The sequence below is a fragment of the Paraburkholderia sp. CHISQ3 genome (assembly GCF_030464945.1).
GTDB classification, from domain to species: Bacteria; Pseudomonadota; Gammaproteobacteria; order Burkholderiales; family Burkholderiaceae; genus Paraburkholderia; species Paraburkholderia megapolitana.
Genome location: NZ_JALPRG010000006.1, coordinates 230,687 through 288,357, shown reverse-complemented (window position 1 = coordinate 288,357; position 57,671 = coordinate 230,687). Strand labels below are relative to the sequence as shown.

The following is a 57,671-nucleotide window of genomic DNA, read 5'->3' as shown; positions in this document are numbered from 1 at the left end:
AAAGTTCGCCCACGTGACACCAAGCGCCGGAGTGTTCGGATTGCCCGTCCTCGCGAAGGCCGCAACACTTGCGATCATTGCATCCGATAGAGCCTCACGGCCAGGTTGGTTCGCATTGCTGTACGCGAAAGAGAACACGTTCGGGCCGAAGTTGCTGAAGATAAATGGCAGATCCATCGCATGCGTCGCTCCGTAGACCGTGTTGAACGGCGCGGGCTCCTCATCCCAGTCGAAGCGGTAGTACCAGACCTTACCCGGCTGTTGCAAGGCGAGCGATGTGAGCTGCGGTGCCACGGGCGCGAGGAACACTGTGTTCGTCGTGAACACCGTCAGTGCATTCCAGCCGAATGGGAATGCCGTCACCGGTAGATAGGCGGCGTTGATCAAGTCGCTCTGAGAAAGCGCAGTGGGTGCATTCGGGTTGAAATTGAACTGCAGACCAAAACGGTCGTAGTCGCTCGGCTTGAAGCCCGAAATGCCCGTACCGGTGATCGAACCGAACAGACCGGCAAACAGTGTGCCTTCATCTCGCGTATTGCCTGCTAGCACAGGCACCTTCTGATATTGCCCGAACGCGAGCGCGCCGATCGAATTCACCGGCAATACATTGCCGTCCTCGATCGGCGCGGGCGTCGTGCCGAGCTGAGGGTTCGCGAGCATCACCGTCAGCAACTGGGCAGCCGGGAGACCACGCAGGTACGTTGCCACCTGCACATCCGTCTGGGTCGCGAGCGTGGCTTGTGCCGATGCAGCATCGGTGGCTTTGCCGTCTGCGATCACGATCGCGTTAAGCAGCGCCTTCGAATACGTTTGTGCCGTCGGCCGCGAAGCATTCACGATTCCACCGCTCAGCGGTATGGCCTTTTGAAAAAGCCCGGCCGACAGCGGCGAAACAAGCAGCGCCCACACGTTGACCGCGCCCGCGGATTGCCCCATTACGGTTACGTTGGTGGGATCGCCACCGAACGCCGCGATGTTGTTCTTGACGAACTTCAACGCCTGTTGCTGGTCGAGTAACGCGAAGTCGCCGGAATCGGCGAGCGTATTGCCCGTTTTCAGTTGCGGCAGATCAAGCCAGCCGAAGATGCCCAGGCGGTAGTTGATCGTGACCACCACCGCATTGGCCTTCCTGGCGAGCGCCTGCCCGTTGTACACGGGGTCGGCAGAGTAGCCGGAGATGTTGCTGCCGCCGTGGATGAAGAAGATGACCGGCAACTTTCCCTGCGCATTCGCCGGAGTCCAGATGTTTAACGTCAGGCAGTCTTCGTCGCCCACCGGTTTTCCGAAACCCTCACGCACTGCGAGGCCATACGGTGCATCGTTAGGAGCGGGGCTGAAATATCGCCCTCCCTGCGCGCATGAGTGTCCGAACTGTTGCGTCGCGCGCACGCTGCTCCATGGCGCGGGATCGACCGGGGGCATCCACCGTAATGCGCCAACCGGCGGCTGCGCATAAGGAACGCCGAGCCATTCGTAAGTCCCGGTGGTCGTGCTGCGGTTCACCCCCTCCACGGCGCCAAAGCTCGTGTCTCGTCGGGTAGGTGGAACACTATTGATGCCGCCGCTACAGGCGATCGGCGACAGCACCGAGGCGATGGCTAACAGCACCGCGGCGGCGCGGCGGATTGACGTCATTTGTTGTCTCCAGATTTTTTTGAGTTTTCGTATGCATAGTTATGCTTATGCATTACGTCATCGCTGCTCATTCCGACCGATCGCTTCCGCATGATTCATGCGACGTTTTTATCGCCACGATTTCTGCTTCTGCTTCTGTCGGGGAATCAGTTCGAGCAAACTATCACGGTGGTTATCGCAGTGTCATTGGCGGATTTAGCCAACCTCTTTTCGAAGTCGGCCATCGTGGTTTGCCTGATCGGGGAAGCTTATTCGGTGGTTTTGCGAGTGTTCAAAGATCGAGTGTTAACGCTTGCGCCGATCCATTCTCGTCGGCTAGCGGTCTACTCATGCAAATCAGCGCGTGGCCCGATGCGATATCGGCTTCGGTTGGGCCGTCGTAAGCCACGCTGCCCTGTAACACGCGAGTGGAACAGGTACCGCATATCCCCGAACGACAACTCGATGGCGCATCGATACCGCATGCTTCCGCGAATTCCAGCAGCGTGCCGTTTTTCGGCAACCATTGCATCGTGCGTTGTGTGCGTGAGAACGTCACGGGTACGGCGTCCGCTGGTTGTCTCGCCGTATTACTGGATTCGTCGTTCGGTTGCGTCGCCGTAGTGCTGGCCACGGCATCAGGCGTGCGTTTTACGCTCGCTGGACCAAACGCTTCGAACCGGATGCGCTCGTCTGCCACGTTAAGCGCACGCAAACCTTCGTACAGGTCGCGCATGAACGCATCGGGACCGCACAGATAGAAATCGTAATCGTCGAAAGGCAGCAGACGTTTGAGCGCAGCGATGCTCACGCGTCCCGATGAGCTCATCGAATCAATCACCGCGTTGCTCTCGCTATCGAATAGATGCATCGAGACATCCGCATGACGATCCGCGAGTTCTTTCAGATACGCGCTGAACGGCCGCTCGCTGTCGTTGCGCGCGCCGTGAAAGAAGTAGAGTGGTTTCGTTTGCGTGTTCGTCGTACGGGCTGCGATAGCCTGCTGCAACATCGCCAGCATTGGCGTAATGCCGATGCCCGCGGAGATGAATACCGCTGCGCGCGTGGTTGACCGATCGTAGGTGAATGCGCCGCGTGGTGCCATCGTTTCGATGTGCATGCCGGCAGCAAGATGGTCGTGTAACCAGCTCGATGCAGCGCCCTGACGCTTCACGCTGATGCGGTAGCGCCGCGCATCGCTCGCGTCTGAAAGCGTGTAGGTGCGAACGATCGGTGTGCTCGCGCCCTCTACCGGTACGCGAATCGGCAGGAACTGGCCCGGTTCGAACGGCGCCAGTGGCGTATCGTCGATCGACTCCATATAGAACGAGCGGATCGACGGTGTCTCGTCGTGTACCGCGGCGATCCGCAGTTTCCTCCAGACCGACGAATCGAATTCCCGCGCGGGTTTCAACGCGGGAAATTGAGGCGCGTAATCCACTGCGGACCAGCGAAACGGCAGCACGGCCCTGCTCCGGCGCACCTCGGTAATACGAAAACGCACCAACCGTTCGGCCAGCGGAAACTCCACCAGTTCCGGCCCTTCCCAGATGATTTCGGCGCGTGCCGCAACGTATAGCAGATCGCCGCTCTCGAAATCGACGAACAACAAACCCGCACGCGGATCGTGCGTCAGATTGCCAAGCGTATTGAAGAAGCGATTGCCGCTGAAATCGGGCGTGGTCAACGTGTTCGCATCGTCGATGCGAACGAAGCCCGGCATACCGCCTCGATGTGAAACATCGACCCCGCGCGCAAGGTTCGCTTCGTTCGCGAGGTTTGCGCTGGCGATGAAAAACGTGTCGGCACGCGCGAGCAGCGCACGGTCCGTTGCGTTCAGCTCGGTTGCATGTTCGACTTCAGGCGGTGCTCCGGCAGATCCGCGCGAAATGAATTCGGGTGCACGCCCTTGAATGTATTTGGCGCAATTGCCGAAGCTCTGCAAGACTTCGAGCGTGACGACGTCGCCATTCACCGACGACACCCTGCCGTTGACCCGGTTGCGTCGGCGCGTGTGCGGTTGCAGTCCAAGGCCACCGATCAACGCGCCTTCGCGCCAGCTGTCCGCAAGCGGATCGCCCGATAGCGCACCGCCTTCGATCCGCAGCGTGCGCGCATCTGGCGACGACACAAAGCCAGGTGCACCGACGCGCAACGTTGCCCATGGCTGTCCGCCGGCGTCGACGCCACCGAATACCATGAACGGCTGTTCCGCAAAAAACTGCCGATGCTGCTCCGGCATATACCGGCGAATCCCCCGCCTGCCGCTTCTGTCTGCTTCATCCGTCACGCCGGCGCGCTGCTGTACGGCGATTTCAGCGGCGTGAAAAGGCCCGGCGTCGGTGCTGCTACCGCTCGGCTTGATGGAAGATGTTTCAGACATGGCGATTCCTCATCGTGGCAAATCGCGCGACACGATTCCGCGCGTGCGCCGTTATCCGGCTAGCAGATCCACCTTGGTAGACGGCATTGCGACAAAACGCGGCAACGCCTCGACGCGGCGCAACCACGCGCGAATGTTCGGATACGGCTCAAGCGTCACACCACCCTCCGGCGCATGCGCAATGTACGTGTGTGCCGCGATGTCGGCGATCGTCACGTGCTCGCCGACGGCAAAAAGCTTGTCGGCGAGTTCGCGCTCAAGCACGTCGAACAGTTTGATCGCAATCTTTTGCGCAGTTTCGAGGTGATGCGGTGCACCGAATACGGTAACGAGCCGCGCGGTACACGGACCGTAGGCGATCGGTCCGGCGGCAAGCGAAAACCAGCGTTGTACCGCCGCAGCGCCCAATTCGTCTTGCGGCAGCCATGACGGAGCGCCGTAACGCCTCGCGAGATACACGAGAATCGCATTCGAATCGAACAGCACCGTGTCGCCGTCTTCTATCGTCGGCACCTGACCGAACGGATTGAGCTGAAGATATTCCGGGCGACGATTGTCACCGGCGGCCATGTTCAGTTCGACTACTTCGAACGGCAGATCGAGCAGCGTCAGAAACAGCTTCACGCGATGACCGTGTCCGGAAAGCAGCGTGGTATGCAAGCGAATCGGTTGGGTAGGTTTAGCAGCGGGCACAGGGGAAATCCTTTGAAATAGCGGGGGGTTCGAACTGGAACGGATAGGCAATGCTATCGGTCACCGCATCGCGCGAGAAGACTGCTAAGCTTCAAAACATAGTCAATCGAAAGTGGACAATCGATCATGGCAGACATACGGGACATCAATCTGAACCGGCTGGTGATTTTCGCGGCGGTGGTTGAAGCAGGTTCTCTTACTGCGGCAGCGGCGCGCCTCGGCCTCGCAAAGGCGATGGTCAGCACACACATTCAGCGGCTCGAGAGAGAGGTTGGCGCGAGTCTGCTGGTACGAACCACTCGACAGATCAAGGTCACCGAAGGCGGCCGCGTGTTTTACGACGCGTGTTGCAGAATCTTGCAGACGGCCGAAGATGCTTTGTCGGCAGTGTCGGACGCAAGCGCTCCGGTGCGCGGTACGTTGCGCGTGAGCGCGCCGCACGACTATGGCGCGCTCGCGGTCGCGCCAGCACTGGTCGATCTGCGCCATGCTTATCCAGAACTCGACGTCGAACTGATTTGCAACGACAGCTACGTGGATTTGATCGCGGACAGCATCGATATCGCAATCCGGCTCGGTCGGCTCGCCGATTCGAGCTACCGCGCGGTGAAAATCGGCGCCTTCGTCAAATGGGTGGTGGCGAGCCCGGCTTTTGTGGAGAAGTGGGGGAAACCCCGCTCGCCGGCCGCACTGGCGAAATGGCCTTTTGTTGCACTGTCGGTATTGCCGCATCCAATGACCCTCGAATTGCAACGCGCCAATGGCGACATGAAAAACGTCCGCTGTAGCAGCGGACTCCAAGTCAACACTGCCGACGCCGCTCGCGCAGCCACGCTTTCAGGTGGCGGCTTCGCGCTGCTGACGGACTTCTCGATCGCGGCGGACGTGAAAGCCGGCCGCCTCGTGCGTCTGTTGCCCGACTGGACGACGGCGCCCGCGGGCATTCAAGCGGTGTTTCCACCAACAAGTTATCCGCCGGCGAAAGTACGCGCCCTGATCGATGTTTTCAGAACGCGGCTCGCTGTGTCTGCCTGATACGCTGCTTGAGCCAGCCTGAAGTCTCCATGCTGATTCAGCCAGCACTGCGAGAGCGCGCGACAAACCAGCGCCCCGATGCAACCGACCAGAGGATGATCACGCCGTACGCCACCATCGCAACGGCACCGATCGCGAAGAACAGCGTCAGCGACCCGGTAACCCGCAACGCCAATGCACCGACGCCGGCATACAGCACGAGCCGCAGCGCGCCCGCGCCGAGCGGCCAGCCGAGTCGGCCCGCGCCCTGCGACGCCAGATACAGCGAGAAGCCAAGCCCGAAGAAGCCGTAGAAAGGACCGATGACGCGCAAACACGTAGAGCCGGTCTGCAGCGACTGCTCGTTGGCGCCGAACAGGAGCAGCCACGCATGCGGCCACAGCGCTGCCGCGAGACCAACCAGTTCGGCAAGCACGAAGGCCATCGCGCCACCGGTCAACGCGATGCGCCGTGCGCGTTCGCGCTGTCCCGCGCCGATGTTCGCACCGACGAGCGCCACCATCGGTGCGCCGATGCCAAACGCCATCGGCATCAGCAGGTATTCGAGGCGCGTAGCGATTCCGTAACCGGCGAGCGCCGCAGTGCCCGCATGTGCAGCGACGGCGGCGCCGGTCAGCGCGATGAGTGCGTTCGTCAGAAGTGGATTCAGACATGCAAGACCGCCGACCATGAGAATGCTACGCATCGACGCCCAATGCAGCGTGCCGCGTGACAGGCGAGCCGGATTGCGCCCGCTCACGCAATACCAGCCGAGTATCGCGGTACCCGCTGTGTAGTACGCAACGAGTGCCCAAGCGCCGCCCGCGACACCGAGGTGAGGCAACGGGCCGATGCCGAAGATCAGACACGGCGACAGCGGAATCAGCAACACCGCACCACCGCAGATCATTGCGCCGGGTACCACCATGTTGCCCGTGCCGCGAATCACGCTTGCAAGCGCGTTCATCGCCCACATCAACGGCAAGCCGGCGAACAGCACGTGCCCGTATGTGCTGGCGGCGTCGAGTGCCGCACCGTGTGCACCGAGCATCTGGAACAGCGGCCGGGCAACCGTAAGCAGGACAATGGATAGCGCAATGCCGATGAGCGAGTTGAGGGCTACCGCGTGCCTCGCGAGCGGGTCGACCAGCGCCACATTGCCGGCGCCAAGCGCACGCGCGACCGACGACGAGATACCGCCGCCCATCGCGCCTTGCGACAGATTCTGCATCAGTATCAACATCGGCACGACCACCGCGACGCCTGCAAGTACCTGCGTGCCGAGTCTCGCGAGAAACCATGTCTCGACGAGGCCCGTCGACGACTGGGCCAGCATCATCAGCATGTTCGGCCAGCTCATGCGCGCCAGCAGTGGCGCAATGGGTGCTTCCAGCATGGAGCGCAGGCGCGACGGGACCGCAGCATGGTGAGTCAATGATCATCGTGCGACTGAACGGCCGCTTCGATCTTGATGGCATTGCTGATCAGCGCCGCTATCTCGTCTTCCGATCGCGCGCCCTCGGTGGTCAAAGAACCCACCTTGAAAGTCGGAACAGACGACACGCCAGCGGCCCGCGCTCTCGCGATGTCGGCCTCCGTCTTCGTGATCTCCGCCTGGTCCGCGAGGAGCGCGTGCACCTCCTTGCGCTGGAACTCATAGCGCGAAGCGATCTCGCCGAGCGTTTCCAGATCGGAAATATTGTGCCGGTCATCGAAGTACGCGCGTGTCAGTGCCACAGCCAGCGCGTGCTGCGTACCGCGCGCTCTGGCGGCACGCAGCAGGGTATGGGCATAAACCGTCCTGTAGACGTAGGGCTGGAGACTCAGGTTCAGGTGCAAACCGGAAGCGCGCGCCTCCGCTTCCGGTCGCTCGAAAGCAGGCGCCATGTTCACGATGCCTTTCTTACGAAAGTAGTCCGCCAGACGAATGCCTTCCGGCGGCGCATTCGGTATCAGCTCGTAGGGGTGGTGTTCGATATCGACAGCCAGATTCGGAAATCGCTCGGACAGCACTTTGTCCAGGCGATGCTGCCCGATGAGACACCACGGGCATACGATGTCCGAATACAAATCTATTTTCAATGCAGGCATGACGCCTCCATGAGAAACCAGTTTTCCTGCGGGCAGGATGAGTTAGATCACCATCGCGGGGAGTGCGTCGATGCGGTTCATCGCCATCTGCTCCGAGGCGGCGCTTGCCTCCGGCCCGAACACCAGCCCTTCTGCCACGATCACCTCAAGATCGTTAATCCCGATCAGCGCGAAGATGTGCCTCAAGTAGGTTTCTGCGTGCTCGCGGTGCGCGGAAGGCGAGCCCTCGGCATAGACGCCGCCCCGGGCAATGGCGACGATTACCCGCTTTCCCGCAGCCAGCCCCACGGGGCCTGCACCACTTCCGAAAGAGAACGTCTTGCCGGCGACCACCACCCGATCGATCCAGACCTTCAACGAACTGGGGATCGAGTAGTTGTAGAACGCGAGACCTATCACGATGGTGTCGGCGGCCTGGAACTCCGCGAGTACGCTCGCGCTTTCAGCAACGTCGTCCCGCTGTTCGGCATCCAGACCTGAAGCATCCGCCGACTGGACATGGACCGCGAATACCGGCTCCGTCAGATGCGGCAACGGATGGGCTGCGAGATCCCGATAGGTGATATCGAGGTCTTCATCGGCATTCTTGAGCTTGTCCACAATGGCGGCAGACAGGCGTCGACTCACCGAGTTGCTCGTTTGAATGCTGGTATCGAGATGCAGCAATTTACTCATGGAAGATCCTTCACTTTAACGACCGCCCGAGGAATCGAGCGTGAATAGAAAAATGCATACGCACCCTTTAGCGGAAGTTAAGGTATGGTTTCGACGCGCAACAAGCCGCCAGTGCGTAACGCTAAATTTGTACGTGAAACTATCTTTGATATCTTGTACATTGACAAGAACGCACTAATAAGTGCTGCACGAACACCGATGTTCCTTAAAGAAAATCCAGGAGAGTGCCGTGGCTAGTCGAGTGCCATCCGAAGTGACGACCCTTGTGCACGACGAAGAAATCCATGCCGAGTGCCGCGCAATGGCACAGGTACTGGATCGAATCGGTGACAAATGGACCGTGATGGTAGTTGGCGCTCTTTCGGACGGACCGCAACGCTTCAACACCATCCTGCGTACAGTCAACGGCGTGTCGCACCGCATGCTCACGCTGACCTTGCGAGGTCTCGAACGAGACGGTCTCGTGACCAGAACGGTTTATCCAACCATTCCACCCAAAGTCGAGTACGAACTCACTGAGTTAGGCAGTTCATTGATCGCGCCATTGAGAGCGCTAGCGGCCTGGGGAAGAAAGAATCGCCCAGCGATCGAGGAAGCAAGACTGCGATTCGATGAGCGACCAGAGACGGTGTAGGAAATGTGGTGGTTCAGGGTTTTCGCAACAGGGAGAAAAGTGGTCGCGCGAGACCTTTAAGAAGCGCGCGATCGGGACGCGTCCGCGCAAATACCCGAATACCTAAAGAAGTGCCGAGAAACAGTCTCGCGAGATCGGCTGCAGACTGATCCGTCGAAATCGACCCGTCCGCCTGACCCGCAGCAATGCTATCGCGCAGGTACCGCTCGATCCGGCCAAAAATGTAGGTGACCACCTCGCGAAACTCCTCGTCATGTGGTGCGACCTCAAGCGCGGTATTCACCACAAAGCAGCCCTTGCGCAGCTTATCGCTGAGCGCCTCAGCGATGATCGCGTCGATGTACCGTTCTATCGCTTGCAGAGGTGGTGTGTCGCTCTCAAAAATTTCGGTGCAGTCGACGAGCGCAGACCGAACATATCGATCGAGCACCAGCCGATAGAGAGCCCGCTTGTCACCGAAGGCGTTGTACAGGCTTGGACTGGTCAGTCCTGTGCCCTCAGCCAGATCACGCATGGACGTGGATTCATACCCGTTCACCCAGAAGTGCTCAGTCGCCTTGTCCAGTACCGCCTCTTCGTCGAACTCTCTCGGCCTCGCCATTTTCGTGCAACTCCCTGAATTTCCATTACTCGCGGACGGATTTTAGCACGATCGATACAAAACTGGTGTGTCTGATGCTGCCGTTCGCGTGAGAACAGACACCTCATGACCCTGTTTTATCACCACCGTTACAAAATTCATTGCACGTTTTATTACACACGTTATAAAATACAATCCGTCGATGCCGCATCCGGTCCAGATCACTGATATACGGCACGACTCCTTTACGTGCGGTTCCCTGCCGGGCGGTTCGCCGCCGCGCTGTGAGTCGCCCCCAACGAGAAACAACCTGGAGTACACAGATGAACGAGCACGCCAACGTAGAAGGGATTTATCCCGTCCCGGCCGTGATGCAGACGAACACGATCGAAGCCGACGGCGCATCCGCCCGGCAAACGTTCCCTCACGCTGAGAAACCGAAGAACTCCGCAAGCGTCTGGTCCGCGTTCTCCCGCACTTTTCGTCGAGTGGCGGTCGGCTTCGCCGCCAGCCTGACGCTGGGCGCCCTGTCGGCGCACGCTGCGATCACGCCATTCCCGGCCGATTTCCGCAACTCGGAGGTGGTGAATGGCGACGCGACGATCAACGTCCGCGTCGGCGGTCATGGGCCTGCCGTTGTGTTGATCCACGGCTTCGGCGAGACCGGTGACATGTGGGCGCCAATGGCCGCGGTACTCGAGAAGGACCACACCGTCGTCGTGCCAGATCTGCGCGGCATGGGCCTGTCCTCGCACCCCGCCGGCGGCTATGACAAGTGGACGCAGGCCGGCGACATCCAGGCAGTCCTCGACAAGCTCGGGATCGACCACGCCGACATCGTGGGTCACGACATCGGCGTGATGGTCGCGTATGCCTACGCGGCGCGCTATCCGGACAAGACAAACCGTCTCGTCGTCATCGACTCGCCGATCCCCGGTATCCCGCCGTGGGACCAGATCGTGCGCATGCCCGCGCTGTGGCACTTCAACTTCGGTGGCCGTGACGCCGAGCGTCTGGTTGCCGGCCGCGAGCGCATCTATCTCGACCGCTTCTGGGACGAGTTCGCCGGCGACCCGTCGAAGATCGATGAAGCGACTCGCCGTCACTACGCCGCGATCTACGCGAAGCCTGGTGCGATGCATTCCGCGTTCGCCCAGTTCCTCGCGATCGACCAGAAGGACGAGGCCGACAACCTCAAGGCGATGCAGACGAAGCTGACGATGCCGGTGCTCGCCATCGGCGCCGAAAAAGCGTTCGGTGCCAACGTGGGGATCATCATGCGCAACGCGGCGACTAACGTTCAGGAAGTCATTATTCCGAACGCGGGCCACTGGCTGATGGATGAAGCGCCCGCGCCGACGATCGCCGCGGTGCAGGAGTTCCTTGCAGTGCATTGAATTCGGTGACGGCGCTTTCGCTCAGGCCGTCGGTATCGCGATCCTGCTTTCCATCCACTCAACAATTCTGATTTGCCTTCGCAGCTTAACCACTCAAGGATTGATCATGCGTTTTCCCACCTTACGCTCTGTCGTGGCGCAAGCCATCTCCGCGCTGTGTCTGCATACCATCACCGCCGTGCCTGCGCTTGCCGCGCCTGTGAAGAATATCGTCGTGGTCCACGGCGCATTTGCCGATGCCGCGGGTTGGCGTCCTGTCTACAACATCCTGACGAAGGACGGTTACCACGTGACACTGGTACAACAACCGCTGACGTCATTCAACGACGACGTGACCGCCACGAAACGTGTACTCAATAGTCTTGACGGTCCTTGCGTACTCGTCGGCCATAGCTATGCGGGCACCGTTATTAGTGAGGCCGGGAACGACGGTCATGTGAAGTCGCTGGTCTACATCGCCGCACATGCACCCGATGCGGGTGAAACCATGGCGGACAACAACAAGAAGTACCCGGGCACACCTGTATCTATCGTCGGAACTCCGGATAACTTCGTTTACCTGAAACCGACCGACTACCCATCACAGTTCGCACCTGACCTGCCCCGCGCCCAAGCCGAGTTCGAGGCGCATGCACAGATCCCGCTTGCGGCATCCGAATTCTCGGCGCAGGTTTCCGATCCGGCATGGAAGACGAAGCCGAGCTGGTACATGGTCGCGACGGCCGACAAGATGATGAGCCCGAACCTCCAACGCATGTATGCAGCACGCGCTCATGCGAATACGGTCGCGATCGACGGTGCAAGCCATGCAGTGTTTGAATCTCATCCGCGGGAAGTCGCTGCACTGATCGAACAGGCAGCGCAGCACTCAGGGGAATAAGCAATCGCGATTCCGGGCAGGCTATCGGTCTTGTTGCTACCGATGCGCTTTCACCGCAGCTCACGCCATCAAGACGCCTCGGGTTCCCGCTGGAACGCCGCTGCGACGACAGACAGCGTCAGAATTCCGACCGAGAGCCACAAGCCCGCACGAATGCCCGAAGGTCCATCGGAGAGCGCACCGCTCAGTATCGGACCGATGCACTGGCCCACGCCAAACGCCACGGTCAGTGCAGCAATGGCAGCTGTCCATGCGTGAGGTTGTGCGGCCCTGCGCGCGAAACTGGTCACAGCGGCGACGACCGCAAGAAACGAACCGCCGAACAGAATTGCCGACAGGTAGGCACCCGCGGCAGTGGGCCAGGTGAGTGGAAGCACGGCACCGACGGCAACCATGGCGACCGTCGCAGCCGTCCCCCAGCCGCCTTTCAGATGACCAAGAACGGGGCCCCACGCGAACGCAGCAACGATAGCGGCAAGACCGAGAACCGACCAGAAAGTCGTGATGCCATAGCTGTTGAAACCGACGTTGCTACGCAGGTACGCAACGATGAAGGTGGCATAGGTGATATACCCTGCACCGTAAAGACAGTACGACAGCAGCTTGCACACCATGAACTTCACGGACCAGCCGCCGCGCGCCCTGGTGGCGTGATGCGCTGGCTCGGGTGTGCGGCTCAGCACAAGCCATCCGTAGATCGTCGCGAGTAGCGACAGGCCACCCAACGCGAGCCAGCCCCCTCGCCAGCCCGTTGCCGATAGCAGCGGCGGAATGGTGAGCGCCGAGGCCATCACGCCCAATCCTGCACCCGCAAAGTACACACCGAGGACAGTCGGCGCGCGAGACTTGCTGCCCCCCGCGGCGGCCGCAGAGGTCAGACCAGCACCCGCAACGAATGCCAGCGCACCCGTTACACCCGTCAAGGTTCTCAGCACGAGCAGCAGCGTGAAATGCGAAGTCAGGCCAGTTGCACCGACGCATAACGCTGTTAAGAGCAGTCCAATCGCAAACACGCGCTTGTTGCCGATCCACCGGCCGAGCGGTGCGGTAATCAGTGCTCCCGCCAGATAGCCCGCAGCGTTGGCCGTATTCATCGCCCCTGCGTCGGCAAAGCTCCAGCCAAGCCCCGAACGCATCAGAGGAAGCAATAGCGCGTAAGCAAAGCGCGACAGTCCGAGCGCCACCGCCGGCCCCATCGCGAGACCAACCACGACCCAGAGAGGCGTCAGCGCGGCATCAGCGGTGGAAAAATCCGCTTGCCCCGCACGGCTCACCGATGACGAATGCGTTTTCTCACTCAATCCGACGCTCCTGGTGGCCATACTTTAAACCTGCGCAAAGCCACCGTCAGCCTGAATGTCGGCTCCGTTGATAAAGCTGGCCGCATCGGAAGCAAGAAAAGCCACGATTGCGCCCATCTCCTCTGCTTCCCCCGCGCGCCCCAACGGAACCGCGCCGACGATGTTCTTCATGTAAGCGTCCTTAGCCGCTTCGTCGACAAAGGTGGCCTTCACCAAGGGCGTCATGATCGGTCCTGGACTGATGGTGTTGACACGGATGCGACGCGCCTTGAGCTCCGTGGCCCACGTCCGCGCAAAGCTGCGAATCGCGGCCTTGGTCGCGGAATAGACCGTGCGCGCGGGCAAACCCTTCTGTGCCGTCGCGGACGATAGCAGGATGATCGATGCTCCATCGCTCAGCAACGGTAGAGCCTGCTGAACCGTATAAATGACGCCCTTGAAATTGATCGCGAGCTGGGAATCGATGCCCTCTTCGGTAATCGAACCGAGTGCTTCTCGCGTCTGAACGCCGGCATTCGCCACCACGATGTCTACTCTTCCCTTCGCTACGCGAACCGCTTCGTAGACGCGATCCAGCTCCGCCTGTCGGGACACGTCGGCCCGCAGCGCCACCACATCGCCGCCAATTTCGGCGACCGCTGCATCGAGTATCGACTGACGCCGACCTACGATAAACACGGAAGCCCCCTCTTCAACCATCCGCTTCGCGGAGGCCAGACCGATACCTTCACCGCCTCCGGTAATGACGGCAATTTTGCCTTGCAGAGATGCGCCCATCGAACACTCCAATTCTGTGATGATCGACATATAACCACGGGCGAATGGACGAAGCAAGCGAATTATGTAATGATCGGCACAGATCATTGGAATGGATTGGTATGGCACGACCTCGCGACTTTGAAGAAGAAGAGGTGCTCGATCGGGCGATGGAGGTGTTCTGGCGCCATGGCTACGACGGCGCCTCCATGGCCGAGCTGACGAAGGCCATGGAGCTGAGCTCGCCCAGCATCTATGCTGCGTTCGGCAGCAAACGCGGCCTCTTCGATGCAGTACTCACCCGGTACCGCGAACGACGTGCTGGACACCGGCAGCATCTGCTCGGTGACGCCACTGCTCGCGAAGTGGCCGAGCGTTTTTTGTTCGGTGCAATCGAATGGCTCGTCGATCCAGACGAGCCTCGCGGGTGTTTGCTGATTCAGGCCGGAACGGCGATCGGGGCGGACAACGAAGATGTACCGCGCGCCATCGTCACCCTGCGCGGCAGGACGAAGGAATTACTGACCGAACGGCTCGCGCGTGCGCAACAGGAGGGGTATCTCGCCGAGTCCGAAGATCCCGCGGCGCTCGCCCGTTATCTGCTCATGGTGTTCAATGGTCTGGCTCTGCAGGCAGCGGAGGGTATGTCGAAGGCGGAACTCACTGACTCCGCCGAACGCGCGTTGATGAGTTGGCCCGCTCGGCCTCGCCGCAAGTCTGTTGCGGGTTCAACAAGGCGCAAAGTTAAACAGTAACCGCGCTTAAGTGACGCTCCGCGACCTCGCGCGCTTTTTCACGGGTGGAGCGTTATTTCGTCGCGCGGGTTTGCTCGAAGCGCGATGACCTTCCACTTCTCGCAAGACATCGATAAAAGCCCTTAACGCGGCCGGTACGAGACGGTTGCCCGGATAGTAGAGGTGCTGACCGGAAATAGGCGGTGTCCATTCCTTCAAGACGCACACAAGACGGCCGCTATCGATCTCGTCTTGCGCCGTCTCCGCCCAGACATACGCGAGCCCTATCCCTTTCACTGCTGCGTCGACCATCAGACCGACGTTGTCTAACGTGATCGGCCCCGATACCTCGACCTTCAGCGGCTGCCCCTGTCGTTCGAACTCCGATCGATACATCTTTCCACTCGGTAACCGAAAGCGGACACATCGATGGTTGCCGGCCGCCGCCGACGATTGGCCGATTTCAAGAAAAATTTGGCCGACCTTGCCAATGACCAGGTCTCCGGTTTGAAAGACACTTACTCCAATTTTGGGTGGTTAAATATGACCATTCAAAGTTCACAGGAACATGCAGATTGCATTCTCCCGGCCTCCTCGGCTGGAGACACTTCTGCACGGACGACCAGATTCAAATAACTACATAAATCCAAGTGATGGAGAGAGACAATGAACCACCTGGAGTCCGTGAGCAGCGGAAAATCCACCACTGATACCCCGTCGGCAACCGACACGCTATTTGCAAAGATTGCCTGGCGTATCGTTCCGCTGCTTTTCCTCTGCTACGTGTACGCGTACGTCGATCGCGTCAATGTCGGCATGGCGCAACTGCAGATGAAACAGACGCTGCCGTTTGGCGACCTGTCGTACAGCATCGGCGCAAGCATCTTCTTCGTCGGCTATCTGCTTTTCGAAGTGCCCAGCAATCTGATGCTGGAAAAAATCGGTGCGCGCAAGACGATGCTTCGCATCATGCTCGGATGGGGCGCCGTCAGTACCTGCCTGATGTTCGTGCGAAGCGAACCCGTGTTCTATGCGTTGCGCTTCCTGCTCGGTGCATTCGAAGCGGGTTTCTTTCCGGGCGTGATCCTGTACCTGACGTACTGGTTTCCCGCTCAACGCCGCGGTTCGATCATTTCGATCTTTCTTGCCGCGCCGGTTCTTTCGCTTCTCGCGATGACACCGCTGAGCGGTGCGATCTTGCGGGGCCTCGACGGTATGGCAGGTCTGTACGGCTGGCAGTGGCTGTTTCTGATCAGCGGCCTGCCGGCGGTTCTGCTCGGCATCGTGACGTTCTTTGCACTTAGCGACCGGCCAGAACAAGTGGCCTGGTTGACGGACAGTGAGAAGAACATATTGCGCAAGCAGCTCGATTCCGAAACAACCGGTGTCAGCACTGCCGCGCATGCGTCGATCAAGGCGCTGCTGTGCGACCCCAAGGTCTACATACTGTCGCTCGTGTATTTGCTATTCATCGGCTGCGTGTACTCGATGATCTTCTGGACGCCCACGCTCATCAAAGGTTGGGGTATCGACAATCTGTTCTGGGTGGGCATCTATTCGGCGATTCCCTATCTATGCGGCATTGTCGGTATGACGCTGTTCGGTCGGCATTCCGATCGCACCCGCGAACGGCGCTGGCACTTCACAGGCGCAGCCGCCCTTTCCGCCGCGGGCCTGGGCATCACGATCGTCGCGCACGGTTCTTTCGCTGTGTCGCTGCTAGGGCTCTGCGTGATGACGACTGGCATGGTCACACTCACGCCCGTGTTCTTTACGGCCGTAAGCGAATATGTGCCAAAGAAAACGGCCGCTGCGGGCATCGCGTTGATCAGCAGTCTCGGGAATCTCGGCCCAAGCGTGATTCCGCCTGCGCTCGTCTGGGTGAACGGCAGGACCGGCGCACCTTATACGAGCCTTGGTTTGATCATCGCGATGCTGTTGTTGTCGGGCGGACTGCTGCTGATCGCGCTTCGACCCGCACACATAGCGCGTACCACTGCGGCTTACGAATCGACCTGACGCATCCCCGTGTCGCGCCGGTACGCACCCGGCGCCACGCCTGTCCAGCTACGGAACGCACGATAGAACGACGGGATATCGCCGAAGCCGAGTCCTTCGGCAATTTCCGAAATCGGGTCCTCCGTTTGCGTGAGTCGATGGATTGCAAGGTCGCGCCGCAGTGCATCCTTGACCTCCTTGACGGACATGCCCTCCTGTTCTAGCCGACGACAAAGCGTTCGCAGGGACATGTTCAGCGTTTTGGCGATGTCGGGGACTTTCATCGAACCCACGCCGCCTTCGAGCAGGCAGGTCCGCACCTGATGCGCCACCGGTTGCCTGACGGAGGGCGAGCATAGCCAGTCGCGTGGCTGACGGGAAAGGAACGTTCTGAGGTCGCGTTCGGTGCGATGGAATTGCAGATCCAGTAACGATGCATCGAATGTCATCGTCGTCATCGGGCAATCGAAATTCAGCGGCCCTGGAAACAAGCTGTAGAGATCGTCGAGATAGGTCGGTGCGGGGAACGAGAAGTTGACCGCCATCAACGGAATGTTTCGACCGATCAACCAGGAACCGACACCGTGAAATACCTTTAGCGTGAGCTCCAGACCCATCGGCCGGCATCGTCGCGGCCCGTCCGGTTCGCGTAACGCGATCGATGCGAGCCCGTCGTTTCGCGAGATCAGGACTTCGAAGTCGTCGCTGAGCATTTTGAGCAGGCGGGAATAGCGATGCAGTGCGATGCCCGTGGTCGGCGCCGCGATGATGCTGTACCCCCCAAACTTCATCGTGCCGCCCGGCATGGGTCGGGACAGGAGGCCGAGCAGCTCGTCGTTTCTTGCGCTCGCCATCAGCCGGTATAGCGTCGCGAACTGGTCCTCGGTGACGCGTCCGGTGCTGGACGTCAAGGTATCGGCAGCGATGCCTACCTGGTCCATCAACCGTTGCTGCGTCGGGAGATCCGTACCCGTTTCGCTGAAGAACGCTTGCAGAAAACGGGACGACAATGTCAGGCAGAGTGACTCGCTGGATGGGCGCATATCGCCTGTATACACCATTCCCCTAACAACACGCCACGTCTGGCCTCCAGCGTTCCGGACGATCTATAACACCGTCGGCGACGGGCCGGTCGAGGCCCGCCGGTTCGACGCGGCCACGGCCTGCTCAGTCTCGTTGTTCCCCTGCACGTTGCCCGCTTCGGGAACGATCGAACCGTTGCGATCGGTAACACGCTCGAGCAGACCGGCGAGCCGCTCCGGTACGTCGATACCCACCCCGACGTACAAGCCCTCCGTGAGCGTGATATGCGCGGCCTCGAACGTCCCGGCTCCCGCACAGAGAATGGTGCGCGTCGGCGCGCTTTCGTGAGCGAGTACCAGCATCGCGGGGACCACCGCTTCGGGCGACAGCATGTCGGCGAGATTGTCCTGGATCAATCCTTCGGTCATCCGGGTCGCCGCCGTCGGTGCGAGCGCATTGACATGGATGTTGTACTTCTTCCCTTCGATCGAGAGCGTCTGCATCAGGCCGACCAGCGCCATTTTCGCGGCGGCGTAGTTGGACTGCCCGAAATTGCCGTACAGACCCGACGATGACGTTGTCATCACGATGCGGCCATAGCGTTGCTGCTGCATGATGTCCCACACCGCTTTCGTGCAGTTGACCGAGCCCATCAGATGCACGTCCATCACGAGGCGAAAGTCGTCCAGCTCCATCTTCGCGAACGTCCTGTCGCGCAGGATGCCGGCATTGTTGATGAGCACATCGACGCGGCCCCATCGACTCATCGTGTCGGCGACCATCTTTTGCATCGCGTCGAAATCGGTAACGGACGCTTCATTGGCGATGGCCTCACCGCCCGCGTGCCGAATCTCGTCGACGACCTGCTGAGCCGCGGTTGTAGTGAGGCCGGACCCATCGCGCGAATCGGCCGGATCGTTGACGACCACTTTTGCACCACGCGCAGCCAGCGCCAATGCGTGTTGCCTGCCGAGTCCGCCGCCGGCGCCGGTCACGATTGCAACGCGTTCCTTGAAGTCGATGCTCATTGTCTGGATTTCTCTCTGTCCGGGTCGGTGCTAGTCAGTGCGGGTCAGTCGTAAAGACGACGTGAAAAATTACCCTGCACGAAAGGCTTGATTTCGCGCACGGCAAATTCTCCGTGCGTTTATTTCCGGGGTCAGCGAGGGGTTTCCCGAGGTTTGTATCGATTGGCGCGTTTTGAAAAAAGTTTGGCGAATCGTGCCAATGACGAGGTATCCGATCTGACTGATACTCGCCCCGAGACAATTCCGGCACAGGAATTTCTTTGGCCAAAAAATCAATTAAAAATGGAGACTTCAACGATGAACTCACATCGCCGCATTGCTGGCGCGGTTGTGCTTTGCACGTCGCTTGCCGGCGTCGGAACGGCCGCTCATGCGCAGGGCAGCGTGACGCTCTACGGCATTGTCGATAGCGGAATTTTATATACCAGCAAGACGCTTAACCCAGCTACCGGACAGAATGCCGGTCACCAGCTGTCGGTGATCACTGGGGGTTTGAGTCCGTCGGTCTTCGGTCTGAAGGGAACGGAAGATCTTGGAGGTGGAGTCCATGCAATCTTCAACCTTGAAAGCGGTATCAACCTCGCTAACGGCGGCGTTGCCGATTCGAACGGCAATTTCTTCGGACGCCAGGCATGGGTTGGCCTGACGAGTGACATGGGTACGGTCAAAGCGGGCCTGCAATATTCGCCATTTGCGTTGTCGCTGATTGCCAGCGATCCGCGCAATGTGTCCTTTTTCGGCAGCGGCGTCCCCATCTATATCGGCGGGGTGTTCGTGACCGGCATCTTCAATTCGAATGCCATTTCGTACTCGAGCCCAACCATTGCGGGTCTGCAAGGCAGTGCAATGCTCGCCCTCGGGGGAACTGCGGGTGACTTTCAGGCTGGCCGGCAGTACTCGGCGAGGCTGAGCTACAAGCTCGGTCAACTCGTGATCGATGCGGCGATGTACAGCGGGAACCCTGGTGGTACGGCCGCGTCGACACCCACGCCGAGCACGGTCGCGTTCTCCGGTCGCACCATCGGCGCCAGCTATCACTTCGACAGCCTTACGGTGAGACTCCTGTTCGTCAATTACAAGATCGCTGGGTCTTTCGACAATCGCGTATATGGCGGCGGGTTCAGTTATGAAGTCACGCCCACCGTGAATGTCGACGCAGGCGTGTGGGCCACCAGCGACGGCAACGACACCAGCAATCACTCGATCATGGCGGCGACCGGCCTGACCTACAGTCTTTCCAAATCGACAGCCTGTTATGGCCAGTTCGGTTTCGTCAACAACCACGGAGCGATGAACACCGGGTTGTCCACCAACGGTGCGCTTATGGGCGTGCGAGGATCGACCTTCGGTGCGGACGTTGGCATTCGCCATCTGTTCTAACCGCTCCAACTTTCGATGTGGGCACACGCGTATCTATCGATGATATCCGCCGGTCAATAAAAACAGGAGACAACGTATGTCCGTAAAAATCTTTCAAGCGACAAGTGCTGCGCTCGTGGTTGCCCTGATCGTATCGGCATGCGGAGGCAGTGTCGGTAGCTCTACGTCGCCCACTTCATCTCCTGTCGCTTCGTCGGCTGCGGAAGGCTCGCTGCTGAATAGCCCGCCGCCGCGTACCGCGTCTCTGAGCGCGGCCGCTTTCACCGCTGTGCTGCAATCGAGTCTGTCCGGTTTGAGCCTGCTGCAAATGGCCGGCGGTACGCTGGCCTGTGGTGTCGACGTGCACTACGTGCAGTATGCTACCGTGGGCGGCGCCGGCGAAGCCACGACGGCATCGGGCGTGCTGATGGTGCCGACCGGCAGTGGGCCGAACTGCACAGGCCCTCGCCCGATTGTGGAATATGCGCACGGCACCAACATCACGAAAAGCTATAACCTCGCCGCCATCACCGATCCCACCAATCAGGCTTACCCCGAAGCACTTCCTCTCGCCGCGCTGTATGCCGCGCAGGGCTACGTCGTCGTGGCGCCTAACTACGCCGGCTACGACAGCTCGGCGCTCGCATATCACCCGTACCTGAACGCGGCTCAGCAATCGAAAGACATGATCGATGCGTTGAGCGCCGCAAAGGCTGCGTTGCCGTTGCTTGCCTCGCCCACTACGGCTAGCGGCAAGCTGTTTCTAACCGGTTACTCGCAGGGCGGCTACGTGGCAATGGCGACCGTGCGCGCGATGCAGGCGGCTGGCACGCCCGTCACCGCGTCGGCGTTTCTGTCGGGGCCTTACGCGTTAGCAGCGATGGCGGACCAGGTGTTTGAAGGCGAAGTGGACATCGGTGCCAATGCGTTCTTTCCGATGATCCTGACCAGCTACCAGAAAGCGTACGGCAACATCTATTCGTCACCCTCGGACGTCTACGAGAGCGCTTACGCGAGCGGTATCGAAACGCTGTTACCTGGTCCGTACAACTTTACGACGGTCGGTTTGAGCGGCAAGCTGCCAAGTGCGCTGTTCAGCAGCACGCCACCCGCCGGGCCGGCCGCGCTCCAGCCCGTGCTCGACGCCATGTCACCGCCTACGGGTACCGGCGCGACCGATGCGATATTCGCACTCGGTTTTGGCGCGAACAATCTGATCCGCAATGACACACGGCTCGATTATCTGCTCGACGCTTTCGCCAATCCGGATGGTGTGGCGCCGAAGCTCACGACGGGTGCGCCGGCAGCGGCTCCGCAGAATCCGCTTCGCATCGCGTTGAAGAAGAACGACCTGCGTGGCTGGACACCGACCTCTCCGGTGCTGTTGTGCGGCGGTCATCAGGATCCCGTCGTGTACTTCGCCACTAATGCCGATGCGATGAAACAGCAATGGGCCGGGCTCGGTTCGCTCGTGACGGAGCTTGACGTCGACTCCGCACCTGCATCGGACGGCTTCAACGCAGCCCGGCAGGTTTTCCTGACCGCAGAGGCGGCGACTGCTGCAAGCGGCGGTGCGATTGCGGTGATCGGGGCTTACCACTCTCCGCTGGTGTTCGATGGGTGCATGTCCGCTGCCGCTACCTTTTTTTCGGGTCACAGGAGCTGACGGGCGCATGGATGACGAGTTGGGATGGCAACTGATACCCCGTGAACATCCCTACTCGCATCAATCCCTCAGTCCAGTTGTCTCCACGCAAACGCCCGTCGCCGGGACACGGAGAATTCGATGCAGATTTTTCAGCAGGCCATATACCGCGTGATAGGCAGACGACGGCGGTCTGTCGTACGCAAGTCCGGCCTCCGTGTAGGTCGCTGCTTCGAGCAACACGACACGCGCTATGGCAATGCTGCGATCTGAAATTCTTCTTCTTGCGTTTGCCTTTCTCCGGCCGATGGCAGCCAACGCTTCGAATTCCTCGAATGTCAGCTTCGGTAGGTCGGAGTATCTGCAAGCACCAACGTTCCTCCGTTCGGTCTTCCCCGCCCCACCTTCTCCCAGGCACACCGGCGACTGAACGGTCGGGTCCTGTATTGCAAAGTGCATCAAGGTCTTGACTGCTCGTCGCGCTCCACCTTCCGATGTCGCACCTTGTGCGAATGACGCCTGCTTGTACGTCACACCCTCGATCATTACAGCACGCGCCATCGCGACATCGTCATCTGACATGACGTTCCAGGATTTTCCATATGCCCGTGCGATTCGCACCAGTTCGTCGAACTCATTGGGCGTGACTCGAGGAAGATCCCGATAGGGCATTGACTTGCCAATATTGCTATCCATGGGGTGTACGAAGCAAAGTGATCGATTCTCTTAAGGCGCTCCTACGCCCGTGTCGAAAATCTGTAGGGTTATCCAGGTCGGAGAAAAACACTTCTTGCCACCTCACTTATGAGGGAGCCCGTTCGCTTTTCTCCGTGAAACTATCACGACGCAATGTCTAACGTCATTGTCATGTTGCGCCATGTCATTTTCAGAATCGGCCATCTGGACGCCCCAGCCAAATCAAGATCACCTATAACACTATCGTTCATTGATGAATGCGAGAATCTCGTTTCCATAACTGTCGTCATCGCTTCCAAAACTCAGGACATTGGAAACGTGATTATGGCCCTCCAGGTAGACGATCTTTGGCATCTTGCCTCGTTGATTCGCAATGGCCTCTGCAAGACGAAGCGTTGGAATCGCAAGAAATGGAGGATCGAATTCCGAATAGCTCAGGAGCAACGGTACGTCGGCGTTACCGACGTGCCGCAACACCCCTCGGCTGTCATGACAGGACTCGTCTTCGCCGTAGTAGAGCGCGAAGCCCGGGGGCATCGGTCGTACGCTCAGGTCATAAACTCCGCTTGCGAGAACCGCGCGCGTAGCCAGAAGCGTTTCTTTGCGAACCTCGGGATGAAACAGATAGCTGGCAACATGCGCTGCTCCCGCCGATTGCCCGAACAGCGTGAGGTTCTCGGGATCTCCACCCAAGCCCTGCGCATGCGCGTGTATCCAGTTGATTGCATCGCGAACATCGTGCCCGCCCGCAGGCCACTGAGATTCAGGTGCGAGCCGATAATTCATCACGAAGGTCAGCACTCCGCGTTGTGCGAACCACCGACCGATGTTGCCATAAAATATTTCATCTATTTTCTTGTCGCCGGAGACAAAACCGCCTCCGGGAACGAACAGCAAAACGGGCGCGTGTCTCGCACCAAGGCACCCGTAAACGTCCATCTTCTGACGCGGATGATCCCCGTACGCGACATCGGGCGAAAGCGGAAAGTCATGCGTGCTGGCTGCGACGCAGGGAGCATAGAGCGCTCTTGTACGCGCGTTAATGTCCTGATCGAAAATCGCACCGAGTCTGGCGATTTCCCGTTTTACGGAAGTCATTGCATCGATCACTCACAACTCCGGCAGTAAAGTTCGGGCGCATAGCGTCACCCATGATTCACGAACCTATACGTCACTGAGTTCTTTAGCACGATGCCGCTTGCCGATCTTTTCGATGTCCGACTTGATCAGCAACGCGGTCAATTTCGAGTAGAAGCGTGACATCGTAAATGTGCCGCCGGACACAAAGAAGCCCGGCTGCCCGGTGCGTGTCCACATGCCCTGCATTTCGTTGTCCGGCCCTAACCCCCAGATCGGACCAACCCGCTGCGCAACCTCCGGACCGAACATGGCAGCAACCGCATCCTGGAGCGGACGATAACCGGTACCGAGCACAATCAGATCGGCATCGATGACTGTACCGTCGGAAAGCTCTACCTCCCGCTGGCCAAGCTGCTTCACGCCGACTCCCGCTTTCAGCTTGATCTTGCCTTCCACAATGAGTCCGGAAGCCCCTACGTCCAGATAGTACCCACCGAGGTAACGCACCAGTTTCATGAAAAAACCGGTGTCGTCTTCGCCGTTGTCGAGCAAAAAGCCAACCTCCGCCAGTCTTCGAAGCAGTTCCTCGTCGCCGTTCGCCATCACCTTGCTTAAGGGGCCGTGCGCTCTGCGTAAAAGATCGAATGGAATGGCGGCGACCATGAGGTCGGTGTCTTCAATGGGGCGGATGCCTTCGTCCCGGCGAAACGCGGCATAAGCTAGCGCGGCCTGCTCGACACTGACCACAGTGACAGACGAACGCTGCACCAGTGTTGGCTTTCCGCCGCGCAGATACACGTCCTGAGCGATATCGTGAGCGCTGGTACCGGCGCCCACCACGACGACCGATTTCCCCGACACGTCGACCGCGCTATTGAAGCGGCTCGAGTGAATGAGCTCGCCCTGAAAGCGGTCTTGTCCCGCGAACTCCGGAATACTGGGGATGCCACTCACGCCGATCGCCATGACGACATGCAACGGACGCATGCTTCGGATGCTCCCATCGGGCATCTTCAGACGAACATCCCAATGACCGGATGATTCGTCATAGCTGCCGTCGAGAAACGTCGTGCGGTTCCAGACATTCAACTCCATCGCCTCGGCATAAAACTCGAGCCACCCGGCAAGCTTGTCTTTGGGAAGGAAGAGCGGCCAGCTAGCGGGAAACGGAAGATAGGGGAGATGATTGCAGGAGATCTCATTGTGAAGCGTGAGTGAATGGTAGCGTGAGCGCCAGTTGTCGCCGACCCGTTCTGAACGGTCGATGACCAGCGTGTCTACATTCAGGTGACGAAGCCGGGCAGCAACCGTCAATCCCGAATGACCGGCACCGATCACCAGAACCTGCGGATTGCGGTCTGCATAAGCCTGCTCGTATCTCCGTCTGTCGAGCCAGTTGGCCGTAGCCCCTGGGCCTGAGCGATGCGTATCGCAATCCCGGTTCACAAGCGATTGTTCTGGAAAGCCCTTGATCTCCTGCACGCTTGTCAACAACGTAAGGGCGCGCCGCTGACCCGACATCAAGCGGAGATATCCGCGTCCAGTGATCGTATCGGTTTCATATCGAATGAACCTGCCGGAGACTCCGCCCACACCCGGAATCGTCTCCACCTGCACGTCCCCTTCAGCCGCAATCTTTAGCGTAATTTCATCGCCGCCATGCCCTGCGAGCATGTCCCGTATCGCTGCGTGACCCTGCGCTGTCTGGATCCGCTCATCGAAGGTCAGCATGTCGCGCCAATATCCCTCTTCGACAAAGAGCGACGCAACGCTGTCATAGTCTTTCTCCGCAATCGCTGCATTGAAGGACGCGCACCACTCATCGAAAACATCGTACTGCTCGCATACGGAAACGACTTCGGTGATCATCATTGTTCCTTTGAACTCATTCCGGAATTCGATTGCCGGTCACTCGTATTGAAGACCTTTGTCGGCAAGTACCTGACGCATCTGGTAAATATCGAGTCCAAGCTCGCCGGCAGCAAGCCGCGCGCGCTTCGCCTCTTCGTTCTTCTCTCTCACGCGAGCGGCCGCGAGAACCGAAGTCGCCATCGCGCGCTTCACAACACATATGCCATCGTCGTCCGCAACGATGACATCTCCAGCATCGATCGATACGCCGGCGCAGACGACTGGAACGTTGACCGAGCCCAAGGTGGCTTTCACCGTACCCTGCGCCGAGATCGTTTTAGACCAGACTGGAAATCCCATAGCCGCAAGATCACGAACGTCGCGCACGCCCGCATCGATCACTAGCCCCCGGCACCCACGCGCGAGTGCCGATGTTGCCAGCAGATCGCCAAAGTAGCCGTCATCGCTGGGACTGGTTGGCGCGAGCACGAGTACGTCGGTGGGCTGGAGAACTTCGATCGCCACATGAATCATCCAGTTGTCCCCCGGTGGCGCCGAAATGGTGATGGCGGATCCGGCAATGCGCGCGCCCGGATAGATCGGTCTGATGTGGCTTGATAACAAGCCGGTACGTCCCTGGGCCTCGTGAACGGTCGCGACGCCCGCCGTGGCCAGGCCGTCGATCACGTCTGGCCCGGCACGCTCAATATGTCGGATTACCCGGTGAATCGTCATGTTGCTTTCATCCTTGCGAGCGCAAAACGACCTATGCCGCAACGATGGCAACACGGATGGAGCCGATGCCTTCCAGTTCGCCGGCAACCTCATCGCCGGCAACCATCGGCCCCACGCCTGCGGGCGTCCCAGTAAAGATCAGATCGCCGGCTTTAAGCGCGTATTGCCTTGAGAGCTGGCTCACGATCTCAGCCGAATTCCAGATCATCTCGGCAAGATCGCCCCGCTGGCGAAGCTGCCCGTTGACGTGCAGCGATATGACGCCACTGCCCGGCAGTGGTTCACCGTTCAACGGAACGATGGCGGCGATCGGCGCGGAATGGTCGAAGGATTTGCCGATCTCCCATGGCCGCCCCGCTTGCCGTGCTTCAATCTGCAAGTCGCGCCGGGTCAGATCAATGCCGACCGTCAGCCCGAATATGTGCCCAGCAGCCTGCTCGACCTCGATGTCGGCACCCCCACGCCCGATTGCGAGAACCAGTTCGATCTCGTGCTGGAAATCGACCGTACCCGACGGGTAGCGGATCGCGGCGCCGTCTTCTACGATCGAATCGGCAGGCTTCTGAAAGAAGAACGGCTTCTGCCGTTCGTCACCGCCCATTTCGCGCACGTGCTCCGCATAGTTTCGGCCGACGCAATATATTCTGTGAACCGGAAAACGCTTGTCACTGCCCTTGATCGCCACGCTACTCACATGAGGAGGAGCGAACACATAGTCTTCTGTCTTAACCATTTCCACGCACTTCCCTAAAGATGTCGAGCTTTTCCTGAATGACACGGTCCGAGTAACTGAACAGCACTGCGTCCTCATCGGCCAGCAATGTGAAAGGGACCCAGCTTGGGACGACGAAGTGGTCTTTAGGCCCAAACCGGAAACGCACATTGCCAACCGTTGCGTCGCCCTTGCCTTCAACGACTGAGAACACGGTACCCGCGGTGCTCCTGTAGGGTTCGGTCGAGAATCCTTTGGGTACCAGCTGGATTGCAGTCGTGAGCGTCGGCATTGCCGGGCCGCCGGTGACGGGATTGATATAGACCATCTTGAACGCATGACAACTGTCGAGGTCCCGCGCACGGCTCAGCCGATCGAGTGCTTCCCTGCTAACGCGATAGGGATAGCTGAAAAGCGGCGACGTCTGTGAGGCCACCTTGTAATCGACTGGCAGCAAGTTGCAACCGGCCTCGGCGAACGATGCCCCCGGTTCGCGCGTCACCGGGTGCTCCCTGCCCGCGTAGTTCTCCCGGAAGCTTGCGCTCAGGATGTTGACGACATGCATGTCCAGGCCGTCGAGCCATACCATCGGCTTATCCGAATGATTGCCGTGATCGTGCCATGTCCAGGATGGCGTGATAACGAAGTCGCCCACCTCCATGACTGTTTTCTCGCCCGCTACGGCCGTATAGGCTCCGCTTCCTTCAACGATGAAACGCAACGCCGAGGCGACATGCCGGTGGGCCGGCGCCACCTCGCCGGGCAGGATGATCTGGAGTCCTGCGAAGAGGCTCGGTGTGATGCGGGACTGACCGGGTAAGCCTGGATTCTCAAGAACCAGCACGCGGCGCTCCGCCTCGTCGGTTGAGATAAGGTCACAAGCCTCCGCAAGATAGGGTCGTACGGCGGCATAGTCCCAATGAGCTGGAATCGCCCCCGACCTGGGCTCGTCAGTAACGAGGCCGTGAAGCACGCGCCAGAGCGGCGCCAGATTTTGCGTCCGGGCTTTCTCATAGAAAGCCATCCGCCCCACTTCAGCCTCTCGACTCACTGTCGGAACGAGGCCATCGGTGGTTTCGCTGGTCGTGACCATCATATCAATTTGGTTCCTGTATGAGAACATGTTCTCATTTATATACACATCGACTGAGTGAGTCAAGCGATCGTCGCCTGGCATCGACGGGATGTACCGAGGGAGATAAGATGCAGGCGATTCCCTTGGACGAACGTAAATGGCAACTGAGAAAAACGCGCAGGTAAAGTCCGCCGATCGAGTCCTCGACCTCTTCGAGCTTCTGTCGCGGTCGAGCCGGGGTATATCTCATAGCGATATCGCTGACCGGCTCGGCATTCCGAAAAGCAGTCTCAGCCCGCTACTACGCAACATGGTGTCGAGGGGCTACGTGATAGCCGGCGCGGACGGGCGCTCATATCAGCTTGGACCGCAGTTGCTGCAGCTCGTGAGAGCCGGACGAATAGCAATTGATCTCGCGAAAGAGGCGGAGATTTTCCTTCAGCATGCGACCCGCGAAGTTGCGGAAAGCAGTGCTTTCAACCAGTTTCAGGGCGATCAACTTGAGGTCGTTGCGACGGTCCTGGGCCCCCATCGGCTTGTCACGCACATGAAAGTGGGAGACGTCGCGCCGCTCTACGTTACGTCGGGTGGCAAAGCGATGCTCGCGTTGATGCCGGACGAGTTTCAGAAGGAATACTTTCGTCGGGTGCGATTTCAGGCATGGACAGAATCGACCATCGTCAGACGCGCAGACCTTGAAAAACAGCTAGCCGAGATCAGACAAACCGGGGTTGCCTATTCGCTTGAGGAATGGACACCCGGCATAGTGGGCGTAGGCGTTGCCGTGGTCGGGCCGGACCAGTGGCCGGTCGGCGCCGTGAACTTCGCCATACCCGCCACCCGCTTCGACGAAGCGTTGCGGCAACGCGCCGAGCACGCTTTGCGACGATGCGCTGCCGATATGCAGCGCCTCTTCTCCGACTCCGACGCACTTCCGGCCGGCACAGACGAGTAAGCCGCTGCAGGCGGCAAGCGATCTCGTAGCGTCGCAAGGAAGAGCAATACATTGCGTCGTGTGCACCGCGACGAGCAACATCTCCATCCAACTAAATATTGTGCACATACTAGAACTTGTTCTAATATGTGCACATCGTTGTTGCCTCACCTCCAATGCAACAACAACCAGTGGCCGGCATCTCCTGCCCCTGTGCTTTGTCAGCCATCGCTCAGCCAACCACACCAGGACGTCTACTGTGACCTCTACCGTGATCCCCAAGATCGACATCTTCAATCACGTGATACCCGCTGGATACCTGGCGGCGATAAAGCAGTGTTACAAGGACGGCGGACTCGTCAAGCGGTTGACCAATCTGCGCATGCTTTGGGACATCGACGCGCGAGCCGGAATGCTGGATCAGTGGCCCGAAGTTCAGCAGGTGCTGACGCTGGCAAGCCCTCCGCCGGAGGTGCTCGGTGGCCCATCGCAATCGCCTGGATTCGCGCGGATTGCGAACGATGGCATGGCCGACATCGTTCGCCGTTATCCTCGCAAGTTCCCCGCATTCGTCGCGGCGGTGCCTATGAATAACGTTCCGGAGGCCTTACGCGAAATGGATCGGGCAATTGGCCGTCTCGGTGCGCGTGGCATCGAGATCAAGACCAGTGTGAATGGGCGCCCCCTCGATGACCCGGAGTTCTACCCTGTGTTCGAGCACGCGAGCAAAGTACATGGCGTGCCTGTCTGGATGCATCCCATCCGGCCAGAGAGTTTTACCGACTACCCCTCGGAGTCGAAGTCCCGTTACGAGATCTGGCAGGTGATGGGTTGGCCATTCGAGACTACCGCCGCGATGGCGCGAATGGTTTTCTCGGGTTTGTTCGATCGCCTGCCGGAATTGAAGGTCATCACGCATCACTGCGGCGGTATGCTGCCGTTCTTCGCCGGAAGAGCGGAAACGCTATGGGCCCAGCTCGGCTCACGAACCGCGGGCGAGGACTATAGCCAGGTCTTGAAAGGCTTGAAGCGTCCGTTCATGGAATATTTCCGGATGTTTTACGGCGACACGGTTCTAGGCGGCTCGGCGTCTGCACTGCGCTGCGGTTTAGACTTCTTCGGGCCCGACAATGTCGTGTTCGCCAGCGATTGCCCCTTCGATCCCGAAGGGGGTCCCATGTTCATTCGCGAAGGCATTCACTCGATTGAAGGCTTGAATCTGCCGGACGACGTCAAGCGCAAGATCTACGTAGAAAATGCCGAGAAGCTTCTAAAGATCAAAGCGTTCATCACAAGCTAGTCAAGCAGCTCAGTTGCCCGGCACCAGAACGAGCTTGCCGCGAGCACGACCGGCCAGACTGATATCGAGCGCCTCGCGCCAGTCTTCGAGGGCGAAGGTCCGCGCGACCGGTATAAAGAAACGTCCCTTGGCCGCCAGTTGCCCGTGTTCGCCGAGCGCATCCCAGCGAAGCTTGAAGCCGCCTTCCGCTTTGACGTTCTCCGCACCGGTCCGCACACCGGTTTTCGCCGCACCGTCGAAGTCGGCGATCGTGATGACGCGCGTGGTGTCTCCGCCAGCGATCTCCACCAGGTCGGGCAGCGCGCCCGCAGAACCCGCTTTCAGGTTGACCGGCGCCACATCGATGAGAACATCGGGTGCTTCACCGACAAGCGCGCGGACTCGCTCTACCATTCCGTCACCGTGCGCCGCGACCAGCGCGCCCATGTCACGCAGACGATCCGCGAAGGTCTCGCCGGCCGTCGCGATAACTCGCGCGCCATGCATAACAGCCATCTGGACCGCGGCAAAACCCACCATCGTGCCGCCTCCATTGATGAGAACAGTCTGCCCTTTCTTGAGACCCGACCAGGCAAGGTAGCGGGCCGCCGTTTCGACGACCATCGGCAGCGCCGCTGCATCGACGTGCGACAGCCCGTCGGGAAGTCGATCCCAGTGGTAGAGGACGGCGTAATCGGCCGCGCCTGCGCTCGGGTAGTTCTTGAAGTCGGCCGGACCAAACACGGCGTCGCCTACGGCGACGTCGGAAACGCCGTCCCCTACAGCCGTGACGACTCCCGATACATCGAGTCCGATGCCACGTGGCAGCGCCTGGGCGGACAGCCCCCGGCAGAGCGCCCAGTCGGCCGGGTTCAGTCCACAGGCATGCACGCGCACCGCCACGCACCCTGCATTGGGCACGGGTATCTGCGCCTCCTCGAGCCGAAGTACGTCAGCAGGCTCGCCATAGTCGTGAAAGCGGATCGTTCTCATCTTCTCAGCGGTCATATATTCTCCGGGCGTCTACGAGATCCGAAGGCGCGTTGCTTAAATGCCTTAGATCCGCTACAGTCGGTCGACACCATATTTTATGTCAGTGACTGTCAGTAAACATACGGTTTATGTCAGTGACTGTCAACAGGAGCGTTCGCGAGCCGTGCCAAAAGATCGAGGAGACGTGCGTCGCCGCATGCAGGAGGCTGCTCTCGAGCTGTTTCACGAGAAGGGCTATGACGGGACTACTGCCGCAGAAATCGCCGCGCGCGCCGGCGTTACGGAGCGCACCTTCTTCCGCTATTTCCCGGACAAGCGCGAAGTGCTGTTCAACGAGGCCGCGTTGCATGCCGGCCTGAGCACCGCGATTGCCGAGGCGCCGCCCACCTTGGGTCCACTCGAGGTCGTGGTGTGGGCGTTTCAGTCGCTTGCGCCGATGTTCGAGGAGAACCTGCCGTTCGCCGAGCTGGGGCAAGCGGTGATCGCGCAGACGCCCGCACTGCAGGAGCGTCAACTCGCCAAATCGGCCGCGATCACACAGACGATCGCCGAGGCGCTTCAACTTCGCGGGATCGAGCCTGGAATTGCACGCCTCGCCGCGGCGACGGGGATGGCTGTCACCGGGCATGGCTTGCAGGCGTGGGTTCTGGAGCCGTCATCGCCGCTCGTCGAACATCTTGAGAAGGCGCTGCGAGCGTTGCGGGGGTTATCTTGACTTACTCCGCATCGATCGTCGGCACCCATTCAATACCTTCAGCGAACCACGCTTCCAGTTCTTTCGCGACCTCAGGTAGCGTTTCTCTCACTGCCTGGAAGAAGATGCCTTGCAACAGGTAACTCGTTTCGAGTCTGTAAAGACAGTCCTTCCTGGCGAGTGTCCATAACGCCATCACCGCGACCAGTTGCCTGATTGAATATTGCCGCGTCTGGTCGCCATATCTGGCGTTATCGGCAGCGAGCTATTCTGCTTCCACCTCAATGAGGTTTGGCTGGGTGCAGTTCACCCACCCGACTGAGCTGTTCGCACCGGCACTAAGACATGGAAACGACAGTCGCACGCATTGAGCGGTAGCGTGACATGCGCCGCGACTCTGGGGAGACTGACATCGGGAATGTCCGGGAGGATGCTGGATGCCAATTGCTCGAACTGCCGGACGATTGCCACATCGAGACGTTCAGTTAACCTATATATCGTTAGCTTGATTGGCGAACGCGCGACGAATTCGATCTGGTCCAGACACAGCGAACATGCGCCGCCATCAAGCGGCGCACCTCTGGTCAACCATCGATGACGCTAAAGCGAAAGTACCGTCACGTCGCCGCGAACTCCCCGATCAACCGACGGCTTCCACTCAACGCAGCCTCAACCGCTGACTCGCCCATGGCCAAGCCTTCGGCGCGAATGACGGTGACGTCCGTCAAGCCGATAAATCCGAGTGCGGCACGGAGGTAGGCTTCCTGGAAATCCATGGACTGCGCCGGCCCTTCGCTATATACCCCGCCGCGGGCGATAAACAGATACACTTTCTTCCCTGTAACCTTGCCTGCAGGGCCTGCGTCGGAATAACTGAATGTCACGCCCACCCGGATGACATGGTCGATCCAGGCCTTCAGTGTGGAACTGATCGAGAAGTTGTACATGGGCACGCCCAACACAATGATGTCGGCGCCAAGCAGTTCGGCAACCAGTGCATCGGACAACTGCACGGTCTCAGCTTGCTCCAGCGAACGCTGCTCCAGTGGCGTAAAGAATGCCCCCATCATCTGTTCGGTCAGATGCGGAACGGGAACGACTGCCAGGTCGCGCTCGATAACGATGTCGCCAGGATGTGAAGCTTTCCGTTGGCTCAGGAATTCGGCCGCCAACTGCCGGGACGTAGAGCCTGTGCTGCGAACGCTGCTGCTGATATGAAGAATAGTTGCCATGATTGATAGATCTAGAAGAGTTAAGTGCGGAATGAAATTAGCCGCTTCGAATAGCCACGCGGATAATTCGATTGATGTGGCAGAAGCGCTGGCACGCATGAATCCTATGTGCGACAGCCGTTATCGACTAGACCGTAGAAACGGATTGCACTCGTCCATGACTGGAGGTAATTCATGGTGGATCTGAACGACATTGCGTTGTTCGTCCAGGTGGTGCGTGCCGGGAGCTTTGCTGAAGCAGCACGTCGCGTGGGCATTCCGGCAAACACGGCAAGCCGGCGCGTGCAGGAACTCGAACGCGACCTCGGCATACGTCTATTGCAGCGCTCAACGCGTCGACTCACGCTGACCGACGCCGGCCAGACTTTCTTTACCCAGTGTGTCGATCAGATCGAGGCGTTGACACAATCGGCCCTCGACCTTGCCGAAGGCAGCGAGGTGCCCCGAGGAAAGGTTCGTGTCGCCGCAGTGGCTGATTTTCTCAACTGGTTTCCGGTTGCCTTTGTAGCCGAATTCCTCGCAACCTATCCCAAGGTTCAGCTTGAATTCGTTTTGAGCGACATGCGGGCAGATCTGCTTGGCGAAGGCATCGATATCGCATTCAGGGCCGGCAAGGAGATCGAGCCACATGTGGTCGCACGTCAGATTGGGTGGGGCCATTACACGCTCGTAGCAAGTCCAGCCTATATCGACGCGCGCGGCATCCCCGATTCACCTGCTGCGTTGTCGAAGCACGATTGCATTACGTGGCCGACAGGTCCGTCCGGTTTCGTAACCTGGCAACTCGAGGGTCCCGAAGGCGAGGTCGAGATTTCGGTGACCGGAAGATTCCATGCGAATAACGCGCAGGCCCATATCAATGCCGCTCTCGCCGGACTCGGTATTGCTCTGGTGCCGACAGCGATGGCCATCGCGCAGATCGACTCGGGTCGATTGCAAAGGGTACTGCCCGAGTTCGATCTGCGCGTCGGTTTCTATGCCGTCTACCTTAGCCGGCGACAGTTGCCCCGGGCCGTGAGTACTTTCATTGACTTCGTCATAAAGAAAATGCTCGATCAAGGGATGATTCCGCCTCTTCCCGTTGCCGGGCAAGGTAGCGAACAGCACTAAGCATTCCCCCTGCCGCCCACTTCACGCGAGACGCCCCGCCTCGCGCAGATGCTTGCCGATGCGTTGTATGCGCCCCTCGCCTTCGCGCAATGCCTCGGCACTCGTGTGTACGGAGTAGTGACCAAGTACCAGATCGTGCGGGTGCTTCACCGCGGAACCCAGCACGAATTCGGTGTCGACTTCGGCATGGAAGTCGATGGCCTCAGTCGACTCGTCGAAGACGGCGAGCACCCCGGAATCCAACGACTCGGGCGCGGAAAGACGCCCCTTGCCGACGGCTGCCCATGCGACGGTTTGCCCATCGGGCGGTTGAAATTGCCACCGTTCCCCCGCGCTTAATTTCACCGCCAGGTAGGTCATGGGAGAAGCTGTACGGATCGGGCTGCTTGCTGCGCCGTAGTGCCCAAGGAGCACGGCGGCCGGACCATGATGGTCGATTGCATCCGGAGACAGGTAGATGCTTTCCGCTTCTGCCAGCTCACGATCGGGCGGCAATGCAACCCACAGCTGGAAGCCGCGAACCCGTCCGGTCTCGCCGATATTACCGCCGTGCCACGCTCCGCCGCCCGCCTGCATCCATTCCATGCCTCCCTGCGGAAGCACTCCGATCTCGCCCGACGTGTCCACGTAGTTGATACTGCCCTCCTGGACCCAGGTGATGGTCGCGATACCCGAATGCGGGTGCATGTTGAAGCTATCGCTCTTCACCGGCCCCTGCGTGTCGAAGTAATCCAGAAAGACAAAAGGTCGCAGAAACTGACCGAGATCCGACGGACTCATCAAACGGGTGACCGGACCGTGCCACTGGCCCCGAGTGCTATGAACTACGGAGCGAACCGAAGTCGGTACTTTTTCGAGCGTACTCATGTTCTCTCTCCTGCGCGCGCAAGTTCGCCGTACGGGGAGCGCAGGCTATAAGCGACGAAGGCGCTGAGCAGTGCGAGGAGTGCAGCCGGAGCCGGATTGCCGCCGATAATCAACAGATGCGTCGCGAGAGCGCACACCATCGTCACGGCAAGCAGCAGTCCGCCCAAAAAGCCGGTTCGAGGAATGAGCAGCAGTACGGCACCGGCGACTTCGACAAGACCCGTGACATACCGGAACCATTGACCGAAACCGATGTGTTCGAAAATCTGGATCATCAGCGGCGCTCCGGCAAGCTTCGCGGCTCCGGCCGCACCGAATGCGAGCGCGAGAAGCAGGCGTACCGCCCACACGATTCGATTGTTGGTGGTTTTAGACAGAGCCATCAGGACTTCCTTGAGTTGATTGACACGACGGATTCATCTTTCCGATGAGCGTCATGCTACGTAGCGCGGTAACCCGCGACTAGCCGGTTAAACCGGATTTCTCTCGTCCATGAATGGATGCAATCTGTCTGCGGCTTCGTCCGGACAGTGACGGGAGTCAATGTAGGCACTCAGAGAACGTGTCCTTGGGCATCGAAATTCTCAGAAAAGCCGGCTGCGTAAATTGCGTGGTCTACGATTGCGCAACCGTAGTAGCGTTGAGCTGCGCCCCCAACTGCACGCCGTAAAACCCAGGCAACTGATGCAGGTTCGCCGGCGCCGATACATCTACCTTGAATTCCTTAAAGGCCCCTTCGAATTACGTATCACTAAGGTCACTTGCTCTCACTCAGCCATCGCCTCCCGGGCTACGCCGACGACTTCATCATCGCGACCAGCGCTTCAACCTTCACGCGGTCTATCTTGGCGTCACTAAAAAACTCAGCGACCTGCGCAGCAAGCATCGGCACACCATCGATCGCCGCCCGGTCCGCGGACGACAGGTTTGCGTCAGCCGCCAGCGCCGCACAAACGGGCTGCAGATCGGCGGCCAGCGCACTCAGACGGCATCCCTGCGGCCTGTCGATTGCTCGAAGGTCGTCACGATTTCGCGCTGCCTCGTCGAATGCCGCCAGCGCGAGCAAGCCAGCGGTCCAGATCCTGCCGTGACTCAGAAACAGCTGCGCTCCCGTCAAAAAATCCAGCCCCGCGGGCTGCAAAAACATCGGCTTGAATCCCGCAAGTCGATCCATAGCATAGAAGTTGGGAAGTGCCCGCACCGCATTCGGCGCACCCAGTGTCTGACGCAAGTCCGGGTGCCACCAGAAGTTCACCGATACTGCGACATCCGCGGCTTGCACCTGATGCCACCAGAATGCTGGCAGAAACAGCAGCTCGCCCGCATTGATCGTGAAGCGCACCGGAGATGCATCGGCGAAATCCGGGTAGCGGGCCAGATCGGGTTGCAACGCGTCGACGTGCGACAGATGCGCGGTCGCCGTGTCATGGTGATGCGGATGGAGACGCTCGCTCTCGTGTGGATCGAAGATGACGAACTGCTTGCTGCCATAGAGCTGCGCAAAAAAATTGTTCGAGTAGTCGAAGTGCAGCTGGGTAGTCGTGCGTCGACCGAACCACAAGTTAATGGCCGGCCGGGACGATGCGATCCATTCCGGAACGACCAGGTTGTCGAGCAGCTCGGGCAGCACGTCCGGAATCGACTGCTGCATCACGTAGATATGATCGCCCGCGTTTTCATCGAGCATGCGCCGCGCTGCATCGCCGAATTCGACCTCTGCCTTCTCGAACACATGCGACCTGTTGATGTCGTGAGACGCATCGAACAGATACCTCCCGTCGTGTGAGGTGCTCATCGTAACGGGCCGCGCTTTCGCTATCCGGGCAATATGCTCGGGTGCCCAGCGCTCCGCGATCTGCCAGTCGTGCAAAGCATCCGTAATGATGGTCGGTCGCCCCTGCTCGAAGAGTTCAGCGGAAAATTCGTTGCGGGTAACGCGTGCAATCATGGTGTCTCTCCTACCGGTAGTTGTTGGGTTGGGTCGCGTCATCATCGACAACAATGCGACATTCGCGATCGCCATAGCCTGCATGTGCCGCTGTCGCCCGTTTCACCAAACACCCTCCTTTATTGACTTGAAGATCTCATCCGCAACCCGGTCGGGCTGGGTACCGACGAAGTAGTGCTGGCCCTCCGGCAACACCGCCAGGGCCACCTTGTCCGACAGGCTCGACCATCCCCTGAACCGACGTGCATATCCTCGCGTCAGGGGATCATCCTGACTGACGATGCAAAGTATCGGAGCAGCGATCTTCCAATGCGTGCGGCGTCGCTCGTACTCGAAAGCTAGCCGGGTATCTCTGCGGAAATTACCCATCATGAAGGCGATGATTTCCGGATCGACTTCGCCGGCCACCCCGCCCCAGCGCTTCGTCAGCGCATGCAGTTTCCTGTCGCTGGTAAAACGCCAGGGGGCAGGAGCCGGCAGCGCGCGCAAAAGGCGCGGTAGCGGAAACGCGGCAGCAGCGGCAAAAAAGACGACTTTCCGCCCGCGCCGTTCAAGCTCATGCACCAGTTCAAGAGCAAGGAAGCTGCCCACACAGTGGCCATATACCGCGATCTCACCAGGGTCCGAAGCGAGTAGCTCGTCGGCACACGCCTGCGCCATCTGCTCGACCGACACGTAGTCTTGTGGCGCAGTGCCAAGCTCGTTGCCTGGCAGTGCAAGCGCGCGCACCGCAAGTGTCGGGTCGCGCAAACACAGCGCATCGGCGAGTGGCTTGAACACGGTGGCCGAGCCGCCGGCGTAGGGTACACACACAACCGTCAGTCGCGTCTGCGCCGCGCCGCGCGCAATCACAGGCACCAGCCCGTTCGGGCGATATTCGTCACGCGCAAGCAACGTCGCGAGCCCCGCGACCGTCAGCTGTCGATAGAAATCGATCTGCGAGATTTTCCTGTCGAACACGCTGCCCAGCCGGGTCAGCAATACCATCACCTTCAAGGAGTGACCGCCCAGATCGAAGAAATTATCGTGGCGCCCAACCTGATCGATACCTAGCAACTCCTGCCAGATGCGCGCGATCGTGGTTTCCGTCTCGCCCTGCGGTGCCTCGTAGGTCTGCGTGGTCATCGAGGACTTGTCCGGTGCCGGCAACGCACGGCGGTCCAGCTTGCCGTTCGGTGTCAACGGCAAGACATCCAGGCTGACGAATGCGCTCGGCACCATGTAATCGGCCAGTACCGCCGACAAGCGTTCGCGCAGTTCCGTCGGTGCCAGCGTCACCCCCTCGTGACTGACCACATAGCCCACCAGCCGCTTGTCGCCCGATGCGTCCTCCCGCACCAGTACCGCCGCTTCCTTCACCCCGGCGATCTGACTCAACTGCGCATCGATTTCGCCGAGTTCAATACGGAAACCGCGAATCTTCACCTGGTCGTCGTTACGCCCAAGGTATTCGATGCTGCCGTCCGCAAGCCATCGGCCCAGATCGCCAGTCCGGTACATCCGTGCCGACGGCGTCGCGCCGAACGGGTCCTGCATGAACCGCTCTGCGGTCAGGCCGGCGCGATTCAGGTAGCCGCGTGCCACACCGGCGCCACCGACGTAGATCTCGCCCGCTACGCCCACCGGTACCGGTTCACCCCGCTCATCCAGAACGTACATGCGCAAATCGGATAACTGTTTGCCGATCGGACTGCGGCCCGCGTGCCGTGCATCTTCCGCATTCAACGCCCGATAGGTCACGTGTACCGTCGTTTCGGTGATCCCATACATGTTCACCAGTTGCGTGTTCGCGTTCTGGCGACGCGCATACCACGGCTGCAGCATCGCGGGCTCCAGCGCCTCGCCACCGAAGATCACGTGGCGCAGTCGATGCGGCTGATCGCTTTCGCCTTGTGCCGCGATCAACTGACGAAACGCGCCCGGCGTCTGGTTGAGGATCGTGACGCCCTCCTCGTGCAGCAGACGGTAGAAGTCGTGCGGCGAGCGGCTCACCTGTTTGGGAACCACGACGAGGCGCCCTCCATGCAGGAGTGCCCCCCACATCTCCCATACCGAGAAGTCGAACGCAAACGAGTGAAACAGTGTCCACACGTCGTGCTCGCCGAATCCGAACTGCTGCGCGGTTGCCGCGAAAAGGCGCGGCACATTACGGTGTTCGATCATCACGCCTTTCGGCTCACCGGTGGAGCCCGACGTGTAGATGATGTAGGCCAGATGGTGCGAGCTCAGGCCCGGAACGACCGGGTTGTGGTCCGGTCCGGCGGCGAATGCGGAAGGGTCGAGTTCGATCAGCGGGACCGGGATGTCCCCAAGCACTTCCCGTACGCCTGCTTGTGCCAGCACCGCCACCGGCGCGCTGTCTGTCAGTACGTACTCGAGCCGCTCGCGCGGATAGGCGGGGTCGAGCGGCACATACGCGCCACCTGCCTTCAGGATTGCCAGGATACCCACCATCATCTCGATACCGCGCTCGGCGCACAGCGCCACGCGATCGTCCGGTGAGATACCGAACTCGCGCAGACGATGCGCTACCTGGTTGGCCTGTGCGTTCAGCTCGCCGTAGGTCAGCGATATCCCGTCGAACGTCACCGCAACAGCTGCCGGCGTGCGCGCGACCTGTGCCTCGAACAACTGGTGAACAGTGTGGTCCTGGTGCCGTGCGGCCTCCGCGGTGTTGAAGGTCTCCAGCACCAGCAGTCGTTCGTCTGCGGGAAGGACGGTCAGTGCACGCACGGCCGTGTGCGGTGCTGTTTCCAGCGCATCGAGCAGACTCTCCAGAGCAGTGCGCATATAGCCGCCCACTCGCCGCGCGTCGATCCCGGAGACCGCCTGAACCGTCAGTTCGAACTCTTCACCGAAATCGTCTACCGACAGCACCAGCGGATAGTTCGTCCGCTCATACGCTTCAAGCATCGCGATGCCCGGCCACAGATCCTGCCCTGCATGCGCCGCTGCGCGATCGCTATGCCTGTAATTCAGCAGCGCACTGAACAACGGCAAAGGCGCCGCTACGCCGCTGCAACGTTGCGCGAGCGCGAGCGATGCATGCTCGTGTTCGAGCAATGCCGCAAGCCGGACGCCCGTTTCCTTCACGGCCGCCTGCACGTCCTGCGTCCCCACGCTGACGCGCAGGGGCAAGGTATTGATGAAGAGCCCTGGCGCCCGGTCTGCTCCCGCTCCGCCCTGCATGCGCCCGAGCAATACCGTGCCGAATACCACCGTGTCGCGTCCCGACACCACCGCGAGCACACGGCCCCATGCGAGATGACACAGACTCGCCGCGCTCACGCCGAGCACCCGCGCCTGTGTACGCATGCGCTGAGCGAGCGTGCTGCCCAGCGGCAGTTTCGCCTCGGCAATGCCGCTTCCATCGCCCTGGACGTTTGTCAGTCCGAAAGGCAGCGTCGGCTCGTCCACGTCCTGCAGCATGTCGCGGAAGAACGCTTCATGCGACGCCTCGCTCACACCGAGCTTCGCCTGCGCGACATACGTGCGATACGGTATCGCAGGGGGCAGGTGCGCCGCCTCGCCGGTCAGCCACATCTGCACTTCCTTCTGCAGCACCGCCATCGCCACATGGTCCAGTACGATGTGATGGGCCATCAGCAGCGCCACCCAGCGGTCATGCACCTCGTCGTGCGCATACGCAAGCCGTATCAGCGGTGCCTCGCGGATCTCCAGCTTTGTGTGAGCCGTATCGAAGCGCGCCTGCAATTGCTGCGCAATGTCTCCTTCGCGCGGGTTCAAAACGATTTCGTCGAGACCCAGTGGCGCTTCACGCCAAACCACCTGCACCGGCGCATCGAGTCCATCCCACGCAACCGACGTCCTCAGGATGTCGTGCCGCGCGATCACGGCTTGTAGCGCCGCGGCAAAACCGTCCAGATGCGTGCGGCTCTGCATGCTGAACACTGCGTGCAGCACATACGGATCGCCCTGCGCCGTCGACAGATGGTGATACAGGATCCCTTCCTGCAACGGCGCAAGCGGGTAGATGTCCTGCACGTTGGCGGCGCCACCCGGCACGCCCGCGACGATCCTGTCGATCTGCTTCTGCGTCAGACTTAGCAGCGGCAGCATCTGCGGTTCGATCGCCGTGCAACCCGCGGCGATCAGGTTCGGCGGTACGACCACCTCGACCGGTTCGCTCACGGTGCCAGCCAGTGCCGCGACCGTCGGTTTTCCGAACAGCACGCGAACATTTGTCTGGAAACCCACCTGACGTAGTCGCTCGATCAGCGTGACCGCCAGCAGCGAGTGGCCGCCGAGTTCGAAGAAGTTGTCGTGCCGCCCGACGCGTTGCAGACCGAGCAGGTCCTGCCAGATTCCGGCAATCGTGGATTCGAGCGGCCCAACGGGTGCAGCGTATTCATGGCTTATCACCGCGCTGTCGTCGGGCGCGGGTAGCGCGTGACGGTCGAGCTTGCCGTTCGGTGTGAGCGGGAACGCCGCGAGACCGACGAATGCGCCAGGCACCATGTACTCGGGCAGCACACTGGCGAGCTGTTCGCGCACCGCGGCGATGTCCAGTACCGCTGGCTCTTGAGGAATCAGATACGCCACCAGGCGCTGGTTGCCCGGGGTGTCCTCGCGCGCGATGACAGCGGCGTCGCGCACCTGGGGCAAGGCGGCGAGCCGGGCCTCGATCTCGCCGAGCTCAATACGAAAGCCGCGGATCTTCACCTGGAAGTCGTTGCGCCCCAGGAACTCGATGTTGCCATCGGGTAGCCAGCGCCCGAGATCGCCGGTCCGGTACAGGCGCGCACCTGAGTGCGAGCTGAAGGGGTCACGCACAAAACGGGTGGCGGTGAGTTCGGGGCGGTTCAGATAGCCCCGCGCGACGCCTGCCCCGCCGATGTACAGCTCACCTGCCACGCCAATCGGAACCGGATTGCCGTGGGCATCCAGAATATAGATCTGCGTGTTCGCAATCGGGCGGCCTATCGGAACAATGCCGGTCTGTACCGATGGATGGGGATGGATTGCAGCGCAAACAGTCGACTCTGTCGGCCCATATGCATTGAAAATGCTGGCGCGATCCTTTTCGAAAGATGCGAGTGAATCAAGCCTGAGTGCTTCCCCCGCCGCAATATAGGTGATACCGGGTGCGGCTGATTCTTTTGACAGAAGGCGGAGAACAGATGGCGGCAAGGTGATATGCGTAATCGCGTAGCGACGCAGGGTATCTCGCAAGGGTGCCCCGGGCATGAGTTCATTGCGCGATGCCAGGCACAACGCCGCTCCGCTGCACAACGCCATGGCGATCTCGGACAAGCTCGCGTCGAAACTAAAGGACGAAAACTGCAGGACGCGACTATCTTGCTGTACGTTGAAAACGTTAGTCTGCGCGGTTACCAGATTGATGACGCCAGCATGTTCGACCATCACGCCCTTGGGGGTGCCGGTAGAGCCGGAGGTATAGATGACGTAGGCGAGGTGATGCGACTTCAGGCCGAGCCCTGCAGGCTCGAGGTTATGCTCCGGTTCGGTGTCCAGCGCGGGAGTGTCGAGCAGGATCACGGGGGCAGTGACGGAAGGCAGTGCCGGAAGCAGCGCGCTTTGTGTGAGCAGCGCGACCGGTGAACTGTCCTGCAGCATGAAGGCCAGCCGCCCGGCGGGATAGTCCGGGTCCAGCGGCACGTAGGCACCCCCGGCCTTGAGAATACCCAGCAGCCCCACGACCATCTCGAAGCCTCGCTCCACGCAGATGGCCACGCGCTGATCGGGCCGCAGGCCGAGCGCATGGAGGCGGTGTGCGAGCCGGTTGGCGCGTATGTTCAGTTCGGCATAGGTGAGCGACGCATCTTCGTAGACGAGCGCCACGGCATGCGGGGTCGCCTGCACCTGGGCTTCGAACAGCTGATGGATGAGCGCCTCGCGCGGGTACTCGGCGTGCGTAGCGTTGAACTGCACCAGCACCTGCTCGCGTTCGGCTTCGGGCAATACAGTGATATGTCCGACCGGCTCCGACGAGCCTGCCACCAGGGCCTGCAGCAACCCCTCAAGAGCTTGCACCAGGTAGGCGGTGATGCGGGTCGCGACAATACCGCGCACGCACTGGGCAGTGAGTGAGAAATCCGCGCCCAGGTCATCCACCGACAATGCCAGGGGATAGTTGCTCCGCTCCTCGCTGCCAAGAATCCGGATACCCTCCCAGGCAAGAGTACCGGCAGCTTCTGTCATTCCAGGTGCGCTGTGCCGGTAGTTGAGTAGCGCGGTAAATAGCGGCATGGATGGCGGCACCGCGCTGCAGCGCTGCGCCAGCGTCAGCGATGCCTGCTCGTGCACGAGCAATTCGCCAAGCCGCGTATGGGTATCGAGTATGGTCTGTCGTGCAGTGGTATTGCCTAGCGAGATCCGTACCGGCAGGGTGTTGATGAACATGCCCAGCACGCGGTCGGCACCTGCCGAGCCCTGCAAACGTCCGGACAGCACCGTACCGAAGACCACGTCGTCGCGCCCGGTGCAGCATCCCAGCACCTGGGCCCACGCAACATGGAACAGCACGGCGGGCGTCACCCCCAGTTGCCGCGCGTTCTCGCGGATGCGCCGGGCCAGTTCCGGATCGAGTAACAACCGCGCCTCGTCAAGCTCGCTGCCATCGCCGTGGGTGTTCAGGAAACCAAAGGGTATGGTGGGTTCTTCAATATCGCCGAGTTGTTCACGGAAATACGCCTCATGCTCGCCTCGCGCAATCGCTCCAGCCTGGGCGATAAAGTTGCGATAGGGCAATGGCGTGGGCAACTGCTGGCGCCGCTCCTGAAGCACGGCCTGCACCTCGCTGACCAGCAGCTCCACTGTCAGGTGATCGCAGACCAGATGATGATTGAGCAGCGCAAGCAGCCATTCCCCAGAGTGCAGATCGCACACCGCATAGGCAGCCAGCAGCGGAGCGCGTCGCAAGTCCAGGCGTAGATGTCGGGGGTCCGTGTGCTTGCGCAGTGCTTCGAGTACATCGCTGGCTGCGCTTAGATCGAGCTCTTCGACCGGCAGGGGAGCGTGGCGATGCACAACCTGTACGGGCTCGGGTAGCTCGTTCCAGTAAGCGGCACTGCGCAGAATATCGTGACGATCGACAACCTCCTGCAGGGCATCCACGAATCTGTCCAGGCGTGCACGACTATCGAAGGCCAGGATCGAGCGCATGATGTAAGCATCGCCCTCGCTCTCGAGCAAATGGTGGAACAGGATGCCCTGCTGCAACGGACCCAGCGGATAGATATCCTGGATGTTGGATGCTCCCTGCGGCACCTGCTCCACAATCCGGTCGATCTGTTCCTGGCTGAGCTGGACCAGTGGCAGCATGGCCGGAGTAATGGCGGTGCTGCCTTGCGGGATGAGATTGTCGGGGACCAGAAAGACCGGTGCGGGACGGTTGCGTCCGATCAGGCTGGCCAGCGTGGCCACTGAAGAGGTGGTAAATACCGAGCGCACATCCGTATTGATGTCCTGCTGGCGCAATCGCTCGATCAGCGTCACCGCCAGCAGCGAGTGGCCGCCGAGTTCGAAGAAGTTGTCGTGCCGCCCGACGCGTTGCAGACCGAGCAGGTCCTGCCAGATTCCGGCAATGATGGATTCGAGCGGCCCCACGGGGGCAGCGTAGACGTGGCTGATCACCGCGCTGTCGTCGGGCGCGGGTAGCGCGTGACGGTCGAGCTTGCCGTTCGGTGTGAGCGGGAACGCCGCGAGACCGACGAATGCGCCAGGCACCATGTACTCAGGCAGCACACTGGCGAGCTGTTCGCGCACAACGCCGATATCCAGTACCGCAGGCTCTTGGGGAATCAGGTACGCCACCAGGCGCTGGTTGCCCGAAGTGTCCTCGCGCGCGATGACAGTGGCGTCGCGCACCTGGGGCAAGGCGGCGAGCCGGGCCTCGATCTCGCCGAGCTCAATACGAAAGCCGCGGATCTTCACCTGGAAGTCGTTGCGCCCCAGGAACTCGATGTCGCCATCGGGTAGCCAGCGCCCGAGGTCACCGGTCCGGTACAGGCGTGCACCGGAGTGGGAGCTGAAGGGGTCACGCACAAAGCGGGTGGCGGTGAGTTCCGGGCGGTTCAGGTAGCCGCGCGCCACCTGTACCCCGCCGATATGGATTTCTCCCGCCACGCCGATCGGAACAGGATTGCCGTGGGCATCCAGGATATAGATCTGCGTGTTCGCAACCGGCCGGCCAATTGGAACGATGCCGGCATAGATTCCCGGGCGGCAATGCCAGGCGGTGACGTCAACGGCTGCTTCCGTCGGGCCGTACAGATTATGCAGTTCGACCCCGGGAAGCACTTCCGCGGTACGCAGTTGCAAGGTAGAAGATAGCGCTTCGCCACTGGCGAGCAGGCACCGCAGCGGGAAGTCGCGACCCACACGGACCTGTGCCAGGAACAGCTGCAGCATCGAAGGGACAAAGTGGGCGATGCTAATACCTCGCGCCTGGATAAGCCCGGCAAGGTATTGGGAATCCTTGTGTCCATGCGGTTTGGCGAGCACCAGTTGGGCGCCCGAGAGCAACGGAAGGAAGACCTCCCAGACAGAAACGTCAAAGCTTAGTGAGGTCTTCTGAAGAACCCGATCCTGCGGGCCGACGGCGTACTCGCCGCGTGCCCAGTGCAACCGGTTGACAACGCCACCATGCTCGTTCATCACGCCCTTGGGGGTGCCGGTAGAGCCGGAGGTATAGATGACGTAGGCGAGATGATGTGGGTTGAGACCGAGCTCTGCAGGCTCGAGGTTGTGCTCCGGTTCGGTCTCCAGCACCGGAGTGTCGAGCAGGATCACGGGGGCGGTAACGCGAGGCAGTGTCGGGAGCTGCGCGCTTTGTGTAAGCAGCGCCACCGGTGAGCAGTCCTCCAGCATGAAGGCCAGCCGCCCGGCGGGATAGTCCGGGTCCAGCGGCACGTAGGCACCCCCAGCCTTGAGAATACCCAGCAGCCCCACCACCATCTCGAAGCCTCGCTCCACGCAGATGGCCACGCGCTGATCGGGCTGCACGCCGAGCGCATGGAGGCGGTGCGCGAGGCGGTTGGCGCGTGCGTTCAGTTCGGCGTAGGTAAGCGACGCATCTTCGTAGACGAGAGCCACGGCATGCGGGGTAGCCTGGACCTGGGCTTCGAACAGCTGATGGATGAGCGCCTCGCGCGGATACTCGGCCTGCGTAGCGTTGAACTGCACCAGCACCTGCTCACGTTCGGCTTCATTCAACAGGGGCAATCGATCTACCGGTATCTCCGGATTCCTTAATCCTGCCTCCAGGATGCGGGATACGCCTCTAAAAAGATCCCTTATCTGGACTTCCTCGAAATACTTTAGATCGAACGCTATATTTATCTTGACCCTGTCGGCGCCGGCCATCTCCTCCACTGCGGAAATAGCTAGCGGCGTTTCCGCTATCAGGTTTGGGAATCTGATGAATTGAGCAGACGCACCATCAAAATTCAGACCCTCGCCTCGATGCTCATAAGAAAAAATGACATCGTAGATTTTTCTGAGTCGAGATCCCGGGAGATGTATTTTTTTATAAAACTGGTCTGCAGAGAATTTTCTGAATTTATAATCTTCACGCAGAATTTCTTTTACGCAGGAAATTACATGCAAAAAAGAAGCTTCCGGGGAAATATTGAATCTTGAAGGAATCAGATTTAAAAACAGTCCAATCGCCGAGGACTTCTCGCTACCCCATCGATCGACGACCGGAATTCCCAGAACAATATCTGACTTTTTATTTGTTATGGATAGATATACATAAAACGCAGCCAGTATGATATTGTATTTTGAGTGTTTATGATCTTGAGAGAAATTTTCTACCTGAGAAAAAATATTCTCCTCTATGATAAAACTTAACGAATCGTACCCGGATCTGATTTTATCCGAGTTACTGGCGACTCCAAAAAATGCTTCCGGAGGGGTGGCGTATTTATTAATCCAGTATTTTTGATTATTCAAAAATTCCGCAGTCTTGGTGAAATTATCTTCCTGCGCTGTAAAATTTAAAAAAGAAGAAGCTACAGCAGAGTGCGGGCGATTATTATACTCGTTACAGAGATCTCTCGCTATCACACCCATAGACCACCCATCACTAATTAAATGATGGATACGGAGCACAAGATAGAACAAATCACTCTTTATTTTTAATAATGTAACGTCCAGCAACGGCCAGTCGAACCAGAATATCTTGGTTCGCAATTTCCTGTTAACCCATTCAATAGCTTCACTTTCAGGGTTTGATGCCTGCGTAAAATCGAGCATCGACATGGGGATGTTCGTGCTAGATGAGATCTCTTGCCGGGGTAGCGGATGTTCTGATGTGGGCGGTAATATACGAATACGCAGCGCATCATGGCGCATGACGATTTTATCGAAAGCCTTGCTCAATCGATCCGCTTCCACTACACCTTCAATGCGTAAATGACCGCCGATTGTATACGCCAAAGACTCATTATTAATTTCCTCGTCAAGCCATATATCTCTTTGAGCTGATGAGAGTGGATATATGGCAGATCCGATTTTTTGATCGATGTAATTCATAAAAATCTCTCAATTTGGGATTGCCGATACCCTGCGCAATCCATTCCTGTACAGGGGCGCGCCCTTGTTTATCAAAGTCGCATAAGAAGCATCAAAATTCGGTCCTTCGTCCGGATGGGACATGCCACGCAAAAGGCATAATCTGTTCTAGCGAATCATTCGGGATCGCGAACGGCAAGATTTGACTTGTTTTGTGACGTTTGTCCGGCAAACGACTGACTATTCTCGTGACCTTCGACGATGTGGTGACACGCGTTCTCATGCAATGCCCAGAGAACCATCGTACTGCATCGGTTCAGCAGGCGATGTCAGATGTTTCTGGGACAAACATCACGAGGCAAGCCAGATTTAGTGCGCATCAATGTCAAATGAATCTGATGCCGGATGACTCGCTAGAACACGTTATGCAGATTTTGCGAAGCCGCTCACCCACGCCGAACGACAACCGCTCCGTTACCTGGTAACGATTCATGGCCATGTTCATATATCGGACGAGCACGCGTCGTCATTTCGATTACCTGCCACGTAATTGATGATTCGAGGCATGTCGATAAACTAGCCAGCATCTACTGCGGGTAGATATTCCCTGGATATCCGGGGCGACGAAGCACGGAATTGTTTTCGGTAGTCTTAACGCGCCTTAACTCCGCATCATGTAACGAAGCCGGGCCTCGATCATCTCAGGAAGCCGCGACATCGCGTTGTCGGGTCGCGGCCATCATCCCAAGCGCAATGAACGTCAGTATCAAGACGACTTGCGTGATCGCGAACGATGGAACAGCAAACGCTGCAGCAAGCTGCTCCACCCGCAGCGGCGGGTGGGCAAGCGAAGGAGTCACTTGCCTGAGTGTCGGCAAGAACTGGAACGCCGCGACCACGCCGGCAAACACATTCAGATAGAGAGCCGCGACGCTGCTCGCGAGATATGCGGGCTTCCATATCCCCACCAAACCGCGCATGTAGATTGCGAATAACGCGAGCGTCAGCAAAGGAAGCGAGATCACGGCGAGCACATCGGCGGGTCCGAAAGACGCAGAAGGAATCGCCAGGCCACTGGCACTGGCACTGGTGAACACTGTGGTGGCAAGAGACAGTGCTGTCCAGCGGGGAAGTCTGGTTCTGCAAGCCATGCCCACCAGCGCAACCACACCAGAGACTATTCCAGTGAGACTGACTGCAACGTGCACGGCACCCAATGTCGAGATTGACATGTCACGGACTCCAGAATGAACTACCCCACAGCAGGCTGTGGGGAATCTCAAAGCAGCACGATTAACTTGAAGAAAACGAGAGAACTCCAGGGAGAGAACGACCAGCCGGAGCCGGCCGTTTGCTGACCTCAGGGCTGCCACGCGTGCGACTGGAAGACCTCTTCCAGCGGTGACTGCGTGACGCTCGCCGTGTAGTTCGTCATGGTCGATGAGAGCCATGACACAACACAGAAATCCTGGCGAGGGGTGTCAAGCTCAACAATTACATGTGAGGTAATAGACGTGCGATAGCGTCTACCCCAAACGTAGGCTTTGAAGGAACACATACACCGGGAAGATCCCTCCACGTTTTCGATCCGATCGACTTTCAGACGTCGAGACTTTCTGGTGCCAAATTGACAAAGCCATGGCGTCGGATACGATGAGCCCGACGAAGGAGTGAAGGGTTTCATGCTGGCACTGCGCTATCCAATCGTTGCCGATGCGGAACGCATTTTTGCTGACCTCACCAAGGGCGGCAAGGTCACCATGCCGTTGCAAAGAACCTTCTGGGCCGAGTCGTTTGGCATGGCGGTCGATCGCTTCGGTACCTCGTGGTCAGGCAACGGTGTGCCGGTCGCGCGCGAAGCGCTGTGCAAATAATCGTAGGCGTCACACACAAAACGTAGGAGCAACTGCATGACCCACAATATAGAGGGCCGTAAGCGCTGGCTCGCGCTCATCGTGCTCTGTCTCGGCGTGCTGATGATCGTGCTCGACACGACCATCGTCAATGTCGCACTGCCGTCGATCGCGGCCGATCTCGGCTTCTCCGAGACCTCGCTCGTGTGGGTTGTGAATGCGTACATGCTGACGTTTGGTGGCTTTCTGCTGCTCGGTGGGCGCCTCGGCGATCTGTACGGGCATCGCAGGCTGTTTCTCGGCGGCATCGTGTTGTTTACGGTTGCGTCGCTTGCATGTGGACTTTCGAACTCGCAGGTGCTGCTGGTCTGTGCGCGCGCTGTGCAGGGGTTGGGTGGTGCGGTGGTGTCGGCGGTGTCGCTGTCGTTGATCATGAATCTGTTCACCGAACCCGGCGAGCGTGCGAAAGCGATGGGTGTCTACGGCTTCGTGTGCGCGGGCGGCGGCAGCATCGGTGTGCTGCTCGGCGGACTGCTGACCAACGTGCTCAACTGGCACTGGATCTTCCTCGTCAATCTGCCTATCGGCATTGCGGTCTACGCGCTGTGTATCGGCCTGTTGCCCGACGGCCGCGGCCATGCGGAAGGTGAAAAGCTCGACGTGGCCGGTGCCGCAACCGTGACGGTGTCGCTGATGCTCGCGGTCTATGCGATCGTCAACGGCAACGAGGCAGGCTGGACCTCTGCACAGACGCTCGGACTGCTGGCCGTCGCTGTCGTGCTGTTTGCTGCGTTCCTGTTGATCGAGGCACGCGTACAGCATCCGCTGATGCCGCTCGGCCTGTTTCGTACGCGCAACGTTGCGGTGACCAATGTGGGCGCTGTGCTATGGGCCGCAGCGATGTTCGCGTGGTTCTTCATTTCTGCGTTGTATCTGCAGCGCGTACTCGGTTACCGGCCGATGCAGGTCGGCCTCGCCTTCCTTCCGGCCAACGTGATCATGGCGCTTTTCTCGCTGGGTCTGTCAGCAAAACTCGTGATGCGCTTCGGTATCCGGATACCGCTCGCCGTTGGGCTCGGTATCGCTGCCGTGGGTCTGTTGCTATTTGCTCGCGCACCGCTCGATGGACAGTTCGTTGTCGATGTCTTGCCAGGCATGCTCCTCCTCGGCTTCGGTGCCGGCGTTGCGTTCAACCCGATGCTGCTCGCCGCCATGAGCGACGTGGAGCCGGGCGAGTCGGGTCTTGCTTCGGGTATGGTCAACACCTCGTTCATGATGGGCGGCGCACTCGGTCTCGCCGTGCTCGCGAGTCTCGCTGCTGCGCGCAGTGAGACGCTCGCAGCAGCGCACGTGCAGGAAGCGGCCGCGCTAAACGGCGGTTATCACGTGGCGTTTGTGTTCGGCGCGGCGTTTGCCGCGCTCGCGGCACTGGTAGGTGGGCTCTTTCTGCGCGTCGGCACACACGCAGGCGCACCCGACGCCGCGCACGGTGCGCGGACCGGTGAAACCAGTTCGGCTACCGGCAATACCTGATGTGCGAGGCAAAGCATTTCGCGTGAGCTTCATCTGAGTACGCGCGCGATTAACCCTGCCACCCGCCACATTGTAGGCTCTCAGAAAAGCTGTCATCGGAGCCTCATACAAATCAATGACCTGGACACCTTTTCTAAAACGACCGCATGCCGCTCGTCTCAGAGAAAGTGTCCTTGGGCATTGAAATTCTCAGAAAAGCTGGTTGTGTAAGTTGTGTGGCCGGCGATCACGCAACAGTAGTAGCGTTGAGGTTCGCCCCCAACTGCACGCCGCAAGAATGTAGGCAATTGATGCAGGTTCGCCGGCGCCGATACATCTGCCCCGGATTCCTTGAAAGCCCCTTCGAGCGTCGATGCAGGCCAGGGGATGCAGAAAAGGGGCTAGAAAACCGCGAGTGAGCCAGAGCGCGGGCCGTGTAACGACGAAATGTGTGAGGACACGATGGCAAAGGCACACGACTCTGGCAAGACACCACTATCAGCTCAGGACGAGGTACCGGCAGAAGTAATGGAGGCGCTAGTCGCGCTGGTCCAGCGGATGGTTGCAGAGTCTGGCGATCCGATCGGATTTGACGCCAGACAGTGGCTGAACCGATGGCTGCGTGGACCCGTTCCGGCACTCGGTGGGCGTTTGCCTGTCGAATTTCTTCATACGCCGGACGGGGTTGTTCAGATAACTCGCATTCTCGCAAGCATGCAAACCGGAGCCTATCAATAGAAATGCGAACCGCTCCGGGAACCATGGAGGCCGGTCAGTTTAGGTTCATGCAGGAGCAACAGCGACATTGCGTAGTTGCTGACAGTACTTGCCTCAACTTCGGCGTGCTGCATATGGCCGGCCGGTTGCATCAGTGATGGTGATTGCACCACATTGCCCATTCCAGCATGGCCGGTTCGACGGAGTTACGTGCTTTCCAAGGGAGTCGTCAACGAATCAGCACCCCTGTACACGCATCGACCGCTTCAGCCAGCGTGAATTGTAGCTAGCGCCACGCACGCAGCGGACGGTCGCCTCGTCGGTCAACAGGCCCACATATCAGCCGAGCAGTACAGTTAGCTCGTCGGGAAAGCTGGCTGGTATGGGACTGCTGTTGCGGAAGGGAAACCTGTTTTCACGGGGTAGGTTTGGGTCGCAAATGCAGTCATTAAGATAAGCGTACTTGTCTCAAGGGGTCGGTCAGCAAGCACATTTGTGACCGAGACCTCACATCCTATGAGCCCATCACCGGGTTCGCGAACGGCCACTGTCGGGATGGCGCGACCGCCTCTTGTCGACCCTAAGCAGCCACAAGCGTCCAGCGAAGCGGACATTCAAGAAACGTTGCCAGACGTCGGGGGCTGTCGTTGAGTCGAACCACGAACGCTAGTAACCGCGGGGCAAGCTCACCGTGAACACCGTTTCCACCTCATCGGACCGCGCATCGATCTCGCCCCCATGGGCTCTTGAAATCTCGCGCGCGATGTAGAGTCCAAGTCCCAGATTGCCATCGGCGTTGTAGGAGTCTTCAGGATTCAGTCCCCGCTGGAGCGGGTCGAAGATCCGATGCAAGGTCATTCGATCGATAGCGGGTCCCTGGTTCCTGACTTCGAAACGAACCTGCCGTTCGTTACCGGTCATGGCCACTCTCACAGGTGCGTCCGGCGCTCCATATTTGATAGCGTTCAACACCAGGTTTCCGAGCAGCTGCTGTAGACGGCGGCCGTCCCAGACTCCTCGACAGTCTCCTTTCGCGTCCAGATCGACACGACTGTCCGGGTGAGCTGCCCGCAACTGATCAAGCTCGTCGGCAAACAGCTTCTCAAGGTCGACGTCAGTGGGCGAGATACTGATCCCCAAACCCAGCCTGGTACGATTGAAATCAAGCATATCGTTCAGCAGAGCCTGCATGCGGGCGCCACTTCGGATGAGGCGGGATGCTGCTACTGATACCTGCTCTCCAGCGTTCAGCACCGTCAGATACTGAGCCGTCATCAGGATGGTCTGCAGTGGGCTACGCATATCGTGCCCGAGCATGCCAAGAAATAGATTGCGCGCCTGATCTACCTGCGAGCTAAACTGTCTGACCGATTCCGCGAGCGCCTGGTCGATCGCCTCGTTGAAGCGGACGACATCATCCGGGTTTGGGGCGTCGGGCAAACATTCGTCAATCCAGAGGCGCAGGATGCTGGCCCGTAAGGCGCGATACTCGGCAGCTAACTGGTTGATGTCAAACCCGCCTCGCGCCCGCAACAGCGCGTGCGTCTGCGCAGCAGTCTCCGGAGCTCCGATCAGAGAGGGGGCTCTTCCCATCGATTTTTCGGATTGTGCTTCCCTTGTCTGGGCCGTCGACAGGTCCTTCGCCACGGCCTGCAGAATCTGTTGTGCATGGTCACGCAGAGCGAGCGATTTCATGTCCACGGCTGCTGGCAACAGGGTAGCGGCGAACCTCTCCCATTCGACCAGAATCGTTTCCATCTCGCGCAGAATGAAGTCAGCCAGTCGCATGCTCGTCCTCACAAAAGGCGGGAAAAAAGCAGTATGGCGCATTCGCTGAACTCACGTTACGCGAAAATAACTACTTTGGCCCTGCCGGGTCCCAAAATTGCGTGACATGAGAAGCACCCTACAGGAACCCAATGTCCACCGCGAAAGCTGGGCGCTTACTCATAGCCGACGACGACCCGAATTTGCTGGTGGTGTACGTCCTGTTCTTTGAGGCTTACGGCTATGCCATCCAGACAGCTACGGACGGTCTGGACGCTCTCGCTGCGTACCGCGCCTGGCGCCCCCACATCGTGATGCTTGATATCGAGATGCCGCATATGGACGGCCGTGCTGTAGCGAGGGAAATCCGGCGGATAAACATCGTCTGCTCGCCATTGCTGCTGGCGGTAACCGCACTGTCTACACCCATCGACCGGGCCGAATCGCTCAAGGCTGGCTTCGATGATCATTTCGTAAAGCCGGCTCAACTTCCTGCCATTCTGGCTGTGATGGCGTCCCACGCGATCATTTGAGGCGGAAGCATCGCTGGAGACTGGAGGCGGCGTTAAGCGATCGCTTTCCGTGATGGTTCGGACTGGCTATTTATGTCGGACCGTTGCCCGACGCGGCCCGCTGAGTTCGACCCTGACAATCTCTCGCCGTTTTCTGAAGCGGACCTTCCAGAGCGCTGATCCGATCGGATTTGCAGCGATGAACAACAAACTGGTCGCTTCGCGCGCAGCGGGGCATCCGGCAGTGAATGACCCCTCGTTCGCAAACGCCACGACGTAGCGCAACTTCTTTTCAAACTCATGACGCACCGAATGCAAGCCTAGCCAGCGTAAACCACCATTTTTATAAATTAACATCGTTGTTATGATGAGAAAAATAACAATCATGTTACATAAAATGACGGGATTAACTCATTGGGAGCGTGAGATGTCTGAGATAAAAAACGTAGAGCGTCGCTGGCGTGCTGTTGCGAGGCAGCGGGTAGCACTGGTTGCTGCGTCGCTGACGATAATAGGAGCGACGAGTTCAGCGGAAGCACGGGTACCACCCGGCCAGGATCCGTTTTATCAGTACACCGGCAGTACGCCTCTGGCAGACATCAATCCCGGGACGGTACTGAAGACGCGGACCGTTCCGTATCACGTCCTTGGGTTTCCACTGCCGATCAAAACCACCCAGCTGCTATACCGTTCAACGGGGCAGCTCGGTCAGCCGACCGTGAACGTGACGTCCGTGATCCAGCCGGCCCTCAGCATCGGTCCACAGAAGCTGATTTCGTATCAGTCGTTCTATGACTCACTAAGCCCCAACGACGAACCCTCTTACGCGATCTCGGGTGGGCTGACTCTTGGTGGATTGATCCCGAACATCGAAACGGTGCTGATCGCACCGTTCCTGCTGCAGGGTTACAGCATCGTGATCTCCGATACCGAAGGCCAGCAGGCCGACCTCGTCGATGGGCGCGAGTACGGTATGAACACGCTCGATTCCCTGCGAGCAACGTTTAACTCGCCAACGGTTGGCCTGGCCGGTAACACCAAAGTCGTCCTCGTCGGCTACTCCGGTGGCGCGATCGCGACCGAGTGGGCAGCCGAACTGGCCCCCTCCTACGCACCCGACGTGGACCGGCGCATCATTGGCTCATCGATGGGCGGTGTGCTGGTCGATCCGGCGCGCAACCTGCGTTACATCAATGGCAGCCTGGTGTGGGCGGGGATCATCCCGCCGGCACTCATCGGTATCTCACGCGCGTTCAACGTCGATCTCACTCTCTACCTTAACGACCACGGCAAGGCTCTTTTCGGGCAGATGCAGAAGGACTCGCTCCTCAACGTTCTGGCGCAGTATCCCGGACTGACGTGGGCCTCGATAGCGAAGCCGGAGTACCCAACGCCGGAGCAGATCCCGGCGTACGCGAAAATGATGAATAACCTGATCATGGGAACCGGCGGTACGCCGTCAGCACCGATGCTGATTCAGGAAGGTACTGGTGGCGACCTTGTGGGTACGCCGGGCAACCAGCCCGGTATCGGTGCCGGCGATGGCGTCATGATCGCCGGTGACGTCCGGACTCTGGCCCGCGATTACTGCTCGCGTGGGGTCAGCGTTCAGTACGGCGAGACTCCGCTCCTTAGCCATACTCCCGACGCTCTGCTCGTGTGGATTCCCGAAACGCTGCTGTGGGTCAACGCGCGGTTCGCGGACCTCACGGCACCGCAAAACTGCGGGCAGATCCCGGTCGGCAATTCTCTAGCCCCGATTCCTGCTCCTTAAGAGCTGCTTAGACCGTCACGCGCAACGATATCCATCATCGCGAGCGCGTGACGGCAGGCGTTTTAGATAAGACACCATGACCCACCAGTACGATTATCTTGTGATAGGAAGCGGCTTTGGCGGCTCTGTCGCCGCCCTCCGGCTGGCGGAAAAAGGCTGGCGTGTGGCGCTGGTCGAACAGGGACGCCGCATCGGTCCCGAGGAAATCAAGGCGGGAAAGAGTGGCTTATCGAAATTGCTCTGGGCTCCCAGGCTCGGGCTGCGTGGTTATTTCGTGCAGCACGTCTTTCGCCACGTCCTGATCGTGGGAGGAGTCGGTGTCGGCGGAGGCAGCATTGTGTGGGGCTCGGTGATGCTGGAACCGAAAGATGCCTTCTACAACGATCCCGTCTTCAAGCGACTCGGCATTGATATGCGCCGCGAACTCGCACCGCACTTCAGCACCGCAAGACGCATGCTGGGCGTCGCGACAAATCCCCGCCAGACGCGGCAGGATGAATTGCTCCGGCGCACGGCACGACGCATGGTCGCGGAGTCCAGCTTCGGCCCGGTTCCAAATGCGATCTACTTCGGAACGGCTGGCGAAACAGCACCTGATCCGTACTTCGATGGGGCCGGCCCCGAACGCAAAGGGTGTGTGTTCTGCGGCGGCTGCCTGACTGGCTGCGAACACGGATCGAAGAACAGTCTTTACCAGAACTACCTGTATCTCGCAGAGAAGCGCGGCGCGAACATCCTTCCCGAACGTAAGGCCGAGCGCATTGAAGCGTTGCCCGAGGGCGGCTACCGGGTCTCACTGGTCTCGCCCGTGTCAGGTCGCACGATCGAGGAAGTCACCGCGACTAAAGTGATTGTCGCTGCCGGCGTCATCGGAACGCTTCAATTGCTGTTCCGCAACCGGGATACGTATCGCACGCTGCCCGCGATTTCGCAGACTCTTGGACAGACGGTGCGTACCAACTCGGAAGCCATCACGGCGATCCTGCACAGGTCCAACGATGACATCAGCGATGGCACGGCCATATCGACCGACTTTCACCCCGATGCGCAGACACACATCACCCAGAACCGTTTTGACCACGGCTACCGGTTCTTCCGAAGCTACCTGGGACCCATGGTGGACGGGAATGATCCCGGGCGCCGCGCCCTCGGGACGTTGAAGTCGATCCTGTTCAATCCCGGCCTGATACGACGCAACATGTTCATGCGAGATTGGGAAAAACACGTGTCGGTGCTCACCGTCATGCAGGACGCCGAGAATGCGCTGAGCCTGCGCTATGGTCGCCGCTGGTGGTGGCCGTTCTCTCCTGTGTTGAGCAGCCATATCCCGTCTGGCCACGCGATTCCCAGCTTTCTACCCATCGCCAATCGCGCCACGCGGATATTCGCCGAAGAGGCCGGCGGTGTGCCGCTGAATGTTCTTTCCGAGTCGCTTGGTGGGAAGTCCACGACTGCGCACATTCTGAGCGGGTGTCCGATGGGTCAATCCGCAGCCGACTCGGTTATCGATGCGCGGCATGAGGTTCACGGAGCGCCCGGCCTCTTTGTGGTGGATGGCTCAAGTGTCCCAGCCAACCTTGGCGTCAATCCGAGTCTGACCATAACCGCCATGGCCGAGCGATTTGCCGCTCTGCAACCCGGCTCCAAATAGCGTGTCCGGGCATAGCATTTATGCGATCTCCCGACTCGGGCTACCAGTTCGACGCCATGTGTCAACCGCTCCCGGTCATCTGGGATGTCCTCAAGGCGCTCATGCAAGGTTGCGGTGTGTTTCTATTTCCTGAGCAGACGGATTGTCGACTGTGGTGACCTCTAGAGCGAACCTGTCGCGCCTGGGGATGCGCTTGACCGGTGCGATGAAATGGTCAGAGCGGCGCATCGTAAGTCTGACGGGTATGTCGCTCGATGATAGGCTTGTACTCGCCCGGAACAACCGAATGGTTCGCTGCTGCACCTACTACTCGCCAAGACGTTCCAGTGTGACACCACGCGTAGTCCACCCGTCGCGGATCGGCGTAAAGGCGC

At 59.5% G+C, this 57,671-nt stretch carries 45 protein-coding genes (1 of these 45 cut by a window edge); 18 read left to right on the top strand and 27 right to left on the bottom strand.

The features are described from left to right. The 3 genes from M0D65_RS16265 to M0D65_RS16255 form a co-directional block, all read right to left on the bottom strand. Window positions 1-1,635, bottom strand: the 5' portion of a protein-coding gene (locus M0D65_RS16265) for a carboxylesterase/lipase family protein (RefSeq protein WP_266253601.1). Its footprint begins 57 nt before the window's first position; 1,635 of the gene's 1,692 nt are visible here — the first part of the coding sequence; it begins with the start codon at window positions 1,633-1,635; its stop codon lies off the left edge, out of view. A 271-nt stretch (window positions 1,636-1,906) separates the two neighbouring features. Further along, on the bottom strand, window positions 1,907-3,997 hold the full coding sequence (locus M0D65_RS16260) for a pyridoxamine 5'-phosphate oxidase family protein (protein ID WP_266253600.1): 2,091 nt from the start codon (window positions 3,995-3,997) through the stop codon (window positions 1,907-1,909). Window positions 3,998-4,048: 51 nt separating this feature from the next. Continuing rightward, on the bottom strand, window positions 4,049-4,690 hold the full coding sequence (locus tag M0D65_RS16255) for a glutathione S-transferase family protein (RefSeq protein ID WP_266253599.1): 642 nt from the start codon (window positions 4,688-4,690) through the stop codon (window positions 4,049-4,051). Between the two features lie 126 nt (window positions 4,691-4,816). Between M0D65_RS16255 and M0D65_RS16250 the strand changes: the two genes are divergently transcribed. Then, a complete protein-coding gene (locus tag M0D65_RS16250) occupies window positions 4,817-5,725 on the top strand; it encodes a LysR family transcriptional regulator (RefSeq protein WP_091015383.1) in 909 nt (302 codons plus the stop codon). Between the two features lie 37 nt (window positions 5,726-5,762). On the opposite strand, the gene M0D65_RS16245 is transcribed toward M0D65_RS16250, so the two are convergent. Genes M0D65_RS16245 through M0D65_RS16235 form a run of 3 tightly spaced genes read right to left on the bottom strand, consistent with a single transcriptional unit; the run spans window position 5,763 to window position 8,470 of the window. Continuing rightward, window positions 5,763-7,100, bottom strand: coding sequence for an MATE family efflux transporter (locus M0D65_RS16245; protein ID WP_266253598.1), 1,338 nt, complete (start codon window positions 7,098-7,100; stop codon window positions 5,763-5,765). A gap of 35 nt (window positions 7,101-7,135) precedes the next feature. Beyond that, window positions 7,136-7,795 (bottom strand): DsbA family oxidoreductase, encoded by a 660-nt coding sequence (locus M0D65_RS16240; RefSeq protein ID WP_266253597.1) that lies wholly within the window; start codon window positions 7,793-7,795, stop codon window positions 7,136-7,138. A 42-nt stretch (window positions 7,796-7,837) separates the two neighbouring features. Next, a complete protein-coding gene (locus tag M0D65_RS16235; protein ID WP_091015378.1) occupies window positions 7,838-8,470 on the bottom strand; it encodes an FMN-dependent NADH-azoreductase in 633 nt (210 codons plus the stop codon). 253 nt (window positions 8,471-8,723) lie between these two features. On the opposite strand from M0D65_RS16235, the gene M0D65_RS16230 reads away from it, so the two are divergent. Next, window positions 8,724-9,104 (top strand): helix-turn-helix domain-containing protein, encoded by a 381-nt coding sequence (locus tag M0D65_RS16230; RefSeq protein ID WP_245811617.1) that lies wholly within the window; start codon window positions 8,724-8,726, stop codon window positions 9,102-9,104. Window positions 9,105-9,117: 13 nt separating this feature from the next. Here the strand turns inward: M0D65_RS16230 and M0D65_RS16225 are convergent, their stop codons facing one another. Beyond that, window positions 9,118-9,705 carry a TetR/AcrR family transcriptional regulator gene (locus tag M0D65_RS16225; protein ID WP_266253596.1) on the bottom strand — a complete coding sequence of 196 codons (588 nt, stop codon included), beginning with the start codon at window positions 9,703-9,705 and terminating at the stop codon, window positions 9,118-9,120. A gap of 302 nt (window positions 9,706-10,007) precedes the next feature. On the opposite strand from M0D65_RS16225, the gene M0D65_RS16220 reads away from it, so the two are divergent. Both M0D65_RS16220 and M0D65_RS16215 read left to right on the top strand, forming a co-directional pair. Further along, window positions 10,008-11,081 (top strand): alpha/beta fold hydrolase, encoded by a 1,074-nt coding sequence (locus tag M0D65_RS16220; RefSeq protein ID WP_266253595.1) that lies wholly within the window; start codon window positions 10,008-10,010, stop codon window positions 11,079-11,081. Then, window positions 11,068-11,961: an alpha/beta hydrolase gene (locus M0D65_RS16215; protein ID WP_308076671.1), complete on the top strand. Its 894-nt coding sequence runs from the start codon at window positions 11,068-11,070 to the stop codon at window positions 11,959-11,961. Before M0D65_RS16220 ends, M0D65_RS16215 begins: the two co-directional genes overlap by 14 nt. Before the next feature lie 68 nt (window positions 11,962-12,029). Here the strand turns inward: M0D65_RS16215 and M0D65_RS16210 are convergent, their stop codons facing one another. Both M0D65_RS16210 and M0D65_RS16205 read right to left on the bottom strand, forming a co-directional pair. After that, window positions 12,030-13,262: a YbfB/YjiJ family MFS transporter gene (locus tag M0D65_RS16210; protein ID WP_266253594.1), complete on the bottom strand. Its 1,233-nt coding sequence runs from the start codon at window positions 13,260-13,262 to the stop codon at window positions 12,030-12,032. Between the two features lie 24 nt (window positions 13,263-13,286). Continuing rightward, window positions 13,287-14,069: an SDR family oxidoreductase gene (locus tag M0D65_RS16205; protein ID WP_308076670.1), complete on the bottom strand. Its 783-nt coding sequence runs from the start codon at window positions 14,067-14,069 to the stop codon at window positions 13,287-13,289. A gap of 71 nt (window positions 14,070-14,140) precedes the next feature. Here M0D65_RS16205 and M0D65_RS16200 point away from each other — a divergent pair, with 71 nt between their 5' ends. Next, window positions 14,141-14,773, top strand: coding sequence for a TetR/AcrR family transcriptional regulator (locus M0D65_RS16200; RefSeq protein WP_266253593.1), 633 nt, complete (start codon window positions 14,141-14,143; stop codon window positions 14,771-14,773). A 6-nt stretch (window positions 14,774-14,779) separates the two neighbouring features. Here M0D65_RS16200 and M0D65_RS16195 read toward each other — a convergent pair whose 3' ends face one another. Next, window positions 14,780-15,214, bottom strand: a complete 435-nt coding sequence (locus M0D65_RS16195) for a LysR substrate-binding domain-containing protein (RefSeq protein WP_266253789.1) — start codon at window positions 15,212-15,214, stop codon at window positions 14,780-14,782. A gap of 204 nt (window positions 15,215-15,418) precedes the next feature. On the opposite strand from M0D65_RS16195, the gene M0D65_RS16190 reads away from it, so the two are divergent. After that, window positions 15,419-16,771, top strand: a complete 1,353-nt coding sequence (locus M0D65_RS16190) for an MFS transporter (RefSeq protein ID WP_266253592.1) — start codon at window positions 15,419-15,421, stop codon at window positions 16,769-16,771. Here the strand turns inward: M0D65_RS16190 and M0D65_RS16185 are convergent. Together M0D65_RS16185 and M0D65_RS16180 are read right to left on the bottom strand one after the other, a co-directional pair. Further along, window positions 16,756-17,691, bottom strand: coding sequence for an AraC family transcriptional regulator (locus tag M0D65_RS16185; RefSeq protein ID WP_266253591.1), 936 nt, complete (start codon window positions 17,689-17,691; stop codon window positions 16,756-16,758). The two genes, M0D65_RS16190 and M0D65_RS16185, sit on opposite strands and share 16 nt — an antisense overlap. 165 nt (window positions 17,692-17,856) lie before the next feature. Further along, a complete protein-coding gene (locus M0D65_RS16180; protein ID WP_266253590.1) occupies window positions 17,857-18,801 on the bottom strand; it encodes an SDR family NAD(P)-dependent oxidoreductase in 945 nt (314 codons plus the stop codon). 297 nt (window positions 18,802-19,098) lie between these two features. Between M0D65_RS16180 and M0D65_RS16175 the strand changes: the two genes are divergently transcribed. Further along, window positions 19,099-20,181, top strand: a complete 1,083-nt coding sequence (locus M0D65_RS16175; RefSeq protein ID WP_266253788.1) for a porin — start codon at window positions 19,099-19,101, stop codon at window positions 20,179-20,181. Between the two features lie 76 nt (window positions 20,182-20,257). Continuing rightward, a complete protein-coding gene (locus tag M0D65_RS16170) occupies window positions 20,258-21,826 on the top strand; it encodes a prolyl oligopeptidase family serine peptidase (protein WP_266253589.1) in 1,569 nt (522 codons plus the stop codon). A 60-nt stretch (window positions 21,827-21,886) separates the two neighbouring features. Here M0D65_RS16170 and M0D65_RS16165 read toward each other — a convergent pair whose 3' ends face one another. The 6 genes from M0D65_RS16165 to gtdA all read right to left on the bottom strand — a co-directional run bounded on the left by M0D65_RS16165 (window position 21,887) and on the right by gtdA (window position 27,903). Further along, window positions 21,887-22,501 carry a hypothetical protein gene (locus M0D65_RS16165; RefSeq protein ID WP_266253588.1) on the bottom strand — a complete coding sequence of 205 codons (615 nt, stop codon included), beginning with the start codon at window positions 22,499-22,501 and terminating at the stop codon, window positions 21,887-21,889. A 240-nt stretch (window positions 22,502-22,741) separates the two neighbouring features. After that, a complete protein-coding gene (locus M0D65_RS16160; RefSeq protein ID WP_266253587.1) occupies window positions 22,742-23,611 on the bottom strand; it encodes an alpha/beta hydrolase in 870 nt (289 codons plus the stop codon). Window positions 23,612-23,665: 54 nt separating this feature from the next. After that, entirely contained in the window at window positions 23,666-25,453 is a 1,788-nt protein-coding gene (locus tag M0D65_RS16155; protein ID WP_266253586.1) for an FAD-dependent oxidoreductase, read from the bottom strand. 36 nt (window positions 25,454-25,489) lie between these two features. Continuing rightward, on the bottom strand, window positions 25,490-26,167 hold the full coding sequence (locus M0D65_RS16150) for a 4-carboxy-4-hydroxy-2-oxoadipate aldolase/oxaloacetate decarboxylase (RefSeq protein WP_266253585.1): 678 nt from the start codon (window positions 26,165-26,167) through the stop codon (window positions 25,490-25,492). Window positions 26,168-26,198: 31 nt separating this feature from the next. Next, a complete protein-coding gene (locus tag M0D65_RS16145; protein WP_266253584.1) occupies window positions 26,199-26,900 on the bottom strand; it encodes a fumarylacetoacetate hydrolase family protein in 702 nt (233 codons plus the stop codon). Further along, window positions 26,893-27,903 carry a gentisate 1,2-dioxygenase gene (gtdA, locus tag M0D65_RS16140; protein WP_245811616.1) on the bottom strand — a complete coding sequence of 337 codons (1,011 nt, stop codon included), beginning with the start codon at window positions 27,901-27,903 and terminating at the stop codon, window positions 26,893-26,895. Before gtdA ends, M0D65_RS16145 begins: the two co-directional genes overlap by 8 nt. A gap of 208 nt (window positions 27,904-28,111) precedes the next feature. Here gtdA and M0D65_RS16135 point away from each other — a divergent pair, with 208 nt between their 5' ends. Continuing rightward, complete coding sequence (locus M0D65_RS16135) at window positions 28,112-28,909, top strand: IclR family transcriptional regulator (RefSeq protein ID WP_266253583.1); 798 nt, start codon at window positions 28,112-28,114, stop codon at window positions 28,907-28,909. Between the two features lie 238 nt (window positions 28,910-29,147). Further along, window positions 29,148-30,188, top strand: a complete 1,041-nt coding sequence (locus tag M0D65_RS16130; protein WP_245811584.1) for an amidohydrolase family protein — start codon at window positions 29,148-29,150, stop codon at window positions 30,186-30,188. Window positions 30,189-30,197: 9 nt separating this feature from the next. On the opposite strand, the gene M0D65_RS16125 is transcribed toward M0D65_RS16130, so the two are convergent. Continuing rightward, window positions 30,198-31,175, bottom strand: a complete 978-nt coding sequence (locus M0D65_RS16125) for an NADP-dependent oxidoreductase (protein WP_266253582.1) — start codon at window positions 31,173-31,175, stop codon at window positions 30,198-30,200. A gap of 169 nt (window positions 31,176-31,344) precedes the next feature. Here M0D65_RS16125 and M0D65_RS16120 point away from each other — a divergent pair, with 169 nt between their 5' ends. Next, complete coding sequence (locus M0D65_RS16120; protein WP_266253581.1) at window positions 31,345-31,875, top strand: TetR family transcriptional regulator; 531 nt, start codon at window positions 31,345-31,347, stop codon at window positions 31,873-31,875. Window position 31,876: 1 nt separating this feature from the next. Here M0D65_RS16120 and M0D65_RS16115 read toward each other — a convergent pair whose 3' ends face one another. Both M0D65_RS16115 and M0D65_RS16110 read right to left on the bottom strand, forming a co-directional pair. Next, the gene (locus M0D65_RS16115; RefSeq protein ID WP_266253580.1) at window positions 31,877-32,050 is read right to left on the bottom strand and encodes a hypothetical protein; all 174 of its coding nucleotides are present in this window, start codon (window positions 32,048-32,050) and stop codon (window positions 31,877-31,879) included. A gap of 421 nt (window positions 32,051-32,471) precedes the next feature. After that, complete coding sequence (locus tag M0D65_RS16110) at window positions 32,472-33,086, bottom strand: FMN-dependent NADH-azoreductase (RefSeq protein ID WP_266253579.1); 615 nt, start codon at window positions 33,084-33,086, stop codon at window positions 32,472-32,474. A 174-nt stretch (window positions 33,087-33,260) separates the two neighbouring features. Here M0D65_RS16110 and M0D65_RS16105 point away from each other — a divergent pair, with 174 nt between their 5' ends. After that, a complete protein-coding gene (locus M0D65_RS16105; RefSeq protein WP_266253578.1) occupies window positions 33,261-34,196 on the top strand; it encodes a LysR family transcriptional regulator in 936 nt (311 codons plus the stop codon). 21 nt (window positions 34,197-34,217) lie between these two features. On the opposite strand, the gene M0D65_RS16100 is transcribed toward M0D65_RS16105, so the two are convergent. From M0D65_RS16100 to M0D65_RS16080, 5 genes are all read right to left on the bottom strand, one after another. After that, window positions 34,218-35,063, bottom strand: coding sequence for a pirin family protein (locus M0D65_RS16100; protein WP_266253577.1), 846 nt, complete (start codon window positions 35,061-35,063; stop codon window positions 34,218-34,220). Continuing rightward, complete coding sequence (locus M0D65_RS16095) at window positions 35,060-35,446, bottom strand: DoxX family protein (RefSeq protein ID WP_266253576.1); 387 nt, start codon at window positions 35,444-35,446, stop codon at window positions 35,060-35,062. The genes M0D65_RS16100 and M0D65_RS16095 overlap by 4 nt, the downstream gene beginning before the upstream one ends. A 407-nt stretch (window positions 35,447-35,853) precedes the next feature. Next, window positions 35,854-37,011, bottom strand: a complete 1,158-nt coding sequence (locus tag M0D65_RS16090) for a cupin-like domain-containing protein (RefSeq protein WP_266253575.1) — start codon at window positions 37,009-37,011, stop codon at window positions 35,854-35,856. Window positions 37,012-37,113: 102 nt separating this feature from the next. Further along, the gene (locus tag M0D65_RS16085; RefSeq protein WP_266253574.1) at window positions 37,114-47,532 is read right to left on the bottom strand and encodes a non-ribosomal peptide synthetase; all 10,419 of its coding nucleotides are present in this window, start codon (window positions 47,530-47,532) and stop codon (window positions 37,114-37,116) included. Window positions 47,533-48,212: 680 nt separating this feature from the next. After that, window positions 48,213-48,743, bottom strand: a complete 531-nt coding sequence (locus M0D65_RS16080; protein WP_266253573.1) for a hypothetical protein — start codon at window positions 48,741-48,743, stop codon at window positions 48,213-48,215. 450 nt (window positions 48,744-49,193) lie between these two features. On the opposite strand from M0D65_RS16080, the gene M0D65_RS16075 reads away from it, so the two are divergent. From M0D65_RS16075 to M0D65_RS33130, 3 genes are all read left to right on the top strand, one after another. Beyond that, the gene (locus M0D65_RS16075; protein ID WP_266253572.1) at window positions 49,194-49,385 is read left to right on the top strand and encodes a hypothetical protein; all 192 of its coding nucleotides are present in this window, start codon (window positions 49,194-49,196) and stop codon (window positions 49,383-49,385) included. 36 nt (window positions 49,386-49,421) lie between these two features. Next, the gene (locus tag M0D65_RS16070; RefSeq protein ID WP_266253571.1) at window positions 49,422-50,897 is read left to right on the top strand and encodes a DHA2 family efflux MFS transporter permease subunit; all 1,476 of its coding nucleotides are present in this window, start codon (window positions 49,422-49,424) and stop codon (window positions 50,895-50,897) included. Window positions 50,898-51,323: 426 nt separating this feature from the next. Further along, window positions 51,324-51,614, top strand: a complete 291-nt coding sequence (locus tag M0D65_RS33130; protein ID WP_308076669.1) for an MbcA/ParS/Xre antitoxin family protein — start codon at window positions 51,324-51,326, stop codon at window positions 51,612-51,614. A gap of 645 nt (window positions 51,615-52,259) precedes the next feature. On the opposite strand, the gene M0D65_RS16060 is transcribed toward M0D65_RS33130, so the two are convergent. Then, window positions 52,260-53,381 carry a sensor histidine kinase gene (locus M0D65_RS16060; protein WP_266253570.1) on the bottom strand — a complete coding sequence of 374 codons (1,122 nt, stop codon included), beginning with the start codon at window positions 53,379-53,381 and terminating at the stop codon, window positions 52,260-52,262. Window positions 53,382-53,512: 131 nt separating this feature from the next. Between M0D65_RS16060 and M0D65_RS16055 the strand changes: the two genes are divergently transcribed. From M0D65_RS16055 to M0D65_RS16045, 3 genes are all read left to right on the top strand, one after another. Continuing rightward, complete coding sequence (locus M0D65_RS16055; protein WP_266253569.1) at window positions 53,513-53,893, top strand: response regulator; 381 nt, start codon at window positions 53,513-53,515, stop codon at window positions 53,891-53,893. 406 nt (window positions 53,894-54,299) lie between these two features. Further along, a complete protein-coding gene (locus M0D65_RS16050; RefSeq protein WP_266253568.1) occupies window positions 54,300-55,646 on the top strand; it encodes a lipase family protein in 1,347 nt (448 codons plus the stop codon). Between the two features lie 76 nt (window positions 55,647-55,722). Then, on the top strand, window positions 55,723-57,297 hold the full coding sequence (locus tag M0D65_RS16045; protein WP_266253567.1) for an FAD-dependent oxidoreductase: 1,575 nt from the start codon (window positions 55,723-55,725) through the stop codon (window positions 57,295-57,297). The last annotated feature ends 374 nt before the right edge of the window (window positions 57,298-57,671 follow it).

Coding starts and splice junctions, on each gene's coding strand:
- M0D65_RS16170 (WP_266253589.1), top strand. CDS start 20,258: ATGTCCGTAAAAATCTTTCAAGCGACAAGTGCTGCGCTCGTGGTTGCC.
- M0D65_RS33130 (WP_308076669.1), top strand. CDS start 51,324: ATGTGTGAGGACACGATGGCAAAGGCACACGACTCTGGCAAGACACCA.
- M0D65_RS16115 (WP_266253580.1), bottom strand. CDS start 32,050: ATGGCGTTATGGACACTCGCCAGGAAGGACTGTCTTTACAGACTCGAA.
- M0D65_RS16085 (WP_266253574.1), bottom strand. CDS start 47,532: ATGAATTACATCGATCAAAAAATCGGATCTGCCATATATCCACTCTCA.
- M0D65_RS16050 (WP_266253568.1), top strand. CDS start 54,300: ATGTCTGAGATAAAAAACGTAGAGCGTCGCTGGCGTGCTGTTGCGAGG.
- M0D65_RS16150 (WP_266253585.1), bottom strand. CDS start 26,167: ATGACGATTCACCGGGTAATCCGACATATTGAGCGTGCCGGGCCAGAC.
- M0D65_RS16190 (WP_266253592.1), top strand. CDS start 15,419: ATGAACCACCTGGAGTCCGTGAGCAGCGGAAAATCCACCACTGATACC.
- M0D65_RS16260 (WP_266253600.1), bottom strand. CDS start 3,997: ATGTCTGAAACATCTTCCATCAAGCCGAGCGGTAGCAGCACCGACGCC.
- M0D65_RS16125 (WP_266253582.1), bottom strand. CDS start 31,175: ATGACCGCTGAGAAGATGAGAACGATCCGCTTTCACGACTATGGCGAG.
- M0D65_RS16235 (WP_091015378.1), bottom strand. CDS start 8,470: ATGAGTAAATTGCTGCATCTCGATACCAGCATTCAAACGAGCAACTCG.
- M0D65_RS16080 (WP_266253573.1), bottom strand. CDS start 48,743: ATGTCAATCTCGACATTGGGTGCCGTGCACGTTGCAGTCAGTCTCACT.
- M0D65_RS16105 (WP_266253578.1), top strand. CDS start 33,261: ATGGTGGATCTGAACGACATTGCGTTGTTCGTCCAGGTGGTGCGTGCC.
- M0D65_RS16100 (WP_266253577.1), bottom strand. CDS start 35,063: ATGAGTACGCTCGAAAAAGTACCGACTTCGGTTCGCTCCGTAGTTCAT.
- M0D65_RS16090 (WP_266253575.1), bottom strand. CDS start 37,011: ATGATTGCACGCGTTACCCGCAACGAATTTTCCGCTGAACTCTTCGAG.
- M0D65_RS16175 (WP_266253788.1), top strand. CDS start 19,099: ATGAACTCACATCGCCGCATTGCTGGCGCGGTTGTGCTTTGCACGTCG.
- M0D65_RS16055 (WP_266253569.1), top strand. CDS start 53,513: ATGTCCACCGCGAAAGCTGGGCGCTTACTCATAGCCGACGACGACCCG.
- M0D65_RS16155 (WP_266253586.1), bottom strand. CDS start 25,453: ATGATGATCACCGAAGTCGTTTCCGTATGCGAGCAGTACGATGTTTTC.
- M0D65_RS16095 (WP_266253576.1), bottom strand. CDS start 35,446: ATGGCTCTGTCTAAAACCACCAACAATCGAATCGTGTGGGCGGTACGC.
- M0D65_RS16070 (WP_266253571.1), top strand. CDS start 49,422: ATGACCCACAATATAGAGGGCCGTAAGCGCTGGCTCGCGCTCATCGTG.
- M0D65_RS16240 (WP_266253597.1), bottom strand. CDS start 7,795: ATGCCTGCATTGAAAATAGATTTGTATTCGGACATCGTATGCCCGTGG.
- M0D65_RS16245 (WP_266253598.1), bottom strand. CDS start 7,100: ATGCTGGAAGCACCCATTGCGCCACTGCTGGCGCGCATGAGCTGGCCG.
- M0D65_RS16075 (WP_266253572.1), top strand. CDS start 49,194: ATGCTGGCACTGCGCTATCCAATCGTTGCCGATGCGGAACGCATTTTT.
- M0D65_RS16180 (WP_266253590.1), bottom strand. CDS start 18,801: ATGAGCATCGACTTCAAGGAACGCGTTGCAATCGTGACCGGCGCCGGC.
- M0D65_RS16220 (WP_266253595.1), top strand. CDS start 10,008: ATGAACGAGCACGCCAACGTAGAAGGGATTTATCCCGTCCCGGCCGTG.
- M0D65_RS16145 (WP_266253584.1), bottom strand. CDS start 26,900: ATGGTTAAGACAGAAGACTATGTGTTCGCTCCTCCTCATGTGAGTAGC.
- gtdA (WP_245811616.1), bottom strand. CDS start 27,903: ATGGCTTTCTATGAGAAAGCCCGGACGCAAAATCTGGCGCCGCTCTGG.
- M0D65_RS16110 (WP_266253579.1), bottom strand. CDS start 33,086: ATGGCAACTATTCTTCATATCAGCAGCAGCGTTCGCAGCACAGGCTCT.
- M0D65_RS16185 (WP_266253591.1), bottom strand. CDS start 17,691: ATGGACCAGGTAGGCATCGCTGCCGATACCTTGACGTCCAGCACCGGA.
- M0D65_RS16200 (WP_266253593.1), top strand. CDS start 14,141: ATGGCACGACCTCGCGACTTTGAAGAAGAAGAGGTGCTCGATCGGGCG.
- M0D65_RS16250 (WP_091015383.1), top strand. CDS start 4,817: ATGGCAGACATACGGGACATCAATCTGAACCGGCTGGTGATTTTCGCG.
- M0D65_RS16205 (WP_308076670.1), bottom strand. CDS start 14,069: ATGTCGATCATCACAGAATTGGAGTGTTCGATGGGCGCATCTCTGCAA.
- M0D65_RS16060 (WP_266253570.1), bottom strand. CDS start 53,381: ATGCGACTGGCTGACTTCATTCTGCGCGAGATGGAAACGATTCTGGTC.
- M0D65_RS16135 (WP_266253583.1), top strand. CDS start 28,112: ATGGCAACTGAGAAAAACGCGCAGGTAAAGTCCGCCGATCGAGTCCTC.
- M0D65_RS16045 (WP_266253567.1), top strand. CDS start 55,723: ATGACCCACCAGTACGATTATCTTGTGATAGGAAGCGGCTTTGGCGGC.
- M0D65_RS16225 (WP_266253596.1), bottom strand. CDS start 9,705: ATGGCGAGGCCGAGAGAGTTCGACGAAGAGGCGGTACTGGACAAGGCG.
- M0D65_RS16165 (WP_266253588.1), bottom strand. CDS start 22,501: ATGGATAGCAATATTGGCAAGTCAATGCCCTATCGGGATCTTCCTCGA.